Origin of the sequence: Pseudomonas sp. L13 (genome assembly GCF_009935965.1) — a bacterium.
In the GTDB taxonomy this organism is placed as follows: domain Bacteria; phylum Pseudomonadota; class Gammaproteobacteria; order Pseudomonadales; family Pseudomonadaceae; genus Aquipseudomonas; species Aquipseudomonas lactis.
In genome coordinates this window covers 1-52,602 of sequence record NZ_QODJ01000045.1, presented here as the reverse complement: position 1 = coordinate 52,602, position 52,602 = coordinate 1, and the positions used below count along the sequence as shown (strand labels likewise).

Annotated in this window: 59 protein-coding genes and 4 tRNA genes; 57 read left to right on the top strand and 6 right to left on the bottom strand. The window is 57.0% G+C overall.

Annotated elements, in window-relative coordinates:
* Window positions 1-172: 172 nt before the first annotated feature.
* The 49 genes from birA (at window position 173) to bfr (ending at window position 35,575) form a co-directional block, all read left to right on the top strand.
* Window positions 173-1,132, top strand: coding sequence for a bifunctional biotin--[acetyl-CoA-carboxylase] ligase/biotin operon repressor BirA (gene birA, locus DK871_RS20695; protein WP_161906433.1), 960 nt, complete (start codon window positions 173-175; stop codon window positions 1,130-1,132).
* Complete coding sequence (locus DK871_RS20690) at window positions 1,122-1,871, top strand: pantothenate kinase (RefSeq protein ID WP_047711899.1); 750 nt, start codon at window positions 1,122-1,124, stop codon at window positions 1,869-1,871. Before birA ends, DK871_RS20690 begins: the two co-directional genes overlap by 11 nt.
* Window positions 1,872-1,878: 7 nt before the next feature.
* Window positions 1,879-2,325: a hypothetical protein gene (locus DK871_RS20685; RefSeq protein WP_161906432.1), complete on the top strand. Its 447-nt coding sequence runs from the start codon at window positions 1,879-1,881 to the stop codon at window positions 2,323-2,325.
* Between the two features lie 142 nt (window positions 2,326-2,467).
* Window positions 2,468-2,552: transfer RNA gene (locus DK871_RS20680), tRNA-Tyr, on the top strand.
* A gap of 24 nt (window positions 2,553-2,576) precedes the next feature.
* A tRNA-Gly gene (locus DK871_RS20675) sits at window positions 2,577-2,650 on the top strand.
* A gap of 26 nt (window positions 2,651-2,676) precedes the next feature.
* Window positions 2,677-2,752, top strand: a tRNA-Thr gene (locus tag DK871_RS20670).
* Between the two features lie 143 nt (window positions 2,753-2,895).
* Window positions 2,896-2,971: transfer RNA gene (locus DK871_RS20665), tRNA-Trp, on the top strand.
* A 45-nt stretch (window positions 2,972-3,016) separates the two neighbouring features.
* The gene (gene secE / locus DK871_RS20660; protein ID WP_003194658.1) at window positions 3,017-3,385 is read left to right on the top strand and encodes a preprotein translocase subunit SecE; all 369 of its coding nucleotides are present in this window, start codon (window positions 3,017-3,019) and stop codon (window positions 3,383-3,385) included.
* Window positions 3,386-3,394: 9 nt separating this feature from the next.
* Window positions 3,395-3,928, top strand: a complete 534-nt coding sequence (gene nusG / locus DK871_RS20655; protein ID WP_003176436.1) for a transcription termination/antitermination protein NusG — start codon at window positions 3,395-3,397, stop codon at window positions 3,926-3,928.
* Between the two features lie 116 nt (window positions 3,929-4,044).
* The gene (gene rplK / locus DK871_RS20650) at window positions 4,045-4,476 is read left to right on the top strand and encodes a 50S ribosomal protein L11 (RefSeq protein WP_003176435.1); all 432 of its coding nucleotides are present in this window, start codon (window positions 4,045-4,047) and stop codon (window positions 4,474-4,476) included.
* Entirely contained in the window at window positions 4,476-5,171 is a 696-nt protein-coding gene (rplA, locus tag DK871_RS20645) for a 50S ribosomal protein L1 (RefSeq protein WP_003176434.1), read from the top strand. Before rplK ends, rplA begins: the two co-directional genes overlap by 1 nt.
* Window positions 5,172-5,370: 199 nt before the next feature.
* Window positions 5,371-5,871 carry a 50S ribosomal protein L10 gene (gene rplJ / locus DK871_RS20640; protein WP_003176433.1) on the top strand — a complete coding sequence of 167 codons (501 nt, stop codon included), beginning with the start codon at window positions 5,371-5,373 and terminating at the stop codon, window positions 5,869-5,871.
* 78 nt (window positions 5,872-5,949) lie between these two features.
* Complete coding sequence (rplL, locus tag DK871_RS20635; protein ID WP_003176432.1) at window positions 5,950-6,315, top strand: 50S ribosomal protein L7/L12; 366 nt, start codon at window positions 5,950-5,952, stop codon at window positions 6,313-6,315.
* A 219-nt stretch (window positions 6,316-6,534) separates the two neighbouring features.
* On the top strand, window positions 6,535-10,608 hold the full coding sequence (rpoB, locus tag DK871_RS20630) for a DNA-directed RNA polymerase subunit beta (RefSeq protein WP_010206926.1): 4,074 nt from the start codon (window positions 6,535-6,537) through the stop codon (window positions 10,606-10,608).
* A 64-nt stretch (window positions 10,609-10,672) separates the two neighbouring features.
* Entirely contained in the window at window positions 10,673-14,872 is a 4,200-nt protein-coding gene (gene rpoC, locus DK871_RS20625) for a DNA-directed RNA polymerase subunit beta' (RefSeq protein ID WP_003194653.1), read from the top strand.
* Between the two features lie 216 nt (window positions 14,873-15,088).
* On the top strand, window positions 15,089-15,460 hold the full coding sequence (gene rpsL, locus DK871_RS20620; RefSeq protein ID WP_002555494.1) for a 30S ribosomal protein S12: 372 nt from the start codon (window positions 15,089-15,091) through the stop codon (window positions 15,458-15,460).
* 118 nt (window positions 15,461-15,578) lie between these two features.
* Entirely contained in the window at window positions 15,579-16,049 is a 471-nt protein-coding gene (gene rpsG / locus DK871_RS20615) for a 30S ribosomal protein S7 (protein ID WP_002555493.1), read from the top strand.
* 30 nt (window positions 16,050-16,079) lie between these two features.
* Window positions 16,080-18,185 carry an elongation factor G gene (fusA, locus tag DK871_RS20610; protein ID WP_003194651.1) on the top strand — a complete coding sequence of 702 codons (2,106 nt, stop codon included), beginning with the start codon at window positions 16,080-16,082 and terminating at the stop codon, window positions 18,183-18,185.
* 30 nt (window positions 18,186-18,215) lie between these two features.
* On the top strand, window positions 18,216-19,409 hold the full coding sequence (tuf, locus tag DK871_RS20605; protein ID WP_003176426.1) for an elongation factor Tu: 1,194 nt from the start codon (window positions 18,216-18,218) through the stop codon (window positions 19,407-19,409).
* A 157-nt stretch (window positions 19,410-19,566) separates the two neighbouring features.
* Window positions 19,567-19,878, top strand: coding sequence for a 30S ribosomal protein S10 (gene rpsJ / locus DK871_RS20600; RefSeq protein ID WP_003186070.1), 312 nt, complete (start codon window positions 19,567-19,569; stop codon window positions 19,876-19,878).
* 81 nt (window positions 19,879-19,959) lie between these two features.
* Window positions 19,960-20,595: a 50S ribosomal protein L3 gene (rplC, locus tag DK871_RS20595; protein WP_003194649.1), complete on the top strand. Its 636-nt coding sequence runs from the start codon at window positions 19,960-19,962 to the stop codon at window positions 20,593-20,595.
* A gap of 12 nt (window positions 20,596-20,607) precedes the next feature.
* Window positions 20,608-21,210: a 50S ribosomal protein L4 gene (gene rplD, locus DK871_RS20590; protein WP_003176424.1), complete on the top strand. Its 603-nt coding sequence runs from the start codon at window positions 20,608-20,610 to the stop codon at window positions 21,208-21,210.
* Window positions 21,207-21,506, top strand: a complete 300-nt coding sequence (gene rplW, locus DK871_RS20585) for a 50S ribosomal protein L23 (protein ID WP_002555488.1) — start codon at window positions 21,207-21,209, stop codon at window positions 21,504-21,506. Before rplD ends, rplW begins: the two co-directional genes overlap by 4 nt.
* A 14-nt stretch (window positions 21,507-21,520) precedes the next feature.
* The gene (rplB, locus tag DK871_RS20580; RefSeq protein ID WP_003186055.1) at window positions 21,521-22,345 is read left to right on the top strand and encodes a 50S ribosomal protein L2; all 825 of its coding nucleotides are present in this window, start codon (window positions 21,521-21,523) and stop codon (window positions 22,343-22,345) included.
* Between the two features lie 16 nt (window positions 22,346-22,361).
* The gene (gene rpsS, locus DK871_RS20575; RefSeq protein WP_002555486.1) at window positions 22,362-22,637 is read left to right on the top strand and encodes a 30S ribosomal protein S19; all 276 of its coding nucleotides are present in this window, start codon (window positions 22,362-22,364) and stop codon (window positions 22,635-22,637) included.
* Between the two features lie 11 nt (window positions 22,638-22,648).
* A complete protein-coding gene (gene rplV, locus DK871_RS20570) occupies window positions 22,649-22,981 on the top strand; it encodes a 50S ribosomal protein L22 (protein ID WP_003103908.1) in 333 nt (110 codons plus the stop codon).
* Between the two features lie 13 nt (window positions 22,982-22,994).
* Window positions 22,995-23,681 (top strand): 30S ribosomal protein S3, encoded by a 687-nt coding sequence (rpsC, locus tag DK871_RS20565; RefSeq protein WP_003176422.1) that lies wholly within the window; start codon window positions 22,995-22,997, stop codon window positions 23,679-23,681.
* A 12-nt stretch (window positions 23,682-23,693) separates the two neighbouring features.
* Entirely contained in the window at window positions 23,694-24,107 is a 414-nt protein-coding gene (rplP, locus tag DK871_RS20560; RefSeq protein ID WP_003176421.1) for a 50S ribosomal protein L16, read from the top strand.
* Window positions 24,107-24,298, top strand: coding sequence for a 50S ribosomal protein L29 (gene rpmC / locus DK871_RS20555; protein ID WP_002555481.1), 192 nt, complete (start codon window positions 24,107-24,109; stop codon window positions 24,296-24,298). The genes rplP and rpmC overlap by 1 nt, the downstream gene beginning before the upstream one ends.
* 2 nt (window positions 24,299-24,300) lie before the next feature.
* On the top strand, window positions 24,301-24,567 hold the full coding sequence (rpsQ, locus tag DK871_RS20550) for a 30S ribosomal protein S17 (RefSeq protein WP_003194644.1): 267 nt from the start codon (window positions 24,301-24,303) through the stop codon (window positions 24,565-24,567).
* A 23-nt stretch (window positions 24,568-24,590) separates the two neighbouring features.
* Window positions 24,591-24,959: a 50S ribosomal protein L14 gene (rplN, locus tag DK871_RS20545; RefSeq protein WP_002555479.1), complete on the top strand. Its 369-nt coding sequence runs from the start codon at window positions 24,591-24,593 to the stop codon at window positions 24,957-24,959.
* A gap of 11 nt (window positions 24,960-24,970) precedes the next feature.
* The gene (gene rplX / locus DK871_RS20540; protein ID WP_003176416.1) at window positions 24,971-25,285 is read left to right on the top strand and encodes a 50S ribosomal protein L24; all 315 of its coding nucleotides are present in this window, start codon (window positions 24,971-24,973) and stop codon (window positions 25,283-25,285) included.
* Window positions 25,286-25,307: 22 nt separating this feature from the next.
* Entirely contained in the window at window positions 25,308-25,847 is a 540-nt protein-coding gene (gene rplE, locus DK871_RS20535; protein WP_003194642.1) for a 50S ribosomal protein L5, read from the top strand.
* A 13-nt stretch (window positions 25,848-25,860) separates the two neighbouring features.
* Window positions 25,861-26,166: a 30S ribosomal protein S14 gene (rpsN, locus tag DK871_RS20530; protein ID WP_003176414.1), complete on the top strand. Its 306-nt coding sequence runs from the start codon at window positions 25,861-25,863 to the stop codon at window positions 26,164-26,166.
* Window positions 26,167-26,374: 208 nt separating this feature from the next.
* Window positions 26,375-26,767: a 30S ribosomal protein S8 gene (rpsH, locus tag DK871_RS20525; RefSeq protein WP_003176413.1), complete on the top strand. Its 393-nt coding sequence runs from the start codon at window positions 26,375-26,377 to the stop codon at window positions 26,765-26,767.
* Window positions 26,768-26,779: 12 nt separating this feature from the next.
* Window positions 26,780-27,313, top strand: coding sequence for a 50S ribosomal protein L6 (rplF, locus tag DK871_RS20520; RefSeq protein ID WP_003194640.1), 534 nt, complete (start codon window positions 26,780-26,782; stop codon window positions 27,311-27,313).
* A gap of 10 nt (window positions 27,314-27,323) precedes the next feature.
* Window positions 27,324-27,674, top strand: coding sequence for a 50S ribosomal protein L18 (gene rplR, locus DK871_RS20515; RefSeq protein WP_003186037.1), 351 nt, complete (start codon window positions 27,324-27,326; stop codon window positions 27,672-27,674).
* Window positions 27,675-27,677: 3 nt separating this feature from the next.
* Window positions 27,678-28,178, top strand: coding sequence for a 30S ribosomal protein S5 (gene rpsE, locus DK871_RS20510; RefSeq protein ID WP_003176409.1), 501 nt, complete (start codon window positions 27,678-27,680; stop codon window positions 28,176-28,178).
* A 2-nt stretch (window positions 28,179-28,180) separates the two neighbouring features.
* On the top strand, window positions 28,181-28,357 hold the full coding sequence (gene rpmD, locus DK871_RS20505; protein ID WP_003176408.1) for a 50S ribosomal protein L30: 177 nt from the start codon (window positions 28,181-28,183) through the stop codon (window positions 28,355-28,357).
* Window positions 28,358-28,360: 3 nt separating this feature from the next.
* Window positions 28,361-28,798, top strand: coding sequence for a 50S ribosomal protein L15 (gene rplO / locus DK871_RS20500; RefSeq protein ID WP_003176407.1), 438 nt, complete (start codon window positions 28,361-28,363; stop codon window positions 28,796-28,798).
* Complete coding sequence (secY, locus tag DK871_RS20495; RefSeq protein WP_003194637.1) at window positions 28,799-30,127, top strand: preprotein translocase subunit SecY; 1,329 nt, start codon at window positions 28,799-28,801, stop codon at window positions 30,125-30,127. It begins immediately after the preceding gene.
* A gap of 28 nt (window positions 30,128-30,155) precedes the next feature.
* Window positions 30,156-30,272: a 50S ribosomal protein L36 gene (gene rpmJ / locus DK871_RS20490; protein ID WP_002555468.1), complete on the top strand. Its 117-nt coding sequence runs from the start codon at window positions 30,156-30,158 to the stop codon at window positions 30,270-30,272.
* A 129-nt stretch (window positions 30,273-30,401) separates the two neighbouring features.
* On the top strand, window positions 30,402-30,758 hold the full coding sequence (gene rpsM, locus DK871_RS20485) for a 30S ribosomal protein S13 (RefSeq protein ID WP_003194635.1): 357 nt from the start codon (window positions 30,402-30,404) through the stop codon (window positions 30,756-30,758).
* 30 nt (window positions 30,759-30,788) lie between these two features.
* On the top strand, window positions 30,789-31,178 hold the full coding sequence (gene rpsK, locus DK871_RS20480) for a 30S ribosomal protein S11 (RefSeq protein ID WP_002555466.1): 390 nt from the start codon (window positions 30,789-30,791) through the stop codon (window positions 31,176-31,178).
* Window positions 31,179-31,196: 18 nt separating this feature from the next.
* A complete protein-coding gene (gene rpsD, locus DK871_RS20475) occupies window positions 31,197-31,817 on the top strand; it encodes a 30S ribosomal protein S4 (protein ID WP_003176404.1) in 621 nt (206 codons plus the stop codon).
* A gap of 22 nt (window positions 31,818-31,839) precedes the next feature.
* On the top strand, window positions 31,840-32,841 hold the full coding sequence (locus DK871_RS20470) for a DNA-directed RNA polymerase subunit alpha (RefSeq protein WP_003176403.1): 1,002 nt from the start codon (window positions 31,840-31,842) through the stop codon (window positions 32,839-32,841).
* A gap of 41 nt (window positions 32,842-32,882) precedes the next feature.
* Window positions 32,883-33,269: a 50S ribosomal protein L17 gene (gene rplQ, locus DK871_RS20465; protein ID WP_003176402.1), complete on the top strand. Its 387-nt coding sequence runs from the start codon at window positions 32,883-32,885 to the stop codon at window positions 33,267-33,269.
* A 237-nt stretch (window positions 33,270-33,506) separates the two neighbouring features.
* The gene (locus DK871_RS20460) at window positions 33,507-34,955 is read left to right on the top strand and encodes a catalase (protein ID WP_047711897.1); all 1,449 of its coding nucleotides are present in this window, start codon (window positions 33,507-33,509) and stop codon (window positions 34,953-34,955) included.
* Between the two features lie 155 nt (window positions 34,956-35,110).
* Window positions 35,111-35,575 carry a bacterioferritin gene (gene bfr, locus DK871_RS20455; protein ID WP_003176400.1) on the top strand — a complete coding sequence of 155 codons (465 nt, stop codon included), beginning with the start codon at window positions 35,111-35,113 and terminating at the stop codon, window positions 35,573-35,575.
* 67 nt (window positions 35,576-35,642) lie between these two features.
* Here bfr and uvrA read toward each other — a convergent pair whose 3' ends face one another.
* Entirely contained in the window at window positions 35,643-38,477 is a 2,835-nt protein-coding gene (gene uvrA, locus DK871_RS20450) for an excinuclease ABC subunit UvrA (RefSeq protein WP_003194630.1), read from the bottom strand.
* A gap of 178 nt (window positions 38,478-38,655) precedes the next feature.
* Here uvrA and DK871_RS20445 point away from each other — a divergent pair, with 178 nt between their 5' ends.
* The 3 genes from DK871_RS20445 to tam all read left to right on the top strand — a co-directional run bounded on the left by DK871_RS20445 (window position 38,656) and on the right by tam (window position 41,522).
* Window positions 38,656-40,050 carry an MFS transporter gene (locus DK871_RS20445; protein WP_034133877.1) on the top strand — a complete coding sequence of 465 codons (1,395 nt, stop codon included), beginning with the start codon at window positions 38,656-38,658 and terminating at the stop codon, window positions 40,048-40,050.
* A 9-nt stretch (window positions 40,051-40,059) separates the two neighbouring features.
* Window positions 40,060-40,575, top strand: coding sequence for a single-stranded DNA-binding protein (locus DK871_RS20440; protein WP_003232445.1), 516 nt, complete (start codon window positions 40,060-40,062; stop codon window positions 40,573-40,575).
* A gap of 185 nt (window positions 40,576-40,760) precedes the next feature.
* Window positions 40,761-41,522 carry a trans-aconitate 2-methyltransferase gene (tam, locus tag DK871_RS20435; RefSeq protein WP_161906431.1) on the top strand — a complete coding sequence of 254 codons (762 nt, stop codon included), beginning with the start codon at window positions 40,761-40,763 and terminating at the stop codon, window positions 41,520-41,522.
* A gap of 21 nt (window positions 41,523-41,543) precedes the next feature.
* Here the strand turns inward: tam and DK871_RS20430 are convergent, their stop codons facing one another.
* A complete protein-coding gene (locus DK871_RS20430) occupies window positions 41,544-42,107 on the bottom strand; it encodes a cysteine hydrolase family protein (protein WP_032895077.1) in 564 nt (187 codons plus the stop codon).
* Window positions 42,108-42,203: 96 nt separating this feature from the next.
* On the opposite strand from DK871_RS20430, the gene DK871_RS20425 reads away from it, so the two are divergent.
* From DK871_RS20425 to DK871_RS20415, 3 genes are all read left to right on the top strand, one after another.
* Window positions 42,204-43,175: a GlxA family transcriptional regulator gene (locus DK871_RS20425; RefSeq protein ID WP_161906430.1), complete on the top strand. Its 972-nt coding sequence runs from the start codon at window positions 42,204-42,206 to the stop codon at window positions 43,173-43,175.
* Between the two features lie 167 nt (window positions 43,176-43,342).
* A complete protein-coding gene (locus DK871_RS20420; protein ID WP_161906429.1) occupies window positions 43,343-44,452 on the top strand; it encodes a DUF3182 family protein in 1,110 nt (369 codons plus the stop codon).
* Window positions 44,442-45,197, top strand: a complete 756-nt coding sequence (locus tag DK871_RS20415) for a S9 family peptidase (protein ID WP_019818878.1) — start codon at window positions 44,442-44,444, stop codon at window positions 45,195-45,197. The genes DK871_RS20420 and DK871_RS20415 overlap by 11 nt, the downstream gene beginning before the upstream one ends.
* A gap of 113 nt (window positions 45,198-45,310) precedes the next feature.
* Here the strand turns inward: DK871_RS20415 and DK871_RS20410 are convergent, their stop codons facing one another.
* From DK871_RS20410 to DK871_RS20395, 4 genes are read right to left on the bottom strand one after another with little or no spacing between them, the layout of a single operon-like run.
* On the bottom strand, window positions 45,311-46,276 hold the full coding sequence (locus tag DK871_RS20410; RefSeq protein ID WP_161906428.1) for a lysylphosphatidylglycerol synthase domain-containing protein: 966 nt from the start codon (window positions 46,274-46,276) through the stop codon (window positions 45,311-45,313).
* The gene (clsB, locus tag DK871_RS20405; RefSeq protein WP_161906427.1) at window positions 46,266-47,528 is read right to left on the bottom strand and encodes a cardiolipin synthase ClsB; all 1,263 of its coding nucleotides are present in this window, start codon (window positions 47,526-47,528) and stop codon (window positions 46,266-46,268) included. Before clsB ends, DK871_RS20410 begins: the two co-directional genes overlap by 11 nt.
* A complete protein-coding gene (locus DK871_RS20400) occupies window positions 47,525-48,301 on the bottom strand; it encodes an endonuclease/exonuclease/phosphatase family protein (protein WP_032895083.1) in 777 nt (258 codons plus the stop codon). Before DK871_RS20400 ends, clsB begins: the two co-directional genes overlap by 4 nt.
* Window positions 48,298-49,224, bottom strand: coding sequence for a DUF72 domain-containing protein (locus DK871_RS20395; protein WP_003194609.1), 927 nt, complete (start codon window positions 49,222-49,224; stop codon window positions 48,298-48,300). The genes DK871_RS20400 and DK871_RS20395 overlap by 4 nt, the downstream gene beginning before the upstream one ends.
* A gap of 187 nt (window positions 49,225-49,411) precedes the next feature.
* Here DK871_RS20395 and DK871_RS20390 point away from each other — a divergent pair, with 187 nt between their 5' ends.
* A complete protein-coding gene (locus tag DK871_RS20390; protein ID WP_161906426.1) occupies window positions 49,412-51,496 on the top strand; it encodes a mechanosensitive ion channel family protein in 2,085 nt (694 codons plus the stop codon).
* Window positions 51,497-51,608: 112 nt separating this feature from the next.
* Window positions 51,609-52,493 carry a sugar nucleotide-binding protein gene (locus DK871_RS20385; protein ID WP_161906425.1) on the top strand — a complete coding sequence of 295 codons (885 nt, stop codon included), beginning with the start codon at window positions 51,609-51,611 and terminating at the stop codon, window positions 52,491-52,493.
* The last annotated feature ends 109 nt before the right edge of the window (window positions 52,494-52,602 follow it).

The window sequence follows — 52,602 nt, the reverse complement described above, 5'->3', positions numbered from 1 at the left end:
GTAGGTCATCGTCAAGATTAAATTCCGAAACCCCAATTGCGAAAGCAGTTGGGGTTTTGTTTTGGGCGCTCGAAAAGCTTGTGGAGCGTTGATCAAGACTGATATCCAGCCTTTCTATGCAATGACCCTGCGCATGGCTATCATGCGTGCCTCATTCTGAGGCGATATGTGCATGCTGACGTTGTTGAAACTTCTGAAAGATGGTCAGTTCCATTCTGGAGAAGCGCTCGGCGCTGCCTTGGGCGTTAGTCGCAGTGCCGTGTGGAAGCAGCTTCAGCATCTTGAGGCAGAATTGAATCTCCCCATTCATAAGGTGCGGGGTCGCGGATATAGATTGGCTGCGCCATTGGTGTTTTTGAATGCGCAGGAGATTTCTCTGGGCACGACTTCCTTGGCTTGGCCCGTTCACATTTTCGACTCCGTTGATTCCACTAATGCTGAGGCTTTACGTCTTATCGGTGCGGGCAGTGCGGCTCCTTTTGTTGTGCTGGCGGAGCAGCAGACGGCCGGTAGGGGGCGACGAGGCCGCAAATGGGTCAGTCCATTTGCGCAAAACGTTTACTACAGCCTGGTATTGCGTATTGAAGGCGGTCTGCGGCAACTGGAAGGGCTGAGTCTGGTGGTGGGGCTGGCAGTCCTGCAGGCTCTGCGTGAGTCGGGTGTGCGGGGCGCAGCTTTGAAGTGGCCAAACGACGTCCTGGTTGGGCAAAAGAAAATCTCAGGCATCTTGCTTGAGTTGGTGGGAGATCCCGCAGATATCTGTCACGTTGTGCTAGGGATAGGTATCAATGTGAATATGCAGAAGGCTGTAGAGGTTGATCAGCAATGGACATCGATGCAGCTCGAGGCTGGCTCTCCTGTGGATCGTAATCACCTGGTGGCGCGTCTGGGTTTGCAACTACAAGCCTACCTGGACCGACACAAGGCTGCGGGTTTTGCAGGGTTGCAAGACGAATGGGAGCAGCATCACGCTTGGCAGGGGAAGTCCGTTTCGCTTATCGCGGGCGTCAATCAGATTGATGGAGTTGTGCTGGGCGTGGATCGTCAGGGCGCCTTGCGTTTGGATGTCGGTGGCGTTGAGAAAATATACAGCGGTGGTGAGTTAAGCCTGAGGTTGCGTGATGATTCTTGAGCTCGACTGTGGAAATAGCTTTATCAAATGGCGTGTTCTTGAGTTGAGTGAGGCAACTGTTCGCGCGGAAGGCATCGCAGGTTCGGATATCGCGCTGATCGATAGTTTGGTGGCTTTGCCTGGTCTATTGCTCACGCGTTGTCGGTTGGTGAGTGTTCGCGCGCTTGAGGAGACCGATAAGCTGATAGCTGCCTTGGTAGCGGCATTTGGCGTTGCTGTTTCCTGCGCCACCTCTGCTCAAGAAATGGGCGGAGTGCGCAATGGCTACGACGACTTCCAGCGCCTGGGGATGGATCGATGGCTGGCCATGCTAGGCGCGTTCAAGTTGGCGTCAGGTGCATGCTTGGTACTCGACTTTGGTACAGCGGCAACAGCAGATTTTATTGGTCCGGACGGTGGCCACCTGGGTGGGTTTATTTGCCCGGGTATGCCGCTTATGCGTAATCAACTGCGAACCCATACCCGCAAGATACGCTATGACGACGCGGCCGCTGAGCGGGCTCTGGAGCGTCTCTCTCCTGGTCGAACGACCGTAGAGGCTGTCGAGCGTGGTTGTACGCTCATGCTTAGAGGGTTCGTGCTGACACAGCTCGAGTTGGCGCGAGGCTATTGGGGGGAGGATTTCACGGTCTTCCTCACTGGGGGCGATGCCGACCTGGTCAGGGATGCTGCGCCTCAGGCTCGGCTGGTCCCGGACCTGGTGTTTGTTGGTTTGGCGATGGCGTGTCCTTTGTCTTGAGGTGATTATGCGCTGGCTGTTTTTGCTTTTACTGGTTCTCAATGTGTTCTATTACGTCTGGCATCAGCAAGAGGCGCCATTGCGGGCCAAGGATGTCACGCCCTTGAGTCTCCATCGGGGAGCGCAGCAAGACATTCGCCTCTTGAGTGAGTCGGCAGACACGGTGCCTCGGCGCGATCGAGTGAGGCCGGCCGAGGCGCAAAATACCTGCTTATACATCGGTGGTCTCTCGGATCGACGCCAAGCCTCCTCTCTCGAGCAGAGGCTCACGAGCCTGGACATCAAGGTCAAGGTCCAGTTGCTGAACGCACCGGACGCCTCGGGTTATTGGTTGCGCGTAGCCCCTGAGAGCCGTCGCCTGGCTGACGATCTGCCCTTTGAAAGCCTTGCTAATGAATTCAATGAGTTAAAACATAAAATAATGCTGTGTGAAGGCATTGCAACTCTCGAATAGTTTGCATAGAATGGCGCCCGCTTCGCAGTGAAGACCTTTAAGGGCTACAGTGCAAAGCTACCGTCAATGCAGCTAACCTCATAATTTAAATGAGAAAATGCTTGACAGAAGGTCGGCGTGATGTAAAATGCCGGCTCGCTTAGGAGGGGTTCCCGAGCGGCCAAAGGGATCAGACTGTAAATCTGACGTCTACGACTTCGAAGGTTCGAATCCTTCCCCCTCCACCATTTTTAGCGTGAGCTGCAAGCTCCGCGGGTATAGTTTAGTGGTAGAACCTCAGCCTTCCAAGCTGATGATGCGGGTTCGATTCCCGCTACCCGCTCCAAGTTTGCAGGTTGTGCAAGGTGTTTCGCTCTTGTAGCTCAGTTGGTAGAGCACACCCTTGGTAAGGGTGAGGTCAGCGGTTCAAATCCGCTCAAGAGCTCCATATAACAAGGCAGATATGAAAATATCTGCCTTTGTTTTAACAGCTGCCTCGGCTTGAATGTTGTTCAATGTTTCAGGTCTCGTGGGGTTGGTTGTTGTAAAGTCTTTTTCAGGCCTGCATAATGGTCGGCCTGATTTTGTTTTAGGTCAGTAGCTCAATTGGCAGAGCGACGGTCTCCAAAACCGTAGGTTGGGGGTTCGATTCCCTCCTGACCTGCCAGATTCACGTGGTGTGTCTGGCTTTCTTTTCACAGGATCTTCATAGATGACTCCTAAGGCTGAAGCTCAAAGCTCTCGTTTCGATCTGGTAAAGTGGCTCGCTGTAGTCGCCTTGGTGGTCGTAGGCGTTGTTGGCAATCAGTACTATTCTGCTTCGCCGATCCTGTACCGTGTACTCGCTTTGCTTGCCCTTGCTGCTGTAGCTGCCTTTGTAGGCCTGCAGACTGCCAAAGGCAAGTCCTTCGCGGTACTGGTTAAGGAGGCTCGCACCGAAATCCGTAAAGTCGTTTGGCCGACTCGCCAAGAAACCACGCAGACCACATTGATTGTCGTGGCTGTTGTTCTGGTTATGGCGTTGCTGTTGTGGGGGCTTGATTCCCTGCTCGGCTGGCTTGTTTCCTTGATTGTTGGCTAAGGGTGTCCCGTGGCTAAGCGTTGGTACGTTGTGCATGCTTACTCGGGTTACGAGAAGCATGTTATGCGCTCTTTGCTGGAGCGCGTAAAGCTGGCAGGCATGGAAGATGGCTTCGGCGAAATTCTGGTTCCCACTGAAGAAGTGGTTGAAATGCGGAATGGGCAGAAGCGCAAGAGCGAACGCAAGTTCTTCCCTGGCTACGTGCTGGTACAGATGGACATGAACGAAGGTACTTGGCACTTGGTCAAGGATACCCCTCGCGTCATGGGCTTCATTGGCGGTACTGCCGATAAGCCTGCTCCGATCACCGACAAAGAGGCGGAAGCAATTCTGCGTCGTGTTGCTGACGGTAGCGACAAGCCCAAGCCGAAGACGTTGTTCGAGCCGGGTGAGGTTGTTCGCGTTACAGACGGTCCGTTCGCTGATTTCAACGGTACGGTCGAAGAAGTTAACTACGAAAAGAGCCGGATCCAAGTGGCAGTGCTCATTTTCGGTCGCTCTACTCCGGTAGAGTTGGAGTTCAGCCAGGTCGAGAAGGTCTAGCTGGGCAAGCATCCCAACCCCGCAGCCTCGGCTGTGGGGTTTTGTCGTCACTGGGATAAACGCGCAAGTAACCGGGGAGCCTTTCGAGGCGTTTGAACCCGTAATTGGAGTGCCTCATGGCCAAGAAGATTACCGCTTACATCAAGCTGCAAGTGAAGGCCGCTCAGGCCAACCCTAGCCCACCCGTCGGTCCAGCTCTGGGTCAGCACGGCGTGAACATCATGGAATTCTGCAAGGCCTTCAACGCCCGTACTCAGGGTCTTGAGCCAGGTCTGCCGACTCCAGTGATCATCACTGTATACAGCGACCGTAGCTTCACCTTCGAAACCAAGTCGACCCCGGCTTCGGTTTTGCTGAAGAAAGCTGCCGGTCTGACTAGCGGTTCCGCTCGTCCTAACACCGTTAAGGTTGGCACTGTAACCCGTGCTCAGCTGGAAGAAATCGCGAAAACCAAAAACGCGGATCTGACTGCAGCTGATATGGATGCAGCCGTGCGTACCATCGCCGGTTCTGCTCGTAGCATGGGCCTTAACGTGGAGGGTGTGTAATGGCTAAGCTGACCAAGCGCCAAAAGGCTATCGCCGGCAAAATCGAAGCAGGCAAGTCCTACAACTTCGTAGACGCTGCTGCCCTGCTGACCGAGCTGTCGACTGTCAAGTTCAGCGAGTCTGTTGACGTTGCTGTAAACCTGGGTGTTGACCCACGTAAATCCGACCAGGTCGTTCGTAGCGCTACTGTGCTGCCACACGGTACTGGCAAGACTGTACGTGTTGCTGTCTTCACCCAAGGCCCAGCTGCTGAAGCTGCTCTGGCCGCTGGTGCTGATCGCGTTGGCATGGACGACCTGGCTGCCGAAATGAAAGGCGGCGACCTGAACTATGACGTCGTAATTGCTTCCCCGGATGCAATGCGCGTTGTAGGTCAGTTGGGTCAGATCCTCGGTCCACGTGGTCTGATGCCTAACCCTAAAGTCGGCACCGTAACCCCAGACGTAGCTACCGCGGTTAAAAACGCCAAGGCTGGTCAGGTTCGTTATCGCACCGACAAAAACGGCATCATTCACACCTCCGTTGGCAAAGTCGGCTTCGATGCCGTCAAGCTGAAGGAAAACGTTGAAGCCCTGATCGCTGATCTGAAGCGTATCAAGCCTGCTTCCTCGAAAGGTATCTACGTCAAGCGCGTTACCCTGAGCACCACTATGGGCCCAGGTCTGGTCATCGACCAAGGCTCGCTGGACGTATAAGACATAAATTGGCGCAAGTAATTGCGCCAATTGAAAGATTGGGGTCCCTGCCTGGCGGGGGCTATCCAAGACCGTAGGCGACGCAAGTCTTAAACCAACAAGCCTACGCAGATGGTGCTCCCGGTTCCTTACCGAATCAGACACCAAAACGACATCAGGCCTAGGCCAGATGAAACGGTAACAAGCAGGAGTTAAACCCGTGGCAATTAATCTCGAAGACAAGAAGGCCATCGTCGCTGAAGTCAACGAGGCTGCCAAAGCTGCTCTGTCCGCTGTCGTGGCTGATGCCCGTGGTGTGACAGTAGGCGCTATGACCGGACTCCGTAAAGAGGCTCGTGAAGCTGGCGTGTACGTACGTGTTGTACGTAACACCCTGCTCAAGCGCGCCGTTGCTGACACTGAATACAGTGTTCTCAACGACGTGTTCACCGGCCCGACTCTGATCGCGTTCTCTAAAGATCATCCAGGCGCTGCTGCCCGTTTGTTCAAAGAATTCGCCAAGAGTCAGGATAAGTTCGAGATCAAGGCAGCTGCGTTCGAGGGCAAGTTCCTCGCAGCTAACCAAATCGACGTACTGGCAACACTGCCGACCCGTAACGAAGCTATTTCGCAGCTGATGAGCGTGATTCAAGGCGCTACCAGCAAGCTGGCTCGTACTCTGGCTGCAGTTCGCGAGCAAAAAGAAGCTGCCGCAGCCTAAGGCTGAGCAAATTCTCTCGCGTATTTTTGTTTATTTCGATGGCCGCGTAGGCCGTCCCCCAATTCAGGAAATACAGCAATGTCTATCTCTCAAGACGATATCCTCAACGCCGTAGCTGAAATGTCGGTTCTGCAGGTTGTTGAGCTGATCAAAGCTTTCGAAGAAAAATTCGGCGTTTCCGCTGCCGCTGCTTCCGCTGGCCCAGCTGTTGCTGCTGTCGCTGCTGAAGAGCAAACCGAATTCAACGTCATGCTGCTGGAAGCTGGCGAGAAGAAAGTAAACGTGATCAAGGCAGTACGTGAACTGACCGGTCTGGGCCTGAAAGAAGCCAAGGCTGTAGTTGACGGCGCTCCTGCCCAGGTTCTGGAAGCTGTGTCGAAAGACGCCGCTGACAAAGCCAAAGCTACTCTGGAAGAAGCAGGCGCTAAAGTCGAGCTGAAGTAAGCATCGACCTTGCGTCTCCAGCCCAAGCGTTAAGCTGAAGGCTGATGGCTGGTGGCTCTTGCCACCGGCCTTTTTCCGTTCTTGGCTGTCGACTCGGTCGCCGCCATTAACGCGCTGTAGCCACCCGAAGCGGTGGTGCAAACCATGGGGTTTGCAAGATTTTCTGGCTGCTCCCGTCGGAGGGGCCAAACAAGCAGGTGACCAAGCTGGGGAACGCTGATGGCTTACTCATATACTGAGAAAAAACGTATCCGCAAGGACTTTAGCAAGTTGCCGGACGTCATGGATGTCCCGTACCTTCTGGCTATCCAGCTGGATTCGTATCGTGAATTCTTGCAGGCGGGAGCGACCAAAGATCAGTTCCGCGACGTGGGCCTGCATGCGGCCTTCAAATCCGTTTTCCCGATCATCAGCTACTCCGGCAATGCTGCGCTGGAGTACGTCGGTTATCGCCTGGGCGAACCGGCATTTGATGTCAAAGAATGCGTGTTGCGTGGCGTTACGTACGCCGTACCTTTGCGGGTAAAAGTCCGTCTGATCATTTTCGACAAAGAATCGTCGAACAAAGCGATCAAGGACATCAAAGAGCAAGAAGTCTACATGGGCGAAATCCCATTGATGACTGAAAACGGTACCTTCGTAATCAACGGTACCGAGCGTGTAATCGTTTCCCAGCTGCACCGTTCCCCGGGCGTGTTCTTCGACCACGACCGCGGCAAGACGCACAGCTCCGGCAAACTCCTGTACTCCGCGCGGATCATTCCGTACCGCGGTTCGTGGTTGGACTTCGAGTTCGACCCGAAAGACTGCGTGTTCGTGCGTATCGACCGTCGTCGCAAGCTGCCGGCCTCGGTATTGCTGCGCGCGCTCGGTTACACCACTGAGCAAGTGCTGGACGCTTTCTATACCACCAACGTATTCAGCCTGAAGGATGAAACCCTCAAGCTGGAGCTGATCGCTTCGCGTCTGCGTGGTGAAATTGCTGTCCTGGACATCCAGGACGAAAAAGGCAAGGTCATCGTTGAGGCTGGCCGTCGTATCACTGCGCGCCACATCAACCAGATCGAAAAAGCCGGTATCAAAGAGCTGGAAGTGCCACTGGACTACGTCCTGGGTCGCACTACCGCCAAGGTCATCGTTCACCCGGCTACAGGCGAAATCCTGGCTGAGTGCAACACCGAGCTGAACACCGAGATCCTGGCCAAGATCGCCAAGGCCCAGGTTGTTCGCATCGAGACCCTGTACACCAACGATATCGACTGCGGTCCGTTCATCTCCGACACACTGAAGATCGACTCCACCAGCAACCAATTGGAAGCGCTGGTCGAGATCTATCGCATGATGCGTCCTGGTGAGCCACCAACCAAAGACGCTGCCGAAACCCTGTTCAACAACCTGTTCTTCAGCCCTGAGCGCTATGACCTGTCTGCGGTCGGCCGGATGAAGTTCAACCGTCGTATCGGTCGTACCGAGATCGAAGGTTCGGGCGTGCTGTGCAAGGAAGACATCGTCGCGGTATTGAAGACCCTGGTCGACATCCGTAACGGCAAAGGCATCGTCGATGACATCGACCACCTGGGTAACCGTCGTGTTCGCTGCGTAGGCGAAATGGCCGAGAACCAGTTCCGCGTTGGCCTGGTACGTGTTGAGCGTGCGGTCAAAGAGCGTCTGTCGATGGCTGAAAGCGAAGGCCTGATGCCACAAGACCTGATCAACGCCAAGCCAGTGGCTGCGGCGGTGAAAGAGTTCTTCGGTTCCAGCCAGCTTTCCCAGTTCATGGACCAGAACAACCCGCTCTCCGAGATTACCCACAAGCGCCGTGTTTCTGCACTGGGCCCGGGCGGTCTGACCCGTGAGCGTGCTGGCTTTGAAGTTCGTGACGTACACCCGACGCACTACGGTCGTGTTTGCCCGATCGAAACGCCGGAAGGTCCGAACATCGGTCTGATCAACTCCCTGGCTGCCTATGCGCGCACCAACCAGTACGGCTTCCTCGAAAGCCCGTACCGTGTGGTGAAAGACGCCCTGGTCACCGACGAGATCGTATTCCTGTCCGCCATCGAAGAAGCTGATCACGTGATCGCTCAGGCTTCGGCCACGATGAACGACAAGAAAGTCCTGGTCGACGAGCTGGTAGCTGTTCGTCACTTGAACGAGTTCACCGTCAAGGCGCCGGAAGACGTCACCTTGATGGACGTTTCTCCGAAGCAGGTAGTTTCGGTTGCAGCGTCGCTGATCCCGTTCCTGGAACACGATGACGCCAACCGTGCGTTGATGGGTTCCAACATGCAGCGTCAAGCTGTACCGACCCTGCGTGCTGACAAGCCGCTGGTAGGTACCGGCATGGAGCGCAACGTAGCGCGTGACTCCGGCGTTTGCGTCGTGGCTCGTCGTGGCGGTGTGATCGATTCCGTTGATGCCAGTCGTATCGTGGTTCGTGTTGCCGATGACGAAGTAGAAACTGGCGAAGCCGGTGTCGACATCTACAACCTGACCAAATACACCCGCTCGAACCAGAATACCTGCATCAACCAGCGTCCGCTGGTAAGCAAGGGTGATCGCGTTCAGCGAAGCGACATCATGGCCGACGGCCCGTCCACCGACATGGGTGAACTGGCTCTGGGTCAGAACATGCGCATCGCGTTCATGGCATGGAACGGCTTCAACTTCGAAGACTCCATCTGCCTGTCCGAGCGTGTGGTTCAAGAAGACCGCTTCACCACGATCCACATTCAGGAACTGACCTGTGTGGCGCGTGATACCAAGCTTGGGCCTGAGGAAATCACTGCAGACATCCCGAACGTGGGTGAAGCTGCACTGAACAAGCTGGACGAAGCCGGTATCGTTTATGTAGGTGCTGAAGTTGGCGCTGGCGACATCCTGGTCGGTAAGGTCACTCCGAAAGGCGAGACCCAACTGACGCCGGAAGAGAAGCTGCTGCGTGCCATCTTCGGTGAAAAAGCCAGCGACGTTAAAGACACTTCCCTGCGTGTACCTACCGGTACCAAGGGTACTGTCATCGACGTACAGGTCTTCACCCGTGACGGCGTTGAGCGTGATGCTCGTGCACTGTCCATCGAGAAGACCCAACTCGACGAGATCCGCAAGGATCTGAACGAAGAGTTCCGTATCGTTGAAGGCGCGACCTTCGAACGTCTGCGTTCCGCTCTGGTAGGCCACAAGGCCGAAGGCGGCGCAGGCCTGAAGAAAGGTCAGGACATCACCGACGAAATCCTCGATGGTCTTGAGCACGGCCAGTGGTTCAAACTGCGCATGGCTGAAGATGCTCTGAACGAGCAGCTCGAGAAGGCCCAGGCCTATATCGTTGATCGCCGCCGTCTGCTGGACGACAAGTTCGAAGACAAGAAGCGCAAACTGCAGCAGGGCGATGACCTGGCTCCAGGCGTGCTGAAAATCGTCAAGGTTTACCTGGCAATCCGTCGCCGCATCCAGCCGGGCGACAAGATGGCCGGTCGTCACGGTAACAAGGGTGTGGTCTCCGTGATCATGCCGGTTGAAGACATGCCGCACGATGCCAATGGCACCCCGGTCGACGTCGTCCTCAACCCGTTGGGCGTACCTTCGCGTATGAACGTTGGTCAGATCCTTGAAACCCACCTGGGCCTCGCGGCCAAAGGTCTGGGCGAGAAGATCAACCGTATGATCGAAGAGCAGCGCAAGGTCGCAGACCTGCGTAAGTTCCTGCACGAGATCTACAACGAGATCGGCGGTCGCAACGAAGAGCTGGACACCTTCTCCGACCAGGAAATCCTGGATCTGGCGAAGAACCTGCGCGGCGGCGTTCCAATGGCTACCCCGGTGTTCGACGGTGCCAAGGAAAGCGAAATCAAGGCCATGCTGAAACTGGCAGACCTGCCAGAAAGCGGCCAGATGCAGCTGTTCGACGGCCGTACCGGCAACAAGTTCGAGCGCCCGGTTACTGTTGGCTACATGTACATGCTGAAGCTGAACCACTTGGTAGACGATAAGATGCACGCTCGTTCTACCGGTTCGTACAGCCTGGTTACCCAGCAGCCGCTGGGTGGTAAGGCTCAGTTCGGTGGTCAGCGTTTCGGGGAGATGGAGGTCTGGGCACTGGAAGCATACGGTGCTGCATACACTCTGCAAGAAATGCTCACAGTGAAGTCGGACGATGTGAACGGTCGTACCAAGATGTACAAAAACATCGTGGACGGCGATCACCGTATGGAGCCGGGCATGCCCGAGTCCTTCAACGTGTTGATCAAAGAAATTCGTTCCCTCGGCATCGATATCGATCTGGAAACCGAATAACACGTGACGCGAATCGAGAGCGGGGCTGTTTAGCCCGCTCTCTGCTCCGCCAGGAGGAAAGGCCTTGAAAGACCTACTGAATTTGCTGAAAAACCAGGGTCAAGTCGAAGAGTTCGACGCCATCCGTATTGGATTGGCATCGCCTGAGATGATCCGTTCGTGGTCGTTCGGTGAAGTTAAAAAGCCGGAAACCATCAACTACCGTACGTTCAAACCTGAGCGTGACGGCCTGTTCTGCGCCAAGATCTTTGGCCCGGTAAAGGATTACGAGTGCCTGTGCGGTAAGTACAAGCGCTTGAAGCACCGTGGTGTGATCTGCGAGAAGTGTGGCGTTGAAGTCGCACTGGCCAAGGTTCGTCGTGAGCGCATGGCGCACATCGAACTGGCTTCGCCGGTTGCCCACATCTGGTTCCTGAAATCGCTGCCGTCCCGTATCGGCTTGCTGATGGACATGACCCTGCGTGATATCGAACGTGTTCTCTACTTCGAGAGCTATGTCGTTATCGACCCAGGCATGACCACCCTTGAAAAAGGTCAGCTGCTGAACGACGAGCAGTACTTCGAAGCGCTGGAAGAGTTCGGCGACGATTTCGATGCCCGCATGGGTGCCGAAGCTGTCCGCGAACTGCTGCACGCTATCGACCTGGAACACGAGATTGGTCGCCTGCGCGAAGAGATTCCGCAAACCAACTCCGAAACCAAGATCAAGAAGCTGTCCAAGCGTCTGAAGTTGATGGAAGCCTTCCAGGGTTCCGGCAACTTGCCAGAGTGGATGGTGCTGACCGTTCTGCCGGTTCTGCCGCCAGACCTGCGTCCGCTGGTACCGTTGGACGGTGGTCGTTTCGCGACGTCCGACCTCAACGACCTGTACCGCCGCGTGATCAACCGTAACAACCGCTTGAAGCGCCTGCTTGATCTGTCCGCTCCGGACATCATCGTGCGCAACGAAAAGCGTATGTTGCAAGAAGCGGTCGATGCCCTGCTCGACAACGGTCGTCGTGGCCGTGCTATCACCGGTTCGAACAAGCGTCCTCTGAAATCCCTGGCTGACATGATCAAGGGTAAGCAAGGTCGTTTCCGTCAGAACTTGCTCGGTAAGCGTGTTGACTACTCCGGTCGTTCGGTAATTACCGTAGGCCCGACCCTGCGTCTGCACCAGTGCGGTCTGCCTAAGAAGATGGCACTGGAGCTGTTCAAGCCGTTCATCTTCGGCAAGCTGGAAATGCGCGGTCTCGCGACCACCATCAAAGCGGCCAAGAAAATGGTCGAGCGCGAACTGCCAGAGGTTTGGGACGTTCTCGCTGAAGTGATTCGCGAACACCCGGTTCTCCTCAACCGTGCACCGACCCTTCACCGTCTGGGTATCCAGGCGTTTGAACCGGTACTGATCGAAGGTAAGGCTATCCAGCTGCACCCTCTGGTCTGTGCTGCGTACAACGCCGACTTCGACGGCGACCAAATGGCCGTGCACGTACCGCTGACACTGGAAGCCCAGTTGGAAGCGCGCGCGTTGATGATGTCGACCAACAACATTCTGTCGCCAGCCAACGGTGAGCCAATCATCGTTCCGTCGCAGGACGTTGTATTGGGTCTGTACTACATGACCCGTGAAGCGATCAACGCCAAAGGCGAAGGTCGTGTGTTCGCTGACCTGCAGGAAGTTGACCGTGTGTTCCGTGCCGGCGAAGCCGCACTGCACGCCAAGGTCAAGGTGCGAATCCACGAAACCGTCAACGACCGTGACGGCGGCAGCGTGAGCAACACCCGTATCGTCGACACCACTGTCGGCCGTGCGCTGTTGTACCAGGTTGTGCCAAAAGGTCTGTCGTACGACGTCGTCAACCTGCCGATGAAGAAAAAGGCGATCTCCAAGCTGATCAACCAGTGCTACCGCGTGGTTGGTTTGAAAGAGACCGTTATCTTCGCTGACCAGTTGATGTACACAGGTTTCGCTTACTCGACTATCTCCGGCGTTTCCATCGGCGTTAACGACTTCGTTATCCCGGATGAAAAAGCTCGCATCATCAGTGCTGCCACTGACGAAGTGAAAGAGATCGAGAGCCAGTACGCCTCCGGCCTGGTAACCCAGGGCGAGAAGTACAACAAGGTGATCGACCTTTGGTCCAAGGCGAACGACGAAGTTTCCAAGGCGATGATGGCCAACCTCTCGAAAGAGAAAGTCATCGACCGTCACGGCGACGAAGTGGACCAGGAATCCTTCAACTCGATGTACATGATGGCCGACTCGGGTGCGCGGGGTTCTGCTGCGCAGATCCGTCAGCTCGCCGGTATGCGTGGCCTGATGGCCAAGCCGGACGGCTCCATCATCGAAACGCCGATTACTGCGAACTTCCGTGAAGGTTTGAGCGTACTCCAGTACTTCATCTCCACTCACGGTGCTCGTAAGGGTCTTGCGGATACCGCGTTGAAAACCGCTAACTCCGGTTACCTGACTCGTCGTCTGGTAGACGTTGCACAAGATCTGGTTGTAACCGAGATCGATTGCGGCACCGAGCACGGCCTGCTGATGACTCCGCACATTGAAGGCGGTGACGTTGTAGAGCCACTGGGTGAGCGCGTATTGGGTCGTGTGATTGCCCGTGATGTGTTCAAGCCAGGTACCGAGGAAGTTATCGTTCCTGCCGGCACCCTGGTTGACGAGAAGTGGGTCGAGTTCATCGAACTCAACAGCATCGACGAAGTGATCGTTCGCTCGCCGATCAGCTGCGAAACCCGCTACGGCATCTGCGCCAAGTGCTATGGCCGTGACTTGGCTCGTGGTCACCAGGTGAACATCGGTGAAGCGGTCGGCGTTATCGCTGCCCAGTCCATCGGTGAGCCGGGTACCCAGCTGACCATGCGTACGTTCCACATCGGTGGTGCGGCAAGCCGGACCTCCGCAGCCGACAGCGTTCAGGTGAAGAATGGCGGTACCGTCCGCCTGCACAACCTCAAGCATGTTGAGCGAGTGGATGGCCACCTGGTTGCTGTGTCCCGTTCCGGTGAGCTGGCCATTGCTGATGACTACGGTCGTGAGCGTGAGCGTTACAAGCTGCCGTACGGTGCTGTGATTTCGGTTAAAGAAGGTGACAAGGTCGACGCTGGCGCAATCGTGGCCAAGTGGGATCCGCACACTCACCCAATCGTTACCGAAATGAAAGGTACCGTGACCTACGTGGGCATGGAAGAAGGCATCACGATCAAGCGTCAGACTGACGAATTGACCGGTATGACCAACATTGAAGTACTCGACGCCAAAGATCGTCCAGCTGCCGGTAAAGACATCCGTCCTGCCGTGAAGATGGTCGATGACAACGGCAAGGATCTGTTGCTGCCAGGTACTGACGTAATCGCTCAGTACTTCCTGCCAGCCAACGCCCTGGTCGGTGTAGCGGATGGTGCGAAGATCGCGATCGGTGATGTTATCGCGCGTATCCCGCAAGAAACTTCGAAGACCCGTGACATCACCGGTGGTCTGCCGCGTGTTGCCGACTTGTTCGAAGCTCGTCGTCCGAAAGAAGCGTCGATTCTGGCTGAAGTCAGCGGCACCATCGCGTTCGGTAAAGAGACCAAGGGCAAGCGCCGTCTGGTCATTACTCCGAACGACGGTAGCGATCCGTACGAAGAGCTGATTCCGAAGTGGCGTCACCTGAACGTGTTCGAAGGCGAACAGGTAAACCGCGGCGAAGTTATCTCCGACGGCCCGAGCGATCCACACGACATCCTGCGTCTGCTGGGTGTAAGTGCGCTGGCCAAGTACATCGTCAACGAGATCCAGGACGTTTACCGTCTGCAAGGCGTGAAGATCAACGACAAGCACATCGAGACCATCCTGCGTCAGATGCTGCGTAAAGTTGAAATCGCTGAATCCGGCGATTCCAGTTTCATCAAAGGCGACCAGATGGAACTGACTCACGTACTGGTAGAAAACGAGCGCCTGGCGAACGAAGAGAAATTTGTCTCCAAGTTCACTCGCGTGTTGCTGGGTATCACCAAGGCGTCGTTGTCCACTGAGTCGTTCATCTCGGCGGCCTCCTTCCAGGAGACCACTCGCGTACTGACCGAAGCAGCGGTAACCGGCAAGCGCGATTACCTGCGCGGCCTGAAAGAAAACGTAGTCGTGGGTCGTCTGATCCCGGCAGGTACCGGTTTGGCTTACCACAGCGAGCGTAAGCGTCGCCGTGATGCTGACAAGCCGCTGCGCGTAAGCGCCAGTGAAGTGGAAGCTGCACTGACCGAAGCGCTGAACTCAAGCGGTAACTGAGTTCTGCGATAGATGAGTCTGGGCCCTGACACTCCCATTCGTCGGATCGAGGCATTTTTGCCCCGGTTCGACGCGAGGGGAGGTCGGGGCCTTGCCTTGACTGGGGACAAGATCCTCTTTAGACTCTTGTACCCCTAAATTTGGCGGGAATTCGTTCCTGCCATTTTGCTTTTCTTGCAAGACAATAGCGTCGCAAGACAACAGTGGAGCTAGTAGATGGCAACTATCAACCAGCTGGTACGTCAGCCGCGTAAGCGTATCGTCGAGAAATCCGACGTACCTGCGCTGCAGAACTGCCCGCAACGTCGTGGCGTATGCACCCGTGTGTATACCACCACGCCGAAAAAACCTAACTCGGCACTGCGTAAAGTATGCCGTGTGCGTCTGACCAACGGTTTCGAGGTTTCCTCGTACATCGGCGGTGAAGGCCACAACCTGCAAGAGCACAGCGTGGTACTGATCCGCGGCGGTCGTGTAAAAGACTTGCCAGGTGTTCGTTATCACACCGTACGCGGTTCTTTGGATACTTCCGGCGTTAAAGGTCGTAACCAGGGTCGTTCGAAGTACGGTACCAAGAAGCCTAAGTAGTAGCGGCTTTTTGTAAACCTGAATCATCTTATTTTCTGAGTCGATAAGAGTAAGGTCGGAGGCGTCCCGAAAGGGCACCGATTCCGAGCGAACCTGAAGACCGTTTGAGGGCTTATCCATGCCAAGAAGACGCGTAGCAGCCAAGCGCGAAGTGCTTGACGATCCAAAATACGGAAGCCAAATTCTGGCCAAGTTCATGAACCACGTGATGGAGAGCGGCAAGAAAGCCGTTGCCGAGCGTATCGTTTATGGCGCGCTGGAAAAGGTTAAAGAACGCAAGAACAGCGACCCCCTGGAAATCTTCGAGAAAGCTCTCGACGCCATCGCTCCGCTGGTCGAAGTGAAGTCGCGCCGTGTAGGCGGTGCTACTTACCAGGTTCCGGTTGAAGTTCGCCCGTCCCGTCGTAACGCTCTGGCAATGCGCTGGTTGGTAGACTTCGCCCGTAAGCGCGGCGAGAAGTCTATGGCCCTGCGTTTGGCCGGCGAACTGTTGGACGCTGCTGAAGGTAAAGGTGCTGCTGTTAAGAAGCGTGAAGACGTGCACCGTATGGCTGAAGCCAACAAAGCTTTCTCGCACTACCGCTTCTAATTTTAGCTTCACTAATTTTGCGAGGGCTTTATGGCTCGTACTACTCCGATTAGCCGCTACCGTAACATCGGTATCGTCGCTCACGTGGATGCTGGTAAAACCACCACCACCGAGCGCGTACTGTTTTACACCGGCAAAAGTCACAAAATGGGCGAGGTGCATGACGGCGCCGCGACCACAGACTGGATGGTTCAGGAGCAGGAGCGTGGTATTACCATTACTTCTGCTGCTATTACCGCCTTCTGGAAAGGTTCCGAGAAGCAGTACAAAGACGAGCATCGCTTCAACGTAATCGATACCCCGGGCCACGTAGACTTCACCATTGAAGTTGAACGTTCCCTGCGCGTACTCGACGGCGCTGTCGTTGTGTTCTGCGGCACCTCGGGTGTTGAGCCTCAGTCGGAAACCGTATGGCGTCAAGCCAACAAGTACGGCGTTCCACGTCTTGTTTATGTAAACAAGATGGACCGTGCTGGTGCCAACTTCCTGCGCGTGATCGGTCAGATCAAGCAGCGTCTGGGTCACACTCCGGTGCCTATCCAGTTGGCTATCGGTTCCGAAGACAACTTCCAGGGTCAGATCGATCTGATCAACATGGAAGCTGTTTACTGGAATGATTCCGACAAAGGTATGGTTCCTGTTCGTAAGCCGATCCCTGAAGAGCTTCAGGAACTGGCTGACGAGTGGCGCAACAACATGGTTGAGGCTGCTGCCGAAGCCAGCGAAGAGCTGATGAACAAGTACCTCGAAGGTGAAGAGCTCACCAACGTGGAAATCAAGGCCGCTCTGCGTCAGCGTACTATCGCTGGTGAGATCGTCTTGGCTGTTTGCGGTTCCTCGTTCAAGAACAAGGGTGTTCCCCTGGTTCTCGACGCCGTTATCGACTACCTGCCTGCTCCAACCGACATTCCTGCTATCAAGGGTTCCAACCCTGATAACGAGGAAGAAGAAATGGAGCGTCACGCCGATGACAACGAGCCGTTCTCGGCTCTGGCGTTCAAGATCGCTACCGACCCATTCGTGGGTACCTTGACCTTCGTCCGCGTTTACTCGGGCGTGTTGGCCTCCGGCGACGGCGTGATCAACTCGGTTAAAGGCAAGAAAGAGCGCGTGGGTCGTATGGTGCAAATGCACGCAAACGCCCGTGAAGAGATCAAGGAAGTACGCGCTGGTGACATCGCGGCCCTGATCGGCATGAAGGACGTCACCACTGGTGAGACTTTGTGCGACGCTGCCAAGCCAATCATCCTGGTTCGCATGGACTTCCCGGAGCCGGTTATTTCGGTTGCCGTGGAGCCTAAGACCAAGGATGACCAGGAAAAAATGGGTATCGCTCTGGGCAAGCTTGCTCAGGAAGATCCATCTTTCCGCGTCAAGACTGATGAAGAGACTGGTCAAACGATCATCTCCGGCATGGGCGAGCTGCACCTGGACATCCTGGTTGACCGGATGCGCCGTGAGTTCAACGTCGAAGCCAACATCGGTAAGCCTCAGGTTTCCTATCGTGAGCGCATCACGAAGAACTGTGAAATCGAAGGCAAGTTCGTTCGTCAGTCCGGCGGTCGTGGTCAGTTCGGTCACTGCTGGATCCGTTTTGCTCCTGCTGACGAAGGTCAGGAAGGTCTGCAATTCGTGAACGAAGTAGTAGGCGGTGTTGTTCCTAAGGAATACATCCCTGCTATCCAGAAGGGTATCGAAGAGCAGATGAAGAACGGTGTTGTTGCCGGCTATCCGCTGATCGGCCTGAAAGCAACCGTTTTTGACGGTTCTTACCACGACGTCGACTCCAACGAGATGGCGTTTAAGGTGGCTGCTTCCATGGCAACCAAGCAACTGGCCCAGAAGGGCGGTGGTGAGTTGCTTGAGCCAATCATGGCGGTAGAAGTTGTTACACCTGAAGACTATATGGGTGATGTCATGGGCGACCTTAACCGTCGTCGCGGCATGATCTTGGGTATGGAAGACACGGTTTCCGGCAAAGTGATTCGCGCCGAGGTTCCGTTGGGCGAGATGTTCGGTTATGCGACCGACGTTCGTTCCATGTCCCAGGGTCGCGCAAGCTACTCTATGGAATTCAAAAAATACAACACAGCTCCGGCGCACATCGCTGAAACTGTATCCAAAAAACAAGGCTGATTCAGTCCTTTAGGCAAGGAGTTAATTGTCGTGGCTAAAGAAAAATTTGATCGTTCCCTACCGCACGTCAACGTTGGCACCATCGGTCACGTTGACCACGGTAAAACCACTCTGACTGCTGCTCTGACTCGCGTTTGCTCCGAAGTATTCGGTTCCGCAATCGTTGATTTCGATAAAATCGACAGCGCGCCAGAAGAGAAAGCTCGTGGTATCACCATCAACACCGCGCACGTTGAATACAACTCGCTGATCCGTCACTACGCTCACGTTGACTGCCCAGGTCACGCTGACTATGTGAAGAACATGATCACCGGTGCTGCCCAGATGGACGGCGCAATCCTGGTTTGCTCGGCCGCTGATGGTCCGATGCCACAAACCCGTGAGCACATCCTGCTGTCCCGTCAGGTTGGCGTTCCGTACATCGTGGTTTACCTGAACAAGGCTGACCTGGTAGACGACGCTGAGCTGCTGGAACTGGTTGAGATGGAAGTGCGCGATCTGCTGAGCACTTACGACTTCCCAGGTGACGACACTCCGATCATCATCGGTTCTGCTCGTATGGCTCTGGAAGGCAAAGACGATAACGAAATGGGCACCACGTCCGTTCGTAAACTGGTTGAGACTCTGGACAGCTACATCCCAGATCCAGTCCGTGTTATCGACAAGCCGTTCCTGATGCCAATCGAAGACGTATTCTCGATCTCTGGTCGCGGTACTGTTGTAACTGGTCGTATCGAGCGCGGTATCGTCAAGGTACAAGATCCACTGGAAATCGTTGGTCTGCGTGACACTACCGTCACCACCTGCACCGGTGTTGAAATGTTCCGTAAGCTGCTCGACGAAGGTCGTGCTGGCGAGAACTGCGGCGTTCTGCTGCGTGGTACCAAGCGTGACGACGTTGAGCGTGGCCAGGTTCTGGTCAAGCCAGGTTCGGTTAAGCCGCACACCAAGTTCGAAGCTGAAGTGTACGTGCTGAGCAAAGAAGAAGGCGGTCGTCACACTCCGTTCTTCAAAGGCTACCGTCCACAGTTCTACTTCCGTACTACTGACGTGACTGGTAACTGCGAACTGCCGGAAGGCGTAGAAATGGTAATGCCAGGCGACAACATCAAAATGGTTGTCACCCTGATCAAAACCATCGCTATGGAAGACGGTCTGCGTTTCGCAATCCGTGAAGGCGGCCGTACCGTTGGTGCTGGCGTTGTAGCTAAAATCATCGAGTAATCTCTCTTTTGAGTGAGCTTTGATGTTTTGAGAAAGCCCCCGCTTAGCGGGGGCTTTTTTATTGGGTTGACACCTATCTAGGGCGTCTATAGAATTGCGCCTCCTTTTAACGGGCGTATTGCGCCCGGTGGGAATAGCAGCCGGAGTCTGAAATCCAATGCAAAATCAGCAAATCCGTATCAGGTTGAAGGCTTTTGACCATCGCCTGATCGACCAATCCACCCAGGAAATCGTGGAAACCGCGAAACGTACTGGTGCTCAAGTGCGTGGTCCAATTCCACTGCCTACCCGTAAAGAGCGGTTCACCGTTCTGGTCTCCCCGCACGTCAACAAAGACGCGCGTGACCAGTACGAGATCCGTACTCATAAGCGCGTACTGGACATCGTCCAGCCAACGGATAAAACCGTTGATGCACTTATGAAGCTCGATCTGGCGGCCGGTGTGGAAGTACAGATCAGCCTCGGCTAAGACTTGGGTCTTAGTCGTGTAACGCTCTGAAATGGGCGGCCATAGCGGGTGAAAGCCCCGTACACTCATGAGGTTTACAACATGACTATTGGTGTAGTCGGTCGTAAATGCGGTATGACCCGTATTTTCACCGAAGAAGGTGTCTCCATTCCGGTCACGGTCATTGAGATCGAACCGAATCGCGTCACCCAGTTCAAAACTGAAGAAACCGATGGCTATCGTGCAGTGCAAGTCACTGTCGGCGAGCGTCGTGCTTCGCGCGTGACTGCTGCTCAAGCAGGTCACTTCGCTAAAGCAAACGTTGCAGCTGGTCGTACCGTCATGGAGTTCCGTCTTGAAGACGGCGACTACCAGGCTGGCGATCTGATCAACGCTGAAATCTTCGCCGCTGGTCAACTGGTCGATGTGACCGGTCAGTCCAAAGGTAAAGGCTTCCAGGGTACGATCAAGCGTTGGAATTTCCGTGGTCAAGACAACACTCACGGTAACTCCGTTTCCCACCGCGTCCCGGGCTCTATTGGCCAGTGCCAGACTCCTGGTCGTGTATTCAAGGGCAAAAAAATGTCCGGTCATATGGGCGCTGAGCGCGTGACCGTGCAGTCCCTCGAAGTAGTGCGCGTCGACGCTGAACGCAATCTGTTGTTGGTCAAGGGTGCTGTTCCTGGCGCTACTGGCGGCAACCTGGTTGTACGTCCAGCGGCCAAGGCTCGCGGTTAAGGGGAAGCTGACATGCAATTAAATGTAAATGACGCTCAAGCGATCGAAGTTTCCGAACTGACATTTGGCGGCGAATTCAACGAGACGCTCGTTCACCAAGCAGTCGTGGCCTACATGGCCGGCGGCCGTCAAGGTAGCAAGCAGCAAAAGACCCGTTCCGACGTACGTGGTGGCGGTAAGCGCCCTTGGCGTCAGAAAGGCACTGGCCGTGCTCGTGCCGGTACTATCCGTAGCCCAATCTGGCGTGGCGGCGGTACCACTTTCGCAGCTCGTCCACAGGATCACTCTCAGAAGCTCAACAAGAAGATGTACCGCGCAGCACTGCGCTCCATCCTTGCTGAACTCGTGCGTACTGATCGTCTGGTCGTGGTTCAGGACTTCGCTGTTGAAAGTCCAAAAACCAAAGATCTGCTGGGCAAACTGAACAACATGAGCCTGACCGACGTTTTGATCGTGTCCGAAGCTGTTGATCAGAACCTGTACCTGGCTGCTCGCAACCTGCCACACGTTGATGTACGTGACGTGCAAGGTTCCGATCCAGTTAGTCTGATCGCATACGACAAGGTGTTGATCACCGTGTCGGCCGTGAAGAAATTCGAGGAGCTGCTGGGATGAACCAGGAACGCGTATTTAAAGTTCTGCTTGGCCCGCACGTTTCCGAAAAGGCTACGGTTCTGGCTGACAAGAAAGGCCAGTTCGTTTTCAAGGTTGCAACTGACGCAACCAAGCTGGAAATCAAGAAGGCCGTCGAAAGCCTGTTCAGCGTGAAAGTAGAGCGTGTTACTACCCTGAATGTTCTGGGTAAGAGCAAGCGCACTGCTCGCGGTCTGGGCAAGCGTAATGACTGGAAGAAGGCAGTTATCTCCCTTCAGCCAGGCCAAGATCTCGATTTCAGCAGCAGTGCTGAGTAAGGAAGGGGTGCATCATGGCAATCGTTAAATGCAAACCGACTTCCCCTGGCCGCCGTTTTGTGGTCAAGGTGGTCAACCAGGAGCTGCATAAAGGCGCTCCTCACGCACCGCTGCTCGAGAAAAAATCGAAGTCTGGTGGTCGTAACAACAATGGTCGCATTACCACTCGTCACATCGGTGGTGGCCATAAGCAGCATTATCGTCTGGTCGACTTCCGTCGCAACGACAAAGATGGCATCGCTGCCACTGTCGAGCGTATCGAATACGATCCAAACCGTACTGCTCACATCGCTCTGCTGCTGTACGCAGATGGCGAGCGTCGCTACATCATCGCCCCTAAAGGCGTGAGTGCTGGCGACCAGCTGATCGCAGGTGCTCTGGCACCGATCAAGCCGGGCAACGCTCTGCAACTGCGTAACATTCCAGTTGGTAGCACCGTACACGGCATCGAATTGAAGCCAGGTAAAGGCGCACAGATCGCTCGTTCCGCTGGTGCTTCGGCTCAGCTGATCGCTCGTGAAGGTGTCTACGTGACCCTGCGTCTGCGTTCTGGTGAGATGCGTAAAGTACTGGCTGAATGCCGTGCGACCCTGGGCGAAGTCTCGAACTCCGAGCACAGCCTGCGTTCGTTGGGTAAAGCTGGTGCCAAACGCTGGCGTGGCGTTCGCCCAACCGTTCGTGGTGTTGCCATGAACCCGGTTGACCACCCACACGGTGGTGGTGAAGGTCGTACCTCTGGTGGTCGTCATCCGGTATCGCCATGGGGCTTCCCGACTAAGGGCGCGAAGACTCGTGGTAATAAGCGTACCGACAAAATGATCGTCCGTCGTCGCAAGTAAATAGAGGGATACGACAGTGCCACGTTCTCTGAAAAAAGGTCCTTTTATTGATCTTCACCTACTGAAGAAGATCGAAGTGGCGGCGGAAAAGAACGATCGCAAACCAGTTAAAACCTGGTCGCGTCGTTCGATGATCCTGCCACAAATGGTCGGTCTGACCATCGCAGTACACAACGGTCGTCAACACGTCCCAGTTCTCGTTAACGAAGACATGGTCGGCCACAAACTGGGCGAGTTTGCCGGTACCCGCACTTATCGTGGGCACGTGGCAGACAAGAAAGCCAAGCGTTAAGGGGTTAGGAAATGGAAGTAGCCGCTAAGTTGTCGGGCGCTCGAATCTCCGCCCAGAAAGCCCGCTTGGTCGCCGACCAGATCCGCGGGAAGAAGGTGGGCGAAGCGCTCAACCTGTTGGCTTTCAGCAGTAAGAAAGCCGCCGAGATCATGAAGAAAGTGCTGGAGTCGGCCGTAGCCAACGCCGAGCATAACGAAGGCGCAGACGTTGATGACCTGAAGGTCAGCACCGTTTTCGTCAACGAAGGGCGTTCGCTGAAGCGCATCATGCCACGTGCCAAAGGCCGTGCTGATCGCATCGTCAAGCGGTCTTGCCATATCACTGTCAAGGTTGCTGACAAGTAACGGAGTCGAAGAGATGGGTCAGAAAGTACATCCCATTGGCATTCGCCTGGGAATCGTCAAGGAGCACACCTCCGTCTGGTACGCAGACGGTCGGACTTATGCGGACTACTTGTTCGCTGATCTGAAGGTGCGTGAGTATCTCCAAGACAAACTAAAAAGCGCGTCCGTAAGCCGTATCGATATCCATCGTCCGGCCCAAACTGCACGTATCACCATCCACACCGCTCGTCCAGGTATCGTTATCGGGAAGAAAGGTGAAGATGTTGAGAAACTGCGTCAGGACCTGACCAAGCAAATGGGTGTGCCTGTGCACATCAATATCGAAGAGATCCGCAAGCCGGAGCTCGACGGTATGCTGGTTGCGCAGAGCGTAGCTCAGCAGCTGGAGCGTCGCGTAATGTTCCGTCGCGCTATGAAGCGCGCCGTACAGAACGCCATGCGCATTGGTGCCAAAGGCATCAAAATCCAAGTGAGCGGTCGTCTCGGCGGTGCTGAAATCGCACGTACTGAATGGTATCGCGAAGGTCGTGTGCCACTGCACACCCTGCGTGCCGACATCGACTATGCCAACTACGAAGCTCACACCACTTACGGTGTGATCGGTGTAAAGGTTTGGATCTTCAAAGGCGAAGTAATTGGTGGTCGCCAAGAAGAACTGAAACCACAAGCACCAGCGCCTCGTAAAAAAGCTGCTAAGTAAGGGGTACGCCAAATGTTGCAACCTAAGCGTACGAAGTTCCGCAAGCAGATGACAGGCCACAACCGTGGTCTGGCTCAGCGCGGTAGCAAAGTCAGCTTCGGCGAGTTCGCGCTGAAGTCTGTAGCTCGTGGTCGTCTCACCGCTCGTCAGATCGAGTCAGCGCGTCGTGCTCTGACCCGTCACGTAAAACGTGGCGGCAAGATCTGGATCCGTGTATTCCCGGACAAGCCGATCTCCAAAAAACCTCTCGAGGTTCGGATGGGTAAAGGTAAGGGTAACGTGGAATACTGGGTAGCCCAGATTCAGCCAGGCAAAGTCCTGTATGAAATCGAGGGTGTTTCTGAAGAGCTGGCGCGTGAGGCTTTCGCCCTGGCTGCTGCAAAGCTGCCGCTCGCCACCTCCTTTGTTAAACGGACGGTGATGTGATGAAAGCGAATGAACTTCGTGAAAAATCCGCACAGCAGCTGAACGAGCAACTGCTCGGCCTGCTGCGCGACCAGTTCAATCTGCGTATGCAGAAAGCAACTGGCCAGTTGGGGCAGTCTCATCTGCTCTCGCAAGTTAAGCGTGACATCGCTCGCGTGAAGACTGTGCTCAACCAGCAGGCAGGTAAGTGATCATGGCTGAAGCCGAAAAGACTGTCCGTACGCTGACTGGCCGTGTTGTCAGCGACAAGATGGACAAAACCATCACCGTTTTGATCGAGCGTCGCGTTAAGCACCCGATCTACGGTAAATATGTTAAGCGTTCGACTAAGCTGCACGCGCACGACGAAACCAATCAGTGCCACATCGGCGACAAGGTCACTATTCGTGAAACTCGTCCGATGGCCAAGACCAAGTCTTGGGCACTGGTTGATGTTCTCGAACGCGCTGTGGAAGTCTAAGGACTAGGGGTCGGAGAAATTATATGATTCAGACTCAATCCATGCTCGATGTGGCCGATAACAGCGGCGCTCGCCGTGTTATGTGCATCAAGGTGCTGGGTGGCTCCCATCGTCGTTACGCTGGTATCGGTGACATCATCAAGGTTACCGTGAAGGAAGCAATTCCTCGCGGTAAGGTGAAAAAAGGCCAAGTGATGACTGCTGTTGTAGTCCGCACTCGTCACGGCGTACGTCGTGCTGATGGCTCCATTATCCGCTTTGATGGCAACGCTGCTGTTCTTCTGAACAACAAGCAAGAGCCGATCGGCACCCGTATCTTTGGGCCAGTGACCCGTGAACTTCGTACTGAGAAGTTCATGAAGATCGTCTCGCTCGCCCCAGAAGTGCTGTAAGGAGATCCGACATGCAAAAGATTCGTCGTGACGACGAGATCATCGTGATCGCCGGCAAAGACAAAGGTAAGCGCGGTAAGGTGCTTAAGGTTCTCGCTAATAACCGTCTGGTTATCGGTGGTCTGAACCTGGTCAAGCGTCATACCAAGCCTAACCCGATGTCGGGCGTGCAGGGCGGTATCGTCGAGAAAGAAGCTCCGCTGGATGCTTCTAACGTCGCCATCTTCAACGGCGAAACCAACAAGGCTGACCGCGTTGGTTTCAAAGTAGAAGACGGTAAGAAAATTCGTGTCTTCAAGTCGACCCAAAAAGCGGTTGATGCTTGAACACTGCTAGGTAGATTAGACCATGGCACGACTACAAGAGATTTACCGGAAGGAAATCGCCCCTAAGCTTAAGGAAGAACTTAAGCTCGGGAACGTGATGGAAGTTCCGCGCGTCACCAAAATCACCCTGAACATGGGTCTGGGCGAAGCGATCGGCGACAAAAAAGTCATCGAGCACGCTGTTGCCGACCTGGAAAAGATCACCGGTCAGAAAGTCGTTGTGACTTACGCTCGGAAATCCATCGCTGGCTTTAAAGTCCGTGAAGGTTGGCCGATCGGCGTCAAAGTGACTCTGCGCCGTGAGCGTATGTACGAATTCCTGGATCGTCTGCTGTCGATCTCCCTGCCTCGGGTCCGCGACTTCCGCGGCCTGAATGCCAAGTCCTTCGATGGTCGTGGTAACTACAGCATGGGCGTGAAAGAGCAGATCATCTTCCCGGAAATCGACTACGACAAGATCGATGCTCTCCGCGGTCTGGACATCACCCTGACCACCACTGCCAAGAACGATGATGAAGGTCGCGCCCTGTTGCGTGCTTTCAAATTCCCGTTCCGCAACTGATTGGAGTAGGACCATGGCCAAGATGAGCATGAAAAACCGCGAGCTGAAGCGTCAGCTCACGGTTGCCAAGTACGCCAAGAAGCGTGCAGCACTGAAAGCAATCATCGTTGATCTGAACGCAAGTCCAGAAGCGCGTTGGGAAGCTACAGTTGCTCTGCAGAAGCAGCCACGTGACGCAAGCGCTTCGCGCATGCGTAACCGCTGCCGCCTGACCGGTCGTCCACACGGCGTTTACCGCAAGTTCGGCCTCGGCCGTAACAAACTGCGTGAAGCGGCAATGCGTGGTGACGTACCAGGTCTGGTTAAAGCCAGCTGGTAAGTACTTTCAACGTCCAGGTGGTCGGAATCGCAAGATACTGACCGCCGGTGACCTTGAATCTGGATCAAGCCCCTTTTGGGGCTTGTTTCATTTCTGGAGTATGTCTAAAATACGCGGCTCGCCTGAGCCCGTGTTTTTTGTGCTCGGAGATTCTCGGCGACATATGTAGCCGCAAGGCTAATTTTTTTGTATTAGGAGCGTCTAGCCCATGAGTATGCAGGACCCGTTAGCGGACATGCTAACTCGTATCCGTAATGCCCAGATGGCTGAAAAGTCCGTCGTAAGCATGCCATCTTCCAAGTTGAAGGTAGCTGTTGCCAAAGTCCTGAAAGACGAAGGCTACATTGCGGGTTATCAGATCAGCAGCGAAATCAAACCACTGCTGTCCATCGAGCTGAAGTACTTCGAAGGCCGTTCGGTCATCGAGGAAGTGAAGCGCGTTAGCCGTCCAGGCCTGCGTCAGTACAAGTCCGCTGAAGATCTGCCGAAAGTTCGTGGCGGTCTGGGCGTGTCTATCGTCTCCACCAACAAAGGTGTGATGACGGATCGTGCTGCGCGCGCTGCCGGTGTCGGCGGCGAAGTTCTTTGCACTGTGTTCTAAGGGGGGATAAGCATGTCTCGCGTCGCTAAGAACCCCGTTAAGCTGCCAGCCGGTGTCGAAGTCAAATTCGCAGGCCAACAGCTTTCGGTGAAGGGTGCCAAGGGTACTCTTGAACTGAACATCCATTCGTCCGTTGAGATCGTTGAAGAAGCTGGTGAGCTGCGTTTCGCTGCTCGCAATGGCGATCAACAGACTCGCGCAATGGCCGGTACCACGCGTGCGTTGGTAAACAACATGGTCCAAGGCGTAAGCCAAGGCTTCGAGCGTAAGCTCCAGCTGGTCGGTGTTGGTTACAAAGCGCAAGCAAAAGGCACGGTTTTGAACCTTGCCCTTGGCTTCTCGCACCCAGTGGATTACGAACTGCCAGCGGGCATCACTGCTGAGACTCCTAGCCAGACCGATATCCTGATCAAGGGCATCGACAAGCAGCTGGTAGGTCAAGTGGCCGCTGAGATCCGCGACTTCCGTCCACCAGAGCCGTACAAAGGCAAAGGTGTGCGCTACGCGGACGAAGTCGTCCGTCGTAAAGAAGCCAAGAAGAAGTAGGGCATAGCAAATGACCGACAAAAAAGTTACTCGACTGCGTCGCGCTCGCAAAGCACGCCTGAAAATGCACGAACTCGAAGTCGTGCGTCTCTGCGTGTTCCGCTCGTCGCAGCACATCTACGCCCAGGTCATCTCGGCCGACGGCAACAAAGTCCTGGCAAGCGCCTCGACTTTGGATAAAGAACTGCGTGATGGTGCCACTGGCAACATCGACGCGGCCACAAAGGTTGGCCAGCTGGTCGCTACGCGTGCTAAGGCCGCTGGCGTCTCGCAAGTGGCTTTCGACCGCTCTGGCTTCAAGTACCACGGTCGCGTGAAAGCGCTGGCTGATGCTGCTCGTGAAGCTGGGCTGGAGTTCTAAGTTATGTCAAATAACGACCAAAAGCGCGACGAAGGCTACATTGAGAAGCTGGTTCAAGTTAACCGCGTAGCCAAAACCGTTAAAGGCGGCCGTATCTTCACTTTCACCGCGTTGACCGTGGTGGGTGATGGTAAAGGGCGTGTTGGCTTCGGCCGTGGCAAGTCACGTGAAGTGCCTGCTGCGATCCAGAAGGCAATGGAAGCTGCTCGTCGCAACATGATCCAAGTTGATCTGAACGGCACCACTCTGCAGTACGCAATGAAGTCCGCTCACGGCGCTTCGAAGGTGTACATGCAGCCTGCTTCTGAAGGTACCGGTATCATCGCTGGCGGCGCTATGCGTGCTGTCCTCGAAGTTGCTGGCGTGCAGAACGTTCTGGCCAAGTGCTACGGCTCGACTAACCCGGTAAACGTGGTTCACGCCACTTTCAAGGGTCTGAAGGCTATGCAATCTCCTGAGTCCATCGCTGCCAAGCGTGGTCTGACTGTCAAGGAGATCTTCTGATCATGGCTACCGTTAAAGTAACGCTGATCAAAAGCATGACCGGCCGCATCCCTAACCACAAATTGTGCGTTAAAGGTTTGGGTCTGCGTCGCATCGGTCACACTGTAGAAGTCCAGGATACTCCCGAGAATCGCGGGATGATCAACAAGGCTTACTACATGCTGCGTGTAGAGGGTTAATCGATGAAACTCAATGATCTGAGTCCAGCGCCGGGTTCCCGTCGCGAAAAGCATCGTCCGGGCCGTGGTATTGGTAGTGGTTTGGGTAAGACCGGTGGCCGTGGCCACAAAGGTCAAACCTCCCGCTCCGGTGGCACCATCGCTCCAGGCTTTGAAGGCGGTCAACAGCCGCTGCATCGTCGCCTGCCTAAGTTCGGTTTCGTATCCCTGAAGGCCATGGACCGCGCAGAAGTGCGTCTGTCCGAGCTGGCTAAAGTGGAAGGCGACATCGTTACTGTGCAGACCCTGAAAGATGCCAACGTGATCAACGTCAACGTACAGCGTGTGAAAATCATGCTGTCCGGTGAAGTGACTCGCGCTGTCACTATCGGCAAGGGAATCGGCGCCACCAAAGGTGCGCGTTCGGCTATCGAAGCAGCTGGCGGCAAGTTCGAGGAATAAATGGCTAAGCAAGGTGCTCTCTCAGCGCTCGGCAAAGGCGGTATGTCTGAACTTTGGGCTCGTCTGCGTTTTCTGTTCCTGGCGATTATCGTCTACCGAATAGGCGCACACATCCCGGTTCCAGGTATCAACCCGGACCGACTCGCAGACCTGTTTCGACAGAATGAGGGGACCATTCTTAGCTTGTTCAACATGTTTTCCGGCGGCGCGCTGGAGCGGATGAGCATCTTTGCACTGGGGATCATGCCGTATATCTCGGCATCGATCATCATGCAACTGATGACAGCCGTCAGCCCGCAGCTGGAGCAGTTGAAGAAGGAAGGTGAAGCTGGCCGTCGCAAGATTAGCCAGTACACCCGCTACGGCACTGTCGTCCTCGCTCTGGTCCAAGCTATCGGCATGTCCGTTGGCCTGGCCGGGCAGGGCGTTGCGTTCACTGGTGACTTTGGCTTCCATTTCGTCGCAGTATCCACGTTTGTGGCTGGTGCGATGTTCATGATGTGGCTGGGTGAGCAGATTACTGAGCGTGGTGTTGGTAACGGTATCTCGATGTTGATTTTCGCAGGTATCGTCGCCGGTCTTCCGAGAGCAATCGGGCAGTCTTTCGAGTCTGCGCGTCAGGGTGATATCAATATCTTCGCCTTGGTTGCCATCGGTTTGCTGGCAGTAGCGATTATCGGTTTTGTGGTGTTCATTGAGCGTGGCCAGCGTCGTATTGCTGTTCACTACGCCAAGCGTCAGCAGGGCCGTAAGGTCTTTGCTGCGCAGACCAGCCACTTGCCGCTGAAAGTGAATATGGCCGGTGTTATTCCGGCAATTTTCGCGAGCAGCATCTTGCTGTTTCCGGCTTCGTTGGGTACCTGGTTTGGTCAGTCTGAAAATATGGGCTGGCTGCAGGACCTCTCTCAGTCGATCGCTCCTGGTCAGCCGTTGAATATTCTGCTGTTTAGTGCAGGGATTATTTTCTTCTGCTTCTTCTATACGGCGTTGATGTTCAATCCGAAAGACGTAGCGGAAAACCTGAAGAAGTCCGGTGCCTTTATTCCGGGCATCCGTCCAGGTGAGCAGTCGGCACGCTACATTGATGGCGTTCTGACTCGTTTGACCCTGTTCGGTGCTCTATATATGACGGCCGTGTGCCTGTTGCCCCAGTTCCTGGTGGTTGCAGCAAACGTTCCGTTCTACCTTGGCGGGACCTCGTTGCTGATCGTGGTCGTGGTTGTGATGGACTTCATGTCCCAAGTACAATCGCACCTCGTTTCGCACCAGTACGAATCCCTGATGAAGAAAGCCAACCTGAAGGGCTACGGCAGCGGCATGTTGCGCTGAGTACCCCATAAGGTTCGAGGAGTTGGTGATGAAAGTTCGTGCATCGGTGAAAAAGCTGTGCCGTAACTGCAAAATTATTCGCCGCGAAGGTGTTGTTCGAGTAATTTGCAGCGCGGAACCGCGTCACAAACAGCGCCAAGGCTGAGTGTGATCCGCTTGAAGCCCGGCAGCTAGTGCGCTGCCGGGTTGATTATTTGTTATTACAGCGATATTATCTCGCGCCCTATTTCTTGGCTTCCGGGGCGTAGGTAGCTGTCAATTGGAGTCCCACTGAATGGCCCGTATTGCAGGCGTTAACATTCCAGATAACAAGCACACTGTTATCTCGCTGACCTACATCTATGGTGTTGGTCGCACTACTGCGCAGAAAATTTGCGCGGTCGCTGGGGTAAACCCAGCCGCTAAGATCAAGGATCTGAGCGACGAGCAGATTGAACAGCTGCGTGGCGAAGTGGCGAAGTTCACCACTGAAGGTGACCTGCGTCGCGAAATCAACATGAAAATCAAGCGTTTGATGGACCTCGGTTGCTATCGCGGTCTGCGTCATCGTCGTGGTCTTCCAGTACGCGGTCAGCGTACCAAGACTAACGCGCGTACCCGTAAAGGTCCGCGTAAGCCGATCCGCAAGTAATCGCCCCAGCGAATCGACAGGAAAATTATCATGGCAAAACCTGCTGCTCGTCCTCGTAAAAAAGTTAAAAAGACAGTGGTTGATGGCATCGCCCACATCCATGCATCTTTTAACAACACCATCGTGACCATCACCGACCGTCAAGGTAACGCGCTTTCTTGGGCTACCTCCGGTGGTTCGGGTTTCCGCGGTTCCCGCAAGTCCACCCCGTTTGCTGCTCAAGTAGCTGCTGAACGTGCTGGTCAAGCTGCGCTGGAATATGGCCTGAAAAACCTCGACGTTAACGTCAAAGGTCCAGGTCCAGGTCGTGAGTCTGCTGTCCGTGCTTTGAACGGCTGTGGCTATAAGATCGCCAGCATCACCGACGTGACGCCAATCCCGCACAACGGGTGCCGTCCGCCGAAGAAGCGCCGCGTGTAATCCAGGAGATTGTAAAGAATGGCTCGTTACATTGGTCCAAAATGCAAACTCGCTCGTCGCGAAGGCACCGATCTCTTCCTGAAGAGCGGCGTGCGCGCGATCGAATCGAAGTGCAACATTGAAGCAGCACCTGGTATCCACGGCCAACGCCGCGGTCGCCAGTCCGACTACGGCACCCAACTGCGTGAAAAGCAGAAGGTCCGTCGTATCTACGGCGTTCTCGAGCGTCAGTTCAGCGGCTACTACAAAGAAGCTGCTGGCAAGAAAGGTGCAACCGGTGAAAACCTGCTGCAACTGCTCGAATGCCGTCTGGACAACGTTGTATACCGTATGGGCTTTGGTTCGACTCGTGCCGAATCCCGTCAGCTGGTATCGCACAAGTCGATCAGCGTTAACGGTCAGACCGTAAACGTTCCGTCCTACCAGGTTCGTGCTGGTGACGTGGTCGCAGTTCGCGAGAAAGCAAAAAACCAACTTCGCATTGTCCAAGCTCTCGATCTGTGTGCCCAACGTGGCCGCGTAGAATGGGTAGAAGTAGACACTGAGAAGAAGTCGGGCGTTTTCAAGAACGTTCCTGCTCGCAGTGATCTGTCCGCCGACATCAACGAAAGCCTGATTGTCGAGCTCTACTCCAAGTAAGGGCTAGAAAATAGGTGCATCCATGCAGATTTCGGTAAATGAGTTCCTGACACCCCGCCACATTGATGTGCAGGTTGTCAGTCCAACCCGCGCCAAAATTACTCTCGAGCCTCTCGAGCGTGGTTTTGGCCACACCCTGGGCAACGCGCTGCGCCGCATCCTGTTGTCCTCAATGCCCGGCTGTGCAGTAGTCGAGGCCGAGATTGACGGTGTGCTCCACGAGTACAGCGCCATCGAAGGTGTACAGGAAGACGTAATTGAAATCCTGTTGAACCTTAAAGGTCTGGCTATCAAGCTGCACGGCCGTGACGAAGTTACGCTGACCTTGTCGAAGAAGGGTTCGGGGGTGGTTACCGCTGCCGATATTCAGCTGGATCATGATGTCGAGATCGTTAACCCCGATCACGTAATCGCTAACCTGGCGTCTAACGGCGCCCTGAACATGAAGCTCACCGTAGCTCGTGGTCGTGGTTATGAACCGGCCGACTCGCGTCAGAGCGATGAAGACGAAAGCCGCAGCATTGGTCGCTTGCAGCTTGACTCTTCGTTCAGCCCGGTTCGCCGTATCGCATACGTGGTGGAAAACGCCCGTGTCGAACAGCGTACTAACCTGGACAAGCTGGTTATTGATCTGGAAACCAACGGTACCCTGGATCCTGAAGAGGCTATCCGCCGCGCTGCAACCATTCTGCAACAGCAGTTGGCTGCGTTCGTCGACCTCAAAGGTGACAGCGAACCAGTGGTAATCGAGCAGGAAGACGAGATCGATCCGATCCTGCTTCGCCCGGTTGACGATCTGGAACTGACTGTACGTTCGGCTAACTGCCTTAAGGCGGAAAACATTTACTACATCGGTGACCTGATCCAGCGCACCGAAGTAGAACTGTTGAAGACTCCGAACCTTGGCAAGAAATCCTTGACTGAAATCAAGGACGTTCTGGCCTCCCGCGGTCTGTCCCTCGGCATGCGCCTCGACAACTGGCCGCCTGCAAGTCTTAAGAAGGACGACAAGGCGACTGCCTGATCGTCGTAATCACCGAACGTGAGTTTGGTAAGGAATGAACCATGCGTCATCGTAAAAGTGGTCGTCACCTGAGCCGTACCAGCTCGCACCGCAAGGCCATGTTCCAAAACATGGCGGTGTCGCTGTTCGAGCACGAGCTGATCAAAACTACACTGCCGAAAGCTAAAGAACTGCGTCGCGTTGCTGAGCCGCTGATCACTTTGGCCAAGACAGACAGCCTGGCTAACCGCCGTCTGGCTTTCGACCGTACTCGTTCGAAAGCTATCGTTGGTAAGCTCTTCAACGACCTGGGCAAGCGTTACGCTACCCGTGAGGGTGGCTACCTGCGCATCCTCAAGTGCGGTTTCCGCGCTGGCGACAACGCGCCTATGGCGTACGTCGAGTTGGTTGATCGTGCTACTGCCGGCGAAGCTGTAAGCGCCGAGTAAAACGACAAGCTGCAACGAAAAACCGGGCCTAGTGCCCGGTTTTTTGTGCGCGTAACAAAAGCGCGCTGCGTACAAGAATCCTCAAGCGACACGCTTCACTATGAGCGTTGGGTATGTTGGTAGTTATTTTCTATTGATGCCTACAATTTAATGAATTTGTAGGTGTCATGTGGATGGTCAATACTCCCTCCAAGCCGATTAGCCGGCAGTTCCAAGCCCGACCTGAGGAAGATGCGCATGAGCCAGAATAAAGTCCTTACCACCGCCAGCGGCGCACCCGTTGCGGACAACCAGAACTCACGTTCCGCCGGCCCACGTGGCCCCTTGCTGCTCGACGATTTCCACCTGATCGAGAAGCTTGCTCACTTCAACCGTGAAAATATCCCTGAGCGTCGCGTGCACGCCAAAGGTTCGGGTGCCTTCGGTACCTTTACCGTGACAAAAGACATTACCCAGTACACCAGCGCCAAGTTGTTCGAGTCCGTTGGCAAGCAGACGCCTACGTTCCTGCGTTTCTCCACCGTAGGCGGTGAGCGTGGTTCGGCTGACACTGAGCGTGATCCACGTGGCTTCGCCTTGAAGTTCTACACCGAGGAAGGCAACTGGGACATCGTCGGTAACAACACGCCTGTGTTTTTTATCCGGGACCCGCTGAAATTCCCGGATTTTATCCACACTCAGAAGCGTCTGCCCCAAAGCAATCTGAAAAGCGCGCAAATGATGTGGGATTTCTGGTCGCACTCCCCGGAGGCGCTGCACCAGGTCACCATTCTGTTTTCGGACCGTGGCATTCCAGACGGCTACCGTCACATGCACGGTTTCGGCAGCCACACTTACAGCCTGATCAACGCCCAGGGCGAGCGTCATTGGGTGAAGTGGCACTACAAGACCAAGCAAGGCATCAAGAACCTGGCGCCGGCCGAGGCTGCCCGCTTGGCGGGTACCGACCCTGACTACGCCCAGCGTGATCTGTTTGGTGCAATCGAGCGCGGTGACTTCCCTAAGTGGCGCGTGTGCATCCAGATCATGACCGAGGCACAGGCGAACGCCCATTACGAGAACCCGTTTGACGTGACCAAGACCTGGTCGCAAAAAGAATTCCCGTTGATTGAAGTGGGTGAGTTGGAGCTCAATCGTAATCCGCAGAACTACTTCGCCGAAGTCGAGCAGGCCGCATTTGGCCCAAGCAACATGGTCCCAGGCGTTGGTCTGTCTCCGGACCGTATGCTGCAAGGTCGGGTTTTTGCCTACGCCGATGCGCACCGCTACCGTGTGGGCACCAACCACCAGCAACTGCCGGTGAACGCGCCACGTAGCCCGGTTAACAGCTACCAGCGTGACGGCTCCATGGCTTTCGGCAGCAACGGTGGAGCGGCTCCGAACTACGAGCCAAACAGCTATGCCGACGCACCGAAACAAGCCCCGCAATATGCAGAACCAGCATTGGCCCTGAGCGGCGCCGCTGATCGCTACGATCATCGTGAAGATACGGACTACTACAGCCACGCCGGTGCGTTGTTCCGTCTGATGAATGATGAGCAGAAAGCCCTGCTCACCAATAACATCGCCGGTGCTATGGGGGGCGTTTCCAGCGACGTAGTCCAGCGTCAACTGCAGCACTTCTATAAGGCGGACCCGGCTTATGGAGAAGCAATCGCAAAGGCACTGGGTGTATCGCTTAACTGACTCTAAACGATAAGCAGAACCGCCCTCATTTGGGCGGTTTTTGCGTTATTTCAGCTACTTTTTCCTGAAAATCTTCGCTTTTCTGCCGTTTGTCCCGTGACCTTCAAGTCAGCATGGTTCAAACTACAGTCTTTCAAGCAGGGAGATGTAGGGCGATGCAAGGTCACCCCGACGTAATCGATTACCTCAACACGTTGCTGACGGGCGAACTGGCAGCTCGTGACCAATATTTCATCCATTCGCGTATGTACGAAGACTGGGGCTTTACCGAGCTCTACGAGCGTATCAACCACGAGATGGAAGAAGAGGCACAGCACGCTGACGCCCTGATGCGCCGTATCCTGATGCTCGAAGGCACCCCGCGTATGCGTCCTGATGATCTGGACGTGGGTACCACAGTGCCTGACATGCTCGCTGCCGATCTTCGCCTTGAGTACAAGGTCCGTGCTGCACTCTGCAAGGGCATCGAGCTTTGCGAGCAGCACAACGACTATGTCACCCGGGAAATACTGCGTGTGCAGTTGAATGACACCGAAGAAGATCACACCTACTGGCTGGAAAAGCAGTTGGGCCTGATCAAGCTGATCGGCCTGGAGAATTACCTGCAATCGCAGTTCTGATTCCCGGCTATAAAAGAGCCCCTGTTACCGCAAAGTGACAGGGGCTTTTTATTGGGCGATGAAAAAATCAGGCCCGGTCGCGTTCCAGCAACGGTTTCAAGTAGTAACCGGTGTGCGACTGAGGCATTTCGGAAACCTGCTCCGGCGTGCCCACTGCGATGATCTGGCCACCCTTCGAGCCACCTTCCGGCCCCAGGTCTACCAGCCAGTCGGCCGTCTTGATCACATCAAGGTTGTGCTCGATCACCACCACGGTATTGCCGTGGTCCCGCAAGCGGTGCAGTACGTCCAGCAATTGCTGAATATCCGCAAAGTGCAGGCCGGTGGTCGGCTCGTCGAGGATGTACAAGGTTTTGCCAGTATCGCGCTTGGACAACTCGCGAGACAGCTTAACCCGCTGCGCTTCGCCACCCGACAGCGTGGTCGCTGATTGCCCCAGCTTGATGTACGACAGGCCCACATCCATCAGCGTCTGCAGCTTGCGCGCCAACGCCGGCACCGCGTCGAAGAACTCGCGAGCTTCCTCGATGGTCATTTCCAGGGTTTCGTGGATGCTCTTGCCCTTGTACTTGATCTCCAGGGTCTCGCGGTTGTAGCGCTTGCTCTTGCACACATCGCACGGCACGTAGATGTCCGGCAGGAAGTGCATCTCCACCTTGATCAGGCCATCGCCCTGGCACGCTTCACAGCGGCCACCCTTGACGTTGAACGAGAACCGACCCGGCCCATAACCCCGTGAGCGCGACTCTGGCACGCCAGCGAACAACTCACGGATAGGCGTAAACAGCCCGGTGTAGGTGGCTGGATTTGAACGCGGCGTACGCCCAATCGGGCTCTGGTCGATGTCGACCACCTTGTCCAGATGCTCCAGGCCCTTGATGCTGTCGTGGGCCGCTGCTTCCAGGGTGGTCGCGCCGTTCAGGGCGGTGGCACTCAGGGGGAACAGGGTGTTGTTGATCAGCGTCGACTTGCCCGAACCGGAAACACCGGTCACGCAGGTCAACAGGCCCAGCGGAATCTCCAGGTCGACATTGCGCAGGTTGTTGCCGCGCGCGCCCTTGAGATGCAGCGCCATCTTCTTGTTACGCGGTGTGCGCTTGGCGGGTACTTCAATCTTCACACGGCCGGACAAGTATTTACCGGTCAGTGAATCAGGATGTGCCATCACCTCGGCAGGCGTGCCTTCAGCAACGATATGGCCACCATGCACGCCCGCGCCGGGGCCGATATCGACCACGTAGTCCGCCAGGCGGATGGCGTCCTCATCGTGCTCGACCACGATCACGGTATTGCCGATATCGCGTAGGTGTTTGAGCGTGCCCAGCAGGCGGTCATTGTCCCGTTGGTGCAAGCCAATCGATGGCTCGTCGAGGATATACAGCACGCCTACAAGACCGGCGCCAATCTGGCTGGCCAGGCGAATACGCTGTGCCTCACCACCAGACAAGGTGTCGGCGCTGCGGTCCAGCGACAGATAGTCCAGGCCTACGTTAACCAGGAACTGCAATCGCTCGCGAATTTCCTTGAGGATCTTGTCGGCAATTTCCCCGCGGCGACCGGTCAGCTTCAGCACGCCAAAGTATTCACAGGCATCGCCGATCGGCAGGTTGGTCACTGCCGGCAGGGTCTTCTCGCCTACCCATACATGCCGCGCTTCACGGCGCAGACGCGTGCCACGGCAATCCGGGCATGGCTGTGTGCTGAGGAATTTCGCCAACTCCTCGCGCACGCTCGCCGATTCGGTTTCGCGGTAGCGGCGTTCCAGGTTCGGCACGATGCCTTCGAACGGGTGCGAGCGCTTGACGATATCGCCACGGTCGTTCAGGTACTTGAAGTCGACATTCTGCGAACCGCTGCCATTGAGAATGACCTTCTGCTGGTCTGCCGGCAGTTGGTTGAACGGCACTTCCAGGCTGAACTTGTAGTGTGACGCCAATGACCCGAGCATCTGGAAGTAGTAGACGTTACGCCTGTCCCAGCCACGTATCGCACCCTCGGCCAAGGTCAGTTCGCCATTGACCAGGCGCTTGATATCGAAAAACTGCTTCACGCCCAGGCCGTCGCAGGTCGGGCAGGCGCCGGCCGGGTTGTTGAAGGAAAACAGCTTGGGTTCCAGCTCACTGATGGCATGGCCACAGATCGGGCAGGCAAAACGCGCGGAGAAGATGATCTCTTCGCCCGGCTCGTCATCCATCGGCGCTACCAAGGCAATGCCATCGGCCAGCTTCAGCGCGGTTTCGAACGATTCCGCCAAACGCTGCTGCAAGTCGGCGCGCACCTTGAAACGGTCGACCACCACATCAATGGAGTGCTTTTTCTGCTTGTCCAGCTTCGGCGCTTCATCCAGCTCGTAGAGCTTGCCGTTGATGCGCGCCCGTACGAAGCCCTGGGCACGCAGCTCTTCGAAGACCGACAGGTGTTCACCCTTGCGCTCGCGAATGACAGGCGCCAGCAGCATCAGCTTGGCGCCTTCGGGCTGGGCCAGCACCAGGTCGACCATCTGGCTGACGGTCTGGGCTTCCAGGGGGATATCGTGGTCCGGGCAGCGGGGGATACCCACGCGTGCGTACAGCAGGCGCAGGTAGTCATAGATTTCGGTAATGGTACCCACGGTAGAGCGCGGGTTGTGAGACGTGGACTTCTGCTCGATGGAAATAGCCGGCGACAGGCCTTCAATGGTGTCGACATCGGGCTTTTCCATCATCGACAGGAACTGCCGGGCGTAGGCCGACAGCGATTCCACATAGCGACGCTGACCTTCGGCATACAGCGTGTCGAACGCCAGGGACGATTTGCCGGAGCCGGACAAGCCGGTGATGACGATCAGTTTGTCCCGGGGCAGGGTCAGGTCGATGTTCTTCAGGTTGTGGGTTCTAGCCCCACGAATCAGGATCTTGTCCAAGATGGCCTCGCACGGCGGGCGTAAATGATGCCGGAGTATACGGCTAAAGACTGGATGAATATACACTGTCAAAACGCCGCTTGCAGCCTTACATGAAAGCTGCGCGGCAAAGCGCCGCATATACCCTCTCAATCGATGGGACTGGTAGAATCGCCGCCGGTTCACACGAGGTTTTTCCATGCACGATCCCCACAGCGAACGCATGAGTAGCGGCGAGACCCGAGCAGCAAGCGGTCTGGCCCTGGTGTTCGCCTTCCGTATGCTGGGCATGTTTATGGTGTTGCCGGTGCTGGCCACCTATGGGATGGATCTCGCAGGCGCCACCCCCGCCTTGATCGGCCTGGCGATTGGTGCCTATGGCCTGACCCAGGCGATTTTCCAGATCCCGTTCGGGATTATTTCCGACCGCATTGGCCGTCGCCCGGTGATCTATCTCGGGTTGATCGTGTTTGCCCTTGGCAGTGTGCTCGCGGCCCAATCCGATTCGATCTGGGGCGTGATCGCCGGGCGCATCCTGCAGGGCGCCGGGGCAATTTCCGCCGCCGTGATGGCGCTGCTCTCGGACCTGACCCGCGAACAACACCGCACCAAGGCCATGGCGATGATCGGCATGACCATCGGCCTGTCGTTTGCCGTGGCCATGGTGGTCGGCCCCTTGCTCACGCGCGCGTTCGGCTTGCATGGGCTGTTCCTGGCCACGGGCGGCATGGCGTTGTTCGGCATTCTGATCGTGGCGTTTATGGTGCCGCGCTCCACCGGCACCCTGGCGCACCGTGAATCGGGCGTCGCACGCAAGGCGTTGCTGCCGACGCTCAAGCACCCGGACCTGCTGCGCCTGGATTTAGGTATCTTCGTATTACACGCCATGCTGATGTGCAGCTTCGTCGCCTTGCCCCTGGCCCTGGTGGAAAAAGCCGGGCTGCCCAAGGAGCAGCACTGGTGGGTCTACCTCACTGCGTTGCTGATTTCGTTCTTCGCCATGATCCCGTTCATCATCTATGGCGAGAAGAAACGCAAAATGAAACGAGTTTTACTCGGCGCCGTCGCGACATTGATGCTCACTGAACTATTCTTCTGGCAGTTCGGCGACAGCCTGCGAGCACTGGTGATCGGCACGGTGGTGTTTTTCACCGCGTTCAACCTGCTCGAAGCGTCGTTGCCGTCGTTGATCAGTAAAGTTTCACCGGCGGGCGGCAAGGGCACGGCCATGGGGGTGTATTCCACCAGCCAGTTCCTGGGCTCCGCGTTGGGCGGCATCATGGGCGGCTGGATGTTCCAGCATGGCGGTTTGTCGGTTGTGTTCCTCGGATGCGCCGCGCTGGCTGCACTTTGGCTGGTCTTTGCTGTTACCATGCGCGAACCTCCCTACGTCACCAGCCTGCGTTTGCCGCTATCGCCCGAGGCGATCCGCGAAGCTGGCCTGGTCGAGCGCCTGAAGGCCGTCGTAGGGGTAACGGATGCAGTCGTGGTCGCGGAAGAGGCGGCCATTTACATCAAATTGGACACCGAATTATTGGATCGCGCGACGCTCGAGCAACTGGTCAACCCAGTGCCGACAGCGCGCCCAGCCTAGGAGAACGTTATGGCCCGTGGGGTTAACAAAGTCATATTGGTCGGTACTTGCGGCCAGGATCCCGAAGTTCGCTACTTGCCTAACGGTAACGCCGTGACCAACCTGAGCCTGGCGACCAGCGAACAGTGGACCGACAAGCAGACCGGCCAGAAGGTCGAGAAGACCGAATGGCATCGCGTGTCGATGTTCGGCAAGGTCGCAGAGATCGCCGGTGAATACCTGCGCAAAGGTTCACAGGTGTACATCGAAGGCAAACTGCAAACCCGCGAGTGGGAAAAAGACGGCATCAAGCGTTACACCACCGAAATCGTGGTCGACATGCAAGGCACCATGCAACTGCTGGGCGGCCGTCCACAGGGCGACCAACAGGGCCAGGGTGGCATGTCCAACTCGGCACCGCGCCCACAGCAGTCGCGTCCGCAGCCAAGCCAGCAGCCACAGCGTGAGTCGCGCCCAGCGCCACAACAGGCTGCTCCCCAGCCGGCTCCGGATTTCGACAGCTTTGATGACGATATCCCGTTCTAAGGTCCAAGACCGACCCTGAACAAACAAAACCCCCGATAGCGAAAGCATCGGGGGTTTTTTATGGGCGATGGTCAGGCGTGGGTGAACGGGATGCCTTTGTACAGACAGCACACTAACCCCAGCATTTGTTCTCATGGCTCACAAGATTTAGGCTGTCGCCACCTCTAGCAAGAAGGAAAGCTGTGATGACCTGGTCTGCCAAGCAGTACACGATGTTCGAACAGCAGCGCACTCGACCCGTCCGTGACCTGGTGGCGGCAATTCCCAACACCGACGTGGAGATCGCCGTTGACCTGGGTTGCGGGCCGGGGAACTCCACCGAAGTACTGGCCGAGCGTTTCCCCCAAGCGCACGTCACGGGCATGGACAGCTCCGATGACATGTTGCTGGACGCCCGCAAGCGCCTGCCCAGGTTGAACTTCGAGCTGGCAGACATCGGCGCCTGGCATCCGGCGCAACGCTTGGATGTGATCCTGGCCAATGCCTCGCTGCAATGGCTGCCCGATCACGCCACGCTCTACCCGCACTTGGTCCACCAACTGAACCCAGGCGGTACGCTGGCGGTGCAAACCCCGGACAACCTTGACGAGCCCGCCCATCGCCTGGCCCGTGAAGTTGCGGCCGATGGCCCGTGGTCGGCGAAGATAGGGGCGGTCAAACACAATGAACGGCACACCGCCAGTTACTACTACGAACTGCTGAGCAAGCATTGCAGTACCGTGGATGTGTGGCGCACCACCTATCAGCACCCGTTGGCGGACCACGGGGCGGTGGTGGAGTGGTTCAAGGCTTCGGCATTACGGCCTTTTCTTGCGCCGTTGACCGACGATGAAAAAGCCGCCTTCCTGCAGCAATACCAGGCGCGAATTACCCAGGCTTATCCAGCCCTGGCCGATGGCACGGTGTTGTTGCCCTTTCCGCGCCTGTTCATCATCGCCACACGCTGAAGCGACCGGCCCGAGTGGCGGTCACGCGGCCGCTGCTTGGGCCTTCAAATATTCCTCTGCCGACACCACACCCGCATAGCCAAAGGCCAAGGAGGCCATGTACGCGCCGTGTACCTGCGCCGCCGGAATCACCTGGCCGTTGAACTCCTGGTCGCGGGTCGCGCAGGCATCATGAATCACCGTAACCTTGTAGCCCAGGTCCGCCGCCGCCCGCACCACGGCGTCAACGCACATATGGCTCATGCTGCCCACTACCACCACGTCGGTGATGCTGCGCTGTTCCAGCAGTTCACGCAGGTTGGTTTGGCGAAACGCATTCACGAAGTGTTTGAGCACCACCGGTTCATCGCCCTCGTTGAGCACCTTGGCATGCAAGTGCGCGCCTTCGGAGCCCGGAGTGAAGAACGGTGCGTCGTCGCCAGCGAACTCATGGCGTACATGAATCACCGCATCGCCTGCTTGCCGAAACGCCTGTAGCACCTGCGCCGCCTTGTCCGCTGCGGCTTCCACGCCGTCGAGCGGCCACTTGCCCTGGGGGAAGTAGTCGTTCTGGATATCGATTAGGATGAGCGCCTGCTTGGCCATGTGTGTTGCCTCGTGATGGGTTGATGGGCCTAGTATCTTAGCTGGCGATCACGCCGAGAATTGGCTGCACCGACAATAACAGGGGGAAAACTGACAATGGCCGCGCAACGCAGCACTGCCGAGCTGGGTGTGTTGATCTACCAGGGCGCGCAACTCGCCGCAGTCCACGGGCTGACCGACCTGTTCGGGGTCGCTAACCGCATCGCCGCCGAGCATGAATGTGCGCAACTGCCGCTGCTGCGGGTCAGCCACTGGCAGGTTGATGCCCACGGCACGCCCGTACGCGCGTTCGACAGCCACCCAGGTCCCGACCAACCGATGATGGCCGTGCTGGTGCCACCCTCGATCGCAGAGTTCACCGAAGACCAGGCGCCGCCTGCACTGCTGCAATGGCTGCGCCAGCAACATGCAGCCGGTACCGTGCTGGGCGGCGTGTGCATCGGTTCGATCATGCTGGCGCGCAGCGGCCTGTTGGATGGCCGCAGCGCCACCACTCACTGGTCGTCCGCGAAGTCCTTTGCGGCCAGTTATCCGGCGGTGCGCCTGGAAGCGGATAAACCCATCGTCGATGACGGCGACCTGATTACCTCCGCTGGGCTGATGGCCTGGTCCGAACTGGGCCTGCGCCTGGTCGACCGCCTGATGGGCCCGAGCGTTGCAGCCGACACGGCGCGTTTTCTGGTGATCGAACACAGCGCCAGCGCCAGCCAATGCGGCAGCAACTTTTCGCCGATTCTCAGGCACGGCGATGGTGCAGTCCTCAAGGTCCAGCATTGGCTGCAGGCCAGTGGTGCGGTGGATGTGTCCGTGGCGGCGATGGCGCAGGCGGCGAACCTGGAGGAGCGCACGTTCTTGCGCCGCTTTCGCAACGCCACCGGGTTGAAACCCACCGAGTACTGCCAGCACCTGCGGGTCGGCAAGGCACGGCAGATGCTGGAGTTCACCAACGGCACGATCGATCACATTGCCTGGACCGTGGGCTATCAGGACCCCAGCGCCTTTCGCGCCATCTTCAAGAAAATCACCGGTCTGTCCCCCAGCGATTACCGCAACCGTTTTGGGGTTTGAATCGTGCAGAACGCCGCAGGGTTAACTTAGGGTCGTGCAGAATAAAACAGGCTAACGGCTATCACTTTTTGCGCAACTGATTGATTTAACGGCCATCCCCGCAAACCCTGCGTTGGCCTGATCCATGCAGCCCTCCTGCTACACAAGGCTGATAGAAAGGGGACCGCATGACCCCCACAAGTCGCAAGAAGCTGGTGGTTGCCCACTCCATGCGAGAAGGCGCGCCCTTGCATGAAATCGAAACCAACCGCGCCCTCGCACGCTGGCTGGCGCAGGTCCTGGGGCTCAAGTTCGGTGGTAGTTACGACCCGGCTCTGCATGCGGGTCGGGAGTTGTATCTGCTGCCCACGCAAACCCTGGTCGGACTCGCCCAAGCGCAACAGCTCAATATCCAGGGGCAACAAGATCTGTGGGGCGGCTATGTCGATCACGCCTTCATCTGCACCAAAGCCATCAGTCACGGCTTGTTGAGTCCCGAGGCCAAGGCGCCCGGAGGCTGGTCGCCGACATTCTGCGAGCGTGTGCGTGACGTGGTGTTGGACGGCGTGAGTGTGTTCGCCCTTGAGGACGCGCGGCCTGCCGCGACCCGCTTGCTCTACAGCGGCCCGATTCGTCTGAAACCCGTAAATGCCTGTGCAGGGCGGGGGCAGGAAGTTATCCACAGCCTGGATGAATTCGAGGCGATAGTGGCGCGTCCGGAAGCGGCCCGAATGTTCAATCAGGGCGTGGTGCTGGAACAAGACCTGCACGAGGTGGTCACCCATAGTGTGGGCCAGAGTTTTATCGGCGATCACCTCTTCAGCTACTGCGGTGAGCAGCATCTGACGCAAGACGGGCAGGGGGAAGAGGTCTACGGCGGTTCCGATCTGCTGGCCGTCCCCGGTGATTACGCAGCCCTGCTCAAATTGGATCTGCCTGAAAACGTGCGTAAGGCCATCGAACAGGCGCTGGTGTTCGACCGTGCTGCGAATGAGGCCTACCCAGGCTTCTTCGCCTCGCGCCGCAACTACGACATCGCCCAAGGCCTGGACAGCACCGGCCAGCGCCGCAGTGGCGTGCTCGAACAATCCTGGCGCATGGGCGGGGCCAGCAGCGCGGAAGTCGCGGCGTTGCAGAGTTTTATCAACCATCCGGGCCTCAAGGCCATCCGTGTGTCCTCGGTAGAAACCTATATAGACCAAGCGCTGCCGGCGGATGCCATTGAGGTATACCGAGGCCCGGCCGAAAACAGCGACTTTTTACTCAAGTATGTGACGGTCAAGACTTATGACGGCTAGAAGCGAGAGCATCACCATCGATATAGACGACGAACAGATGAGCGGGACCTTCCTCAGCCCCAAGTCCAAAGTGCCCGGTGTGTTGTTCGTGCACGGTTGGGGCGGTAGCCAGGAGCGCGACCTGGAGCGGGCCAAAGGTATCGCAGGCCTTGGGTGTGTGTGCCTGACCTTCGACCTGCGTGGCCATGCTGGCACCGGCATCCCCTTGTCCCGCGTCACCCGCGAAGACAACCTGCGCGACCTGCTGGCGGCCTATGACCGCCTACTGTCCCACCCAGCGATCGACACCTCGGCGGTGGCGGTGGTGGGCACCAGTTATGGTGGCTACCTGGCGGCGATCCTCACCTCACTGCGGCCGGTGCGCTGGCTGGCGCTGCGAGTGCCGGCGCTGTATCGCGACCAGGAATGGCTCAAGCCCAAGCGCGACTTGGACAAAGCCGACCTGATGGATTACCGCGGCACCCTCGTGCACGCCGAAACCAATCGGGCCCTGCACGCCTGTGCGCAATTTACCGGCGATGTGCTGATTGTCGAGTCGGAAACCGACGACCATGTGCCCCACGCCACCATCATGAGTTACCGCGCGGCATGCCAGCAAACCCACTCCCTGACCCACCGCATCATCGACGGCGCCGACCATTCCCTGAGCGATCCGGTGTCGCAGCAGGCGTACACCTCGATCCTGGTGGACTGGATTACCGAGATGGTGGTGGGGGAGCGGTTGAGCATCATCCAGGCCCGATAGTCGTTGCCCTTGTGATCGCTATCGCGGGCAAGCCCGGCTCCCACAGGGGAGTGCGTTCCAAGGTGGGAGCCGGGCTTGCCCGCGATAGCGATCCAACAGTCACCACAGTCTCCTCAGGCTGCCTTCTTCACCCGCAACGCCTTGGCCTTGGCCTCCACCCCCAAATACATCACCAGTGCAATCAACAACGGGCAAATAAAATAAATCGCCCGGTACGCGATCAACCCCGCCAGCAAACTCCCTCGCGACGCCTCATGCTGCAACAGCGCAATGAACACCGCCTCCAACACCCCTAACCCGGCGGGGATATGAGTGACCACCCCGGCAATCGCGCTGATCAACAGCACCCCCAGCACCAGCGGATAATCCAGCTTGGCCGGCAGCAGGGTAAATATCACCGCGGCCATCAATGACCAGTTCAACGCACCCAGGGCCAGCTGCAAACAGGCCATGCGCAGCGACGGCAAGTTGATCTCGATACCGCGAATCGACCAGGCGCGTTTTTTCGAAAACCGGCACGCCGCCAGGTAGCCCAGGCTCGCGAGCACCAATAACACCCCGACCCCTTGCAAGGCGCCGCTGCTGAGCTTCCAGCCTGGCGGCAGGGTCACCAACCCGCTGCTGAACACCACCCCGGCCAACGCCATATAGCCGAACCAATTGGTGGCCAGGCTCAGGCCGAGGATCTTGGCGATATTGCTGGTGCTCACGCCCAGGCGCGAATACAGCCGATACCGCATGGCGATACCGCCGACCCAGGCGCTGAGGTTGAGGTTGAACGCGTAGCTGATGATGCCCACCGGCAATATCTGCTTCCAGCGCAATGGTTGGCGAATGTAGGTGCGGCCTATCAGATCGAAACAGGCATAGACGATAAAACTGCACAGCGTCAGCGCGCCGGCGATGAACAATGTGCGCAGCTTGAACTCGCTCAGGGTCTGGAACACTTCGCTCCAGTCGATGCGCCGGGCGAGCAGGGTAAACAACACGATCAGCAGCACGAAGAACGCGATCGTCAGCGGTTTCTTCCAGCGCTTGAACCCAGAGGCTTGCGCTTGGGGGCGGGCTTCAGACGTCATGGGGTGTGGTCTCAAAAGGCTTCAAGCGCGGTTTGTGGGCCGGCAACCAACTGGCCAGTACCGGGAAATGGCGCATCACGTGAAACACCAGGAAACCCACGGTCAGGCGCCAGAGCCACAGGCGCGGTTTGCGCTTTTCCGGCATGGTCTGGCAATGATTGTGGGCGAGGGCTTCCAGGCGTTCGTATAGCTGCTGATTGAAAGTCCGGTCGCGAATCAGCACATTGGCTTCCAGGTTCAATGCCAGGCTCAGTGGGTCCAGGTTGCTGGAGCCGACGGTGCTCCATTCGTCATCCACCAGCGCCACCTTGCCGTGCAGCGGGCGTTGGCAGTATTCGTGGATCACCACGCCATCCTTGAGCAAGTAGTCATAGAGCATGCGCGCGGCGAGTTTCGCCAACAGCACGTCCGGCTGGCCTTGCATGATCAACTGCACGTGCACGCCACGACGCGCCGCGTTACGGATCTCGCGAAGCAGGCGGTAGCCGGGGAAGAAGTACGCGTTGGCGATCACCACCCGCTGCCGGGCCTGGCTCAAGGCATGGATATACGCGTCTTCGATGTCGTCACGATGCTGGATGTTGTCGCGGTAAATCAGGCGCACCAGGCCGTCGCCTGGCTCGTTCGTCCAGGGCGAAGGCCGTTGCTGGCGCCGCCGCCAACCGCGACGGCTGCGCACCTGGCGGCCACTTTGGGCGAGGGCGAAATGGTGCAGGTCGGCCACAGCGGGGCCGAACACCTGTACTGAGTAATCCTGTTTGGCTTCGGGGCCGAAATCCGCCAGGTGGTCGGCAGAAAAATTGATCCCGCCGATAAACGCCACGCGGGCGTCAACCACGACGATCTTGCGGTGCAGGCGGCGAAACCAGTTAGTGCGTATGCCCAGGGTCTTGGGCGCCGGGTCGAACATCTGCACCATCACCCCGGCTTCGGCCAATTCCCGCAGGAAGCCCGGGCTTAGCTCGCCACACCCAAAACCGTCGAGGCTGACCACCACCTTCACCCCGCGCTTGGCCGCCTCGATGAGGATGCTGTGCAGCTCAAAGCCGACCTTGTCTTCAAAGAGGATAAAGGTCTCCAGCAGGATCTCGCGCTCGGCGCTGCGCAACGCTCCGAATACCGCAGGAAAATACGCCTCGCCGTTCTCCAGCAATTGCACCTGGTTGCCGCTCTGCCAGCCGTAATCCAGATCCCGCGCCTTGCTGTCGTCTGGCGGTTGGTCTGTGGCGATATGGTCTACCGCAACGTTCATAGTTCCACCTCCACCGACAGCGGCACATGGTCTGAGAGATGGGACCAGGGGCGAGTGGTGAGCACGCGCGGGTTGTGCACCGTCAAATTGCGCACATAAATGCGGTCCAGCGGCAGTAGCGGCAGGCGCGCCGGGAAGGTGCGCGCCGGTTTGCCGAGGGTGTGCATAAACACTTCCTGCAGGCCGCTTTGGCTCAGATCGGCCTTTTGCCGCCAGTCGTTGAAGTCGCCGGCGACCACCAACGGCGCATCGGCCGGAATCTCGCTGATACGTTGTTCCAGTAACCGCAATTGTTGTTGGCGATGCACCTCGCGCAAGCCCAGGTGGATGCAGATGGCGTGCACTTGCTGACCACTGCCCGGCAGGCGCAGCACGCAATGCAGCAGGCCTCGGTTTTCATGGCCGCTTTGCGAGATGTCGAGGTTGTCGTAGCGAATGATCTGGAATTTCGACAGTAGCGCATTGCCATGGTCGCCATGGGGGTACACCGCATTGCGCCCATAGGCAAACTGCGGCCAGATGCTGTCCGCCAGGAACTCATACTGCGGCATTTTCGGCCAGTCGCTGTAGCGCTGTGGGTGGCGTTCGTGGGTGCCATGGATTTCCTGCAAAAACACCATGTCCGCGCCCACACTGCGGACCGCTTCACGCAGCTCGGGCAAGATGAAGCGGCGATTCAACGCGGTGAAACCCTTGTGGATATTGACCGTCAGCACTGTAAAACGAGTGATAGCGGTGGTCGGCGGGGTGGGGATCAGCTCTGGATGCGTCATGGCAATACTCCTGGTTCCGGCAGCCGGCCAGGTTCGGTGAGCAGGTGTTGGTCCAGCCCGAAACGTTGCAGCAATTGGCGTGCATCGAAGGGCGCGCGAACTTTGATGTCGTTGTCGAAAAAACAGAACACATCGCGCTGTTTACGCCTGCGGGGCGTGTGGTGCGGGTCGACGAGGTGTGCATCGGCAGGCTGCTTGCCGTGGGCCCAGCGCTCGATGCGGTCACCCCAGCGCTGGAGCGCTTCGGCGCTATAGCCGCTGGCGTATAACTGCTTGTCGCCATGCAAGCGCAGGTACATGAAGTTGGCGGTCACGTCTTCCATGTACGGCCATTTGCCTGCGGTGTCGGCGACCACCAGGGCCACCCCGTGCTTATCCAGCATCTGGATGAACTCCGGCACCGCAAAACTCGTGTTGCGAATCTCCACGGCATGGCGCAACGGCTTCTTGGCATAGGCCTTCATGCTCGCCTTGCCGTTAAGGCGCGGCTCATGCTGGCGGGCGAGGGCGGCGGCCTGCTGGGTGTCGGTGGGTAATTCAGCCAGAAAAGTTTCGAACAGCGTGGCGTCGAATTTGAAGCTGGGCGGAAACTGCCAGAGGATGGGGCCGAGTTTTTCTTTGAGTTCCAGCACCCCGGAAGCGAAGAAATTCGCCATCGGTTTGTGTACGTCGCGCAGGCGCAGGATATGCGTAATGAAACGGGGCGCCTTGACACTGAACATGAAGCCTTCGGGCGTATCGGCATACCACTCGGCATAGCGCTTAGGGGTTTGCAGCGCATAGAACGAGCCGTTGATTTCGATGCTGTTGACGGCGCGTGACGCAAACTGCAACTCGCGTTTCTGGGTCAGCCCTTCGGGGTAGAAATCCCCGCGCCAGGGCGTGTAGCGCCAGCCGGAAATGCCGATGTGAATCGCCGCCATGTGTGCTCCCGTGGTTGGTGGGTGGTTGACCTCCGTTATGGGATGACTGCGCTATTTGGCTGAAAGTTTCCACATTCCTACAGGCGGTACAGGGTAGGAAAAGATGGCAGGGCATCGCCCATGCGGGGAACGATCAAGGCCTAAACCCGTCAGTTCCTTACAGACCCTGCTGAAGGAGCTCGCTGTTTTGCTGAATCTAAAGACTGCATTACTGCTCGGTGCGTTGCTGCTTTGCGGTAACGGCGCACTGCAAGCCGCAGCGACGGCACCCGCTGCCGAGACGCCGGCCAAGCCGGAATTGCTGGTGCAAGGCGGGCTGCTGGGGGCCATCAGTTCCAGCATTGATGACGTGCAAGACAAGCTCGACCTCAACCAGAACCTCATTGACGCCTGGCGCCTGCGTGCCGACCGCGCCGCGGATGAAGTCGGGCGCCTGGTGGACCAGACCACCGCACGCTCGCCGTGGAGCGTGGCCGGCGATTTCCTGCTGTTGTCCGGCGTGTGGGCCGGTGCCTTTGCTGTGCTGACGATGCTGGGGCGCCTGGTTGTGAAACGCACGAGCCGCCGCCCATTCCTTGCGCGGCGTCAACGGCTGCAAGGCTTGCTGGGCTATGTGGTGCCCTACACGATCCCAGCGCTGATCTGCCTGCCGTTGACGCTTTATGTCAGTCACTTTTTAGCCGCGTCTATCGGTCGCGCCCTGGCGCTGTGTTTTGCCTACGCCACCAGCAGTGGCATCTTTTCCACCTCGCTGTTGCTGTGCGTCATTGTCATGTTCAACGTCGGGCACAAGCGGCCTGCTGTTCAGATCATTCGTGACTATTGCCCCAAGCCGCTGTTCCTGATCGGCTTTCTCGCGGCCCTCAGCGATGCGCTGACCAGCCCGCAAATCGCTCGTCAGTTGGGCGGCAATATCACCAGCAGCATCGCTGTGTTTACCGGCCTGTTTGCCGCGGTCATCTTTGGCGTGCTGGTGGTACGCCTGCGTCGCCCGGTGGCCCATTTGATCCGCAACCGGCCGCTGGCCCAGCGCCTCAAGCACCCGGCATTGCAACAATCGTTGCGGGTGTTTTCCGGGCTCTGGTACTGGCCGATTCTGTTGATGGTGCTGGTTTCGGCGGTCAACCTGATCGGCGCCGGCGACGACAACCAAGAGGCCCTGCGCTGCGCACTGCTCACCACCTTGTTGCTGATCGGCACGGTGTTTCTCAGCACCGTGCTGCAACACTTGTTCAAGTCCCGCAGCCAGGTGTCGATCCAACGCAGCAGCGCCTACAAGGAACGCTTCCTCAGTTTGCTGCACGCGATTTTGCGTATCGTCATGGCCATCGCGTTTATCGAGATACTCGGGCGTATCTGGGGCGTTTCGCTGTTCGAATTCGCCCAGCGCAACTCGGTGGGCCGGGCCATCAGTGATTCTCTCAGCAGTATCGGCCTGATCCTGTTGGTAACCTGGCTGTTCTGGGTGGTGCTCGACACCGCGATCCAGGAAGCCCTAAAGCCACCGGTGAACAAACGCTCCAGTCGCCAGCCCAGCACCCGGGTCAAAACCATCCTGCCGCTGCTGCGCAATGCGGTGAAGATCATCCTGGTGGTGATCTGCGCGATCACCACCATGGCCAACCTGGGCATCAATGTCGCGCCGTTGCTGGCAGGCGCCGGGGTGGTGGGCCTGGCCATCGGTTTCGGTTCCCAGCAACTGGTGCAGGACGTGATCACCGGCCTGTTCATCATTATCGAAGACACCCTGTCCATCGGCGATTGGGTGGTGCTCGACTCTGGCCACGCCGGCACCGTCGAAGGCCTGACCATCCGCACCCTGCGCCTGCGTGATGGCAAGGGCTTTGTGCATTCGGTGCCGTTCGGGCAGATCAAGGCGGTCACCAACCAGTCCCGTCAATTCGCCTATGCGTTCTTCTCGGTGCAGTTCACCTACGACACCGATGTGGACAGGGCCGTGGAGCTGATCCGCGAAGCCGGCCAGTCGATCCGCGACGATGTGTTCCTCAAGTACAATCTGCAAGGGCCATTGGAGGTGTTCGGGGTGGACAAGATGGACCTCAATGGCGTGGTGCTCACCGCGCAGTTCCGCACGGTTTCGGGTGGCCAATACGCGGTCAGCCGTGCGTTTAACCAGCGTCTGAAAAAGCTTGTGGATAACTGTGAGGCGGTGCACTTCGCCCAAACTTATCCACAGCAGCTCTTGCTCGCACCGCGCACGGCGCTGAAACAGGAGGCCGCCGAACCCGACGTCAAGACACTTAATCCGTGACGGTTGCGCTATAAGCCCGCAAAATGCAACGATTCTGGCAATGACCTACGACAGCGCACACCTGCCTGTCGATAATAACCATCGTTCCAAACAGACCGGGCCTGCTCAATCTATGCGAATGCGCCTTATGTTACTGGGCGGCGGGAATGCCCTCGGGCAGGCGCTGATTCGCCTCGGTGCGGAGGAAGACATCGGTTTCCTCGCCCCCAAACCGCCCCAAGACGGCTGGGATGCCGCAAGCCTCACCCAATTGCTCGACGACACCCGTCCCGATGCCTTGATCAACCTCGCCTACTATTTCGACTGGTTCCAGGCCGAAGCCGTGAGCGAATCCCGCTTGGCCGCCCAGGAATTCGCCATCGAACGCTTGGCCGAGCTGTGCCAGCATCACAGCATCACCCTGCTGCAGCCGTCCAGCTACCGTGTGTTCGATGGCTCCCGCGCCACCGCCTACAGCGAGAAAGACGAGCCGGTGCCCCTGGGCCTGCGCGGCCAGGCGTTATGGCGTATCGAACAAAGCGTGCGCGCCACATGCCCGCAGCATGTACTGCTGCGGTTTGGCTGGTTGCTCGATGACAGCGCCGACGGCACGCTCGGGCGCTTCCTGGCCCGGGCCGAGAGCGCCGACGAGCTACTGATGGCCGACGACCGCCGGGGCAACCCGACGCCGGTGGACGATGCAGCGCGGGTGATCATCTCGGTGCTCAAGCAACTTGATTGCGCCGCGCCACTGTGGGGCACTTACCACTACGCCGGCCACGAGGCGACGACGCCGTTGGCGCTGGGCCAGGCGATTCTCACTGAAGCGCGCAACTTCCATCCGCTCGCCATCGAGTCCCCCACCGCCCAGGCTCACGCAGCGCGGCCGGATGCGGCGGATGAGCCGCAGCATGCGGTGCTGGCCTGCAAGAAAATCCTGCATACCTTTGGCATCAAGCCACGGGCATGGCGGGCAGGCTTGCCGGCGCTACTGGATCGCTTCTACCGCCATAGCTGACACCCCCCAAAACCAAAAGTGGGAGGGGACTTATGTGGGAGGCCCCACTAAGTCTCCGACATAGCGCTGTCGCGCATCAAACTGGTTCATCGTAAGGTTTAAGAACGCG

What these genes read in the sequence shown, in the direction of transcription:
- birA (WP_161906433.1), top strand. Translation starts at nt 173, where the DNA reads ATGCTGACGTTGTTGAAACTTCTGAAAGATGGTCAGTTCCATTCTGGA.
- DK871_RS20690 (WP_047711899.1), top strand. Translation starts at nt 1,122, where the DNA reads ATGATTCTTGAGCTCGACTGTGGAAATAGCTTTATCAAATGGCGTGTT.
- DK871_RS20685 (WP_161906432.1), top strand. Translation starts at nt 1,879, where the DNA reads ATGCGCTGGCTGTTTTTGCTTTTACTGGTTCTCAATGTGTTCTATTAC.
- secE (WP_003194658.1), top strand. Translation starts at nt 3,017, where the DNA reads ATGACTCCTAAGGCTGAAGCTCAAAGCTCTCGTTTCGATCTGGTAAAG.
- rplK (WP_003176435.1), top strand. Translation starts at nt 4,045, where the DNA reads ATGGCCAAGAAGATTACCGCTTACATCAAGCTGCAAGTGAAGGCCGCT.
- rplA (WP_003176434.1), top strand. Translation starts at nt 4,476, where the DNA reads ATGGCTAAGCTGACCAAGCGCCAAAAGGCTATCGCCGGCAAAATCGAA.
- rplL (WP_003176432.1), top strand. Translation starts at nt 5,950, where the DNA reads ATGTCTATCTCTCAAGACGATATCCTCAACGCCGTAGCTGAAATGTCG.
- rpoB (WP_010206926.1), top strand. Translation starts at nt 6,535, where the DNA reads ATGGCTTACTCATATACTGAGAAAAAACGTATCCGCAAGGACTTTAGC.
- rpsL (WP_002555494.1), top strand. Translation starts at nt 15,089, where the DNA reads ATGGCAACTATCAACCAGCTGGTACGTCAGCCGCGTAAGCGTATCGTC.
- rpsG (WP_002555493.1), top strand. Translation starts at nt 15,579, where the DNA reads ATGCCAAGAAGACGCGTAGCAGCCAAGCGCGAAGTGCTTGACGATCCA.
- fusA (WP_003194651.1), top strand. Translation starts at nt 16,080, where the DNA reads ATGGCTCGTACTACTCCGATTAGCCGCTACCGTAACATCGGTATCGTC.
- rpsJ (WP_003186070.1), top strand. Translation starts at nt 19,567, where the DNA reads ATGCAAAATCAGCAAATCCGTATCAGGTTGAAGGCTTTTGACCATCGC.
- rplC (WP_003194649.1), top strand. Translation starts at nt 19,960, where the DNA reads ATGACTATTGGTGTAGTCGGTCGTAAATGCGGTATGACCCGTATTTTC.
- rplD (WP_003176424.1), top strand. Translation starts at nt 20,608, where the DNA reads ATGCAATTAAATGTAAATGACGCTCAAGCGATCGAAGTTTCCGAACTG.
- rplW (WP_002555488.1), top strand. Translation starts at nt 21,207, where the DNA reads ATGAACCAGGAACGCGTATTTAAAGTTCTGCTTGGCCCGCACGTTTCC.
- rplB (WP_003186055.1), top strand. Translation starts at nt 21,521, where the DNA reads ATGGCAATCGTTAAATGCAAACCGACTTCCCCTGGCCGCCGTTTTGTG.
- rplV (WP_003103908.1), top strand. Translation starts at nt 22,649, where the DNA reads ATGGAAGTAGCCGCTAAGTTGTCGGGCGCTCGAATCTCCGCCCAGAAA.
- rpsC (WP_003176422.1), top strand. Translation starts at nt 22,995, where the DNA reads ATGGGTCAGAAAGTACATCCCATTGGCATTCGCCTGGGAATCGTCAAG.
- rplP (WP_003176421.1), top strand. Translation starts at nt 23,694, where the DNA reads ATGTTGCAACCTAAGCGTACGAAGTTCCGCAAGCAGATGACAGGCCAC.
- rpmC (WP_002555481.1), top strand. Translation starts at nt 24,107, where the DNA reads ATGAAAGCGAATGAACTTCGTGAAAAATCCGCACAGCAGCTGAACGAG.
- rpsQ (WP_003194644.1), top strand. Translation starts at nt 24,301, where the DNA reads ATGGCTGAAGCCGAAAAGACTGTCCGTACGCTGACTGGCCGTGTTGTC.
- rplN (WP_002555479.1), top strand. Translation starts at nt 24,591, where the DNA reads ATGATTCAGACTCAATCCATGCTCGATGTGGCCGATAACAGCGGCGCT.
- rplX (WP_003176416.1), top strand. Translation starts at nt 24,971, where the DNA reads ATGCAAAAGATTCGTCGTGACGACGAGATCATCGTGATCGCCGGCAAA.
- rplE (WP_003194642.1), top strand. Translation starts at nt 25,308, where the DNA reads ATGGCACGACTACAAGAGATTTACCGGAAGGAAATCGCCCCTAAGCTT.
- rpsN (WP_003176414.1), top strand. Translation starts at nt 25,861, where the DNA reads ATGGCCAAGATGAGCATGAAAAACCGCGAGCTGAAGCGTCAGCTCACG.
- rpsH (WP_003176413.1), top strand. Translation starts at nt 26,375, where the DNA reads ATGAGTATGCAGGACCCGTTAGCGGACATGCTAACTCGTATCCGTAAT.
- rplF (WP_003194640.1), top strand. Translation starts at nt 26,780, where the DNA reads ATGTCTCGCGTCGCTAAGAACCCCGTTAAGCTGCCAGCCGGTGTCGAA.
- rplR (WP_003186037.1), top strand. Translation starts at nt 27,324, where the DNA reads ATGACCGACAAAAAAGTTACTCGACTGCGTCGCGCTCGCAAAGCACGC.
- rpsE (WP_003176409.1), top strand. Translation starts at nt 27,678, where the DNA reads ATGTCAAATAACGACCAAAAGCGCGACGAAGGCTACATTGAGAAGCTG.
- rpmD (WP_003176408.1), top strand. Translation starts at nt 28,181, where the DNA reads ATGGCTACCGTTAAAGTAACGCTGATCAAAAGCATGACCGGCCGCATC.
- rplO (WP_003176407.1), top strand. Translation starts at nt 28,361, where the DNA reads ATGAAACTCAATGATCTGAGTCCAGCGCCGGGTTCCCGTCGCGAAAAG.
- secY (WP_003194637.1), top strand. Translation starts at nt 28,799, where the DNA reads ATGGCTAAGCAAGGTGCTCTCTCAGCGCTCGGCAAAGGCGGTATGTCT.
- rpmJ (WP_002555468.1), top strand. Translation starts at nt 30,156, where the DNA reads ATGAAAGTTCGTGCATCGGTGAAAAAGCTGTGCCGTAACTGCAAAATT.
- rpsM (WP_003194635.1), top strand. Translation starts at nt 30,402, where the DNA reads ATGGCCCGTATTGCAGGCGTTAACATTCCAGATAACAAGCACACTGTT.
- rpsK (WP_002555466.1), top strand. Translation starts at nt 30,789, where the DNA reads ATGGCAAAACCTGCTGCTCGTCCTCGTAAAAAAGTTAAAAAGACAGTG.
- rpsD (WP_003176404.1), top strand. Translation starts at nt 31,197, where the DNA reads ATGGCTCGTTACATTGGTCCAAAATGCAAACTCGCTCGTCGCGAAGGC.
- DK871_RS20470 (WP_003176403.1), top strand. Translation starts at nt 31,840, where the DNA reads ATGCAGATTTCGGTAAATGAGTTCCTGACACCCCGCCACATTGATGTG.
- rplQ (WP_003176402.1), top strand. Translation starts at nt 32,883, where the DNA reads ATGCGTCATCGTAAAAGTGGTCGTCACCTGAGCCGTACCAGCTCGCAC.
- DK871_RS20460 (WP_047711897.1), top strand. Translation starts at nt 33,507, where the DNA reads ATGAGCCAGAATAAAGTCCTTACCACCGCCAGCGGCGCACCCGTTGCG.
- bfr (WP_003176400.1), top strand. Translation starts at nt 35,111, where the DNA reads ATGCAAGGTCACCCCGACGTAATCGATTACCTCAACACGTTGCTGACG.
- DK871_RS20445 (WP_034133877.1), top strand. Translation starts at nt 38,656, where the DNA reads ATGCACGATCCCCACAGCGAACGCATGAGTAGCGGCGAGACCCGAGCA.
- DK871_RS20440 (WP_003232445.1), top strand. Translation starts at nt 40,060, where the DNA reads ATGGCCCGTGGGGTTAACAAAGTCATATTGGTCGGTACTTGCGGCCAG.
- tam (WP_161906431.1), top strand. Translation starts at nt 40,761, where the DNA reads ATGACCTGGTCTGCCAAGCAGTACACGATGTTCGAACAGCAGCGCACT.
- DK871_RS20430 (WP_032895077.1), bottom strand. Translation starts at nt 42,107, where the DNA reads ATGGCCAAGCAGGCGCTCATCCTAATCGATATCCAGAACGACTACTTC.
- DK871_RS20425 (WP_161906430.1), top strand. Translation starts at nt 42,204, where the DNA reads ATGGCCGCGCAACGCAGCACTGCCGAGCTGGGTGTGTTGATCTACCAG.
- DK871_RS20420 (WP_161906429.1), top strand. Translation starts at nt 43,343, where the DNA reads ATGACCCCCACAAGTCGCAAGAAGCTGGTGGTTGCCCACTCCATGCGA.
- DK871_RS20415 (WP_019818878.1), top strand. Translation starts at nt 44,442, where the DNA reads ATGACGGCTAGAAGCGAGAGCATCACCATCGATATAGACGACGAACAG.
- DK871_RS20410 (WP_161906428.1), bottom strand. Translation starts at nt 46,276, where the DNA reads ATGACGTCTGAAGCCCGCCCCCAAGCGCAAGCCTCTGGGTTCAAGCGC.
- clsB (WP_161906427.1), bottom strand. Translation starts at nt 47,528, where the DNA reads ATGAACGTTGCGGTAGACCATATCGCCACAGACCAACCGCCAGACGAC.
- DK871_RS20400 (WP_032895083.1), bottom strand. Translation starts at nt 48,301, where the DNA reads ATGACGCATCCAGAGCTGATCCCCACCCCGCCGACCACCGCTATCACT.
- DK871_RS20395 (WP_003194609.1), bottom strand. Translation starts at nt 49,224, where the DNA reads ATGGCGGCGATTCACATCGGCATTTCCGGCTGGCGCTACACGCCCTGG.
- DK871_RS20385 (WP_161906425.1), top strand. Translation starts at nt 51,609, where the DNA reads ATGCGAATGCGCCTTATGTTACTGGGCGGCGGGAATGCCCTCGGGCAG.